Annotated in this window: 57 protein-coding genes, 1 tRNA gene and 1 pseudogene; 58 read left to right on the top strand and 1 reads right to left on the bottom strand. The window is 40.6% G+C overall.

Translation table 11 applies throughout. The features are described 5' to 3' along the window. Positions 1-524 precede the first annotated feature (524 nt). The 11 genes from P4V41_RS18895 to rsmI all read left to right on the top strand — a co-directional run bounded on the left by P4V41_RS18895 (position 525) and on the right by rsmI (position 8,197). Positions 525-719, top strand: a complete 195-nt coding sequence (locus tag P4V41_RS18895; protein ID WP_328086708.1) for a sigma factor G inhibitor Gin — start codon at positions 525-527, stop codon at positions 717-719. 121 nt (positions 720-840) lie between these two features. After that, positions 841-2,265 carry an aminotransferase class I/II-fold pyridoxal phosphate-dependent enzyme gene (locus P4V41_RS18890; protein ID WP_328086707.1) on the top strand — a complete coding sequence of 475 codons (1,425 nt, stop codon included), beginning with the start codon at positions 841-843 and terminating at the stop codon, positions 2,263-2,265. 12 nt (positions 2,266-2,277) lie between these two features. Continuing rightward, positions 2,278-2,922, top strand: a complete 645-nt coding sequence (gene tmk / locus P4V41_RS18885) for a dTMP kinase (protein ID WP_328086706.1) — start codon at positions 2,278-2,280, stop codon at positions 2,920-2,922. 15 nt (positions 2,923-2,937) lie between these two features. Continuing rightward, the gene (locus P4V41_RS18880; RefSeq protein WP_066390471.1) at positions 2,938-3,267 is read left to right on the top strand and encodes a cyclic-di-AMP receptor; all 330 of its coding nucleotides are present in this window, start codon (positions 2,938-2,940) and stop codon (positions 3,265-3,267) included. A gap of 17 nt (positions 3,268-3,284) precedes the next feature. Continuing rightward, positions 3,285-3,725 (top strand): YaaR family protein, encoded by a 441-nt coding sequence (locus tag P4V41_RS18875; RefSeq protein WP_328086705.1) that lies wholly within the window; start codon positions 3,285-3,287, stop codon positions 3,723-3,725. Positions 3,726-3,739: 14 nt separating this feature from the next. Beyond that, positions 3,740-4,729, top strand: a complete 990-nt coding sequence (holB, locus tag P4V41_RS18870; RefSeq protein WP_328086704.1) for a DNA polymerase III subunit delta' — start codon at positions 3,740-3,742, stop codon at positions 4,727-4,729. Between the two features lie 4 nt (positions 4,730-4,733). Beyond that, complete coding sequence (locus tag P4V41_RS18865) at positions 4,734-5,564, top strand: PSP1 domain-containing protein (RefSeq protein WP_066390480.1); 831 nt, start codon at positions 4,734-4,736, stop codon at positions 5,562-5,564. Positions 5,565-5,578: 14 nt separating this feature from the next. Beyond that, the gene (gene yabA, locus P4V41_RS18860; RefSeq protein WP_144704788.1) at positions 5,579-5,932 is read left to right on the top strand and encodes a DNA replication initiation control protein YabA; all 354 of its coding nucleotides are present in this window, start codon (positions 5,579-5,581) and stop codon (positions 5,930-5,932) included. Between the two features lie 379 nt (positions 5,933-6,311). After that, positions 6,312-7,061: a tRNA1(Val) (adenine(37)-N6)-methyltransferase gene (locus P4V41_RS18855; RefSeq protein ID WP_328086703.1), complete on the top strand. Its 750-nt coding sequence runs from the start codon at positions 6,312-6,314 to the stop codon at positions 7,059-7,061. Beyond that, positions 7,051-7,341 carry a GIY-YIG nuclease family protein gene (locus P4V41_RS18850; RefSeq protein WP_328086711.1) on the top strand — a complete coding sequence of 97 codons (291 nt, stop codon included), beginning with the start codon at positions 7,051-7,053 and terminating at the stop codon, positions 7,339-7,341. The genes P4V41_RS18855 and P4V41_RS18850 overlap by 11 nt, the downstream gene beginning before the upstream one ends. After that, on the top strand, positions 7,313-8,197 hold the full coding sequence (rsmI, locus tag P4V41_RS18845) for a 16S rRNA (cytidine(1402)-2'-O)-methyltransferase (protein ID WP_328086702.1): 885 nt from the start codon (positions 7,313-7,315) through the stop codon (positions 8,195-8,197). The genes P4V41_RS18850 and rsmI overlap by 29 nt, the downstream gene beginning before the upstream one ends. A gap of 306 nt (positions 8,198-8,503) precedes the next feature. Here the strand turns inward: rsmI and P4V41_RS18840 are convergent, their stop codons facing one another. Further along, positions 8,504-8,788: an AbrB/MazE/SpoVT family DNA-binding domain-containing protein gene (locus P4V41_RS18840; RefSeq protein ID WP_066285380.1), complete on the bottom strand. Its 285-nt coding sequence runs from the start codon at positions 8,786-8,788 to the stop codon at positions 8,504-8,506. Between the two features lie 714 nt (positions 8,789-9,502). Between P4V41_RS18840 and metG the strand changes: the two are divergent. From metG to lysS, 47 genes and pseudogenes are all read left to right on the top strand, one after another. After that, positions 9,503-11,470: pseudogene (gene metG, locus P4V41_RS18835) on the top strand (methionine--tRNA ligase); the annotation flags it as partial. A gap of 184 nt (positions 11,471-11,654) precedes the next feature. Next, positions 11,655-12,422 carry a TatD family hydrolase gene (locus P4V41_RS18830; RefSeq protein ID WP_328086701.1) on the top strand — a complete coding sequence of 256 codons (768 nt, stop codon included), beginning with the start codon at positions 11,655-11,657 and terminating at the stop codon, positions 12,420-12,422. A 215-nt stretch (positions 12,423-12,637) separates the two neighbouring features. Then, a complete protein-coding gene (locus P4V41_RS18825; protein ID WP_328086700.1) occupies positions 12,638-13,849 on the top strand; it encodes a ubiquitin-like domain-containing protein in 1,212 nt (403 codons plus the stop codon). A 188-nt stretch (positions 13,850-14,037) separates the two neighbouring features. Then, a complete protein-coding gene (gene rnmV, locus P4V41_RS18820; protein ID WP_328086698.1) occupies positions 14,038-14,601 on the top strand; it encodes a ribonuclease M5 in 564 nt (187 codons plus the stop codon). 5 nt (positions 14,602-14,606) lie between these two features. Then, positions 14,607-15,482: a 16S rRNA (adenine(1518)-N(6)/adenine(1519)-N(6))-dimethyltransferase RsmA gene (gene rsmA / locus P4V41_RS18815; RefSeq protein WP_328086697.1), complete on the top strand. Its 876-nt coding sequence runs from the start codon at positions 14,607-14,609 to the stop codon at positions 15,480-15,482. Positions 15,483-15,569: 87 nt separating this feature from the next. Further along, a complete protein-coding gene (gene yabG, locus P4V41_RS18810) occupies positions 15,570-16,436 on the top strand; it encodes a sporulation peptidase YabG (protein WP_328086696.1) in 867 nt (288 codons plus the stop codon). A gap of 328 nt (positions 16,437-16,764) precedes the next feature. Next, entirely contained in the window at positions 16,765-17,025 is a 261-nt protein-coding gene (veg, locus tag P4V41_RS18805) for a biofilm formation stimulator Veg (RefSeq protein ID WP_066238125.1), read from the top strand. 133 nt (positions 17,026-17,158) lie between these two features. Beyond that, positions 17,159-17,341: a small, acid-soluble spore protein, alpha/beta type gene (locus P4V41_RS18800; protein ID WP_328086695.1), complete on the top strand. Its 183-nt coding sequence runs from the start codon at positions 17,159-17,161 to the stop codon at positions 17,339-17,341. Positions 17,342-17,478: 137 nt separating this feature from the next. Continuing rightward, positions 17,479-18,342 (top strand): 4-(cytidine 5'-diphospho)-2-C-methyl-D-erythritol kinase, encoded by an 864-nt coding sequence (ispE, locus tag P4V41_RS18795; RefSeq protein ID WP_328086694.1) that lies wholly within the window; start codon positions 17,479-17,481, stop codon positions 18,340-18,342. A 60-nt stretch (positions 18,343-18,402) separates the two neighbouring features. Then, on the top strand, positions 18,403-19,233 hold the full coding sequence (gene purR, locus P4V41_RS18790; RefSeq protein ID WP_328086692.1) for a pur operon repressor: 831 nt from the start codon (positions 18,403-18,405) through the stop codon (positions 19,231-19,233). Next, complete coding sequence (locus tag P4V41_RS18785; RefSeq protein ID WP_328086691.1) at positions 19,230-19,607, top strand: RidA family protein; 378 nt, start codon at positions 19,230-19,232, stop codon at positions 19,605-19,607. Before purR ends, P4V41_RS18785 begins: the two co-directional genes overlap by 4 nt. A 660-nt stretch (positions 19,608-20,267) precedes the next feature. Further along, positions 20,268-20,558 (top strand): septation regulator SpoVG, encoded by a 291-nt coding sequence (gene spoVG / locus P4V41_RS18780; protein ID WP_066238133.1) that lies wholly within the window; start codon positions 20,268-20,270, stop codon positions 20,556-20,558. Positions 20,559-20,810: 252 nt separating this feature from the next. Next, on the top strand, positions 20,811-22,190 hold the full coding sequence (gene glmU / locus P4V41_RS18775) for a bifunctional UDP-N-acetylglucosamine diphosphorylase/glucosamine-1-phosphate N-acetyltransferase GlmU (RefSeq protein WP_328086690.1): 1,380 nt from the start codon (positions 20,811-20,813) through the stop codon (positions 22,188-22,190). 30 nt (positions 22,191-22,220) lie between these two features. Then, positions 22,221-23,171 (top strand): ribose-phosphate diphosphokinase, encoded by a 951-nt coding sequence (locus P4V41_RS18770; RefSeq protein ID WP_066390512.1) that lies wholly within the window; start codon positions 22,221-22,223, stop codon positions 23,169-23,171. A 336-nt stretch (positions 23,172-23,507) separates the two neighbouring features. Then, positions 23,508-24,170: a 50S ribosomal protein L25/general stress protein Ctc gene (locus tag P4V41_RS18765; RefSeq protein WP_328086689.1), complete on the top strand. Its 663-nt coding sequence runs from the start codon at positions 23,508-23,510 to the stop codon at positions 24,168-24,170. Positions 24,171-24,270: 100 nt separating this feature from the next. Next, positions 24,271-24,831, top strand: a complete 561-nt coding sequence (gene pth / locus P4V41_RS18760; protein ID WP_328086687.1) for an aminoacyl-tRNA hydrolase — start codon at positions 24,271-24,273, stop codon at positions 24,829-24,831. Positions 24,832-24,895: 64 nt separating this feature from the next. Then, positions 24,896-25,126, top strand: coding sequence for an anti-sigma-F factor Fin family protein (locus P4V41_RS18755; RefSeq protein ID WP_066390519.1), 231 nt, complete (start codon positions 24,896-24,898; stop codon positions 25,124-25,126). Between the two features lie 341 nt (positions 25,127-25,467). Continuing rightward, positions 25,468-29,007: a transcription-repair coupling factor gene (mfd, locus tag P4V41_RS18750; RefSeq protein ID WP_328086686.1), complete on the top strand. Its 3,540-nt coding sequence runs from the start codon at positions 25,468-25,470 to the stop codon at positions 29,005-29,007. Between the two features lie 144 nt (positions 29,008-29,151). Next, complete coding sequence (gene spoVT / locus P4V41_RS18745; protein ID WP_197134462.1) at positions 29,152-29,688, top strand: stage V sporulation protein T; 537 nt, start codon at positions 29,152-29,154, stop codon at positions 29,686-29,688. A gap of 184 nt (positions 29,689-29,872) precedes the next feature. Beyond that, a complete protein-coding gene (locus P4V41_RS18740) occupies positions 29,873-31,462 on the top strand; it encodes a polysaccharide biosynthesis protein (RefSeq protein ID WP_328086685.1) in 1,590 nt (529 codons plus the stop codon). Beyond that, entirely contained in the window at positions 31,462-32,904 is a 1,443-nt protein-coding gene (gene mazG, locus P4V41_RS18735; protein WP_328086684.1) for a nucleoside triphosphate pyrophosphohydrolase, read from the top strand. Before P4V41_RS18740 ends, mazG begins: the two co-directional genes overlap by 1 nt. 127 nt (positions 32,905-33,031) lie before the next feature. Beyond that, entirely contained in the window at positions 33,032-33,304 is a 273-nt protein-coding gene (locus tag P4V41_RS18730) for an HU family DNA-binding protein (protein ID WP_066238167.1), read from the top strand. Positions 33,305-33,306: 2 nt separating this feature from the next. Beyond that, positions 33,307-33,573 carry an RNA-binding S4 domain-containing protein gene (locus tag P4V41_RS18725; RefSeq protein ID WP_328086683.1) on the top strand — a complete coding sequence of 89 codons (267 nt, stop codon included), beginning with the start codon at positions 33,307-33,309 and terminating at the stop codon, positions 33,571-33,573. A 253-nt stretch (positions 33,574-33,826) separates the two neighbouring features. After that, complete coding sequence (gene yabP / locus P4V41_RS18720) at positions 33,827-34,135, top strand: sporulation protein YabP (protein WP_066390532.1); 309 nt, start codon at positions 33,827-33,829, stop codon at positions 34,133-34,135. Continuing rightward, entirely contained in the window at positions 34,132-34,731 is a 600-nt protein-coding gene (gene yabQ / locus P4V41_RS18715; protein WP_328086682.1) for a spore cortex biosynthesis protein YabQ, read from the top strand. The genes yabP and yabQ overlap by 4 nt, the downstream gene beginning before the upstream one ends. A gap of 20 nt (positions 34,732-34,751) precedes the next feature. Then, the gene (locus tag P4V41_RS18710; protein WP_328086681.1) at positions 34,752-35,111 is read left to right on the top strand and encodes an FtsB family cell division protein; all 360 of its coding nucleotides are present in this window, start codon (positions 34,752-34,754) and stop codon (positions 35,109-35,111) included. Between the two features lie 91 nt (positions 35,112-35,202). Further along, entirely contained in the window at positions 35,203-35,646 is a 444-nt protein-coding gene (locus tag P4V41_RS18705) for a S1 domain-containing RNA-binding protein (protein WP_066390538.1), read from the top strand. A 763-nt stretch (positions 35,647-36,409) separates the two neighbouring features. Then, positions 36,410-36,486, top strand: a tRNA-Met gene (locus tag P4V41_RS18700). A gap of 322 nt (positions 36,487-36,808) precedes the next feature. Then, complete coding sequence (spoIIE, locus tag P4V41_RS18695) at positions 36,809-39,304, top strand: stage II sporulation protein E (protein ID WP_328086680.1); 2,496 nt, start codon at positions 36,809-36,811, stop codon at positions 39,302-39,304. 264 nt (positions 39,305-39,568) lie between these two features. Further along, positions 39,569-40,321, top strand: coding sequence for a hypothetical protein (locus tag P4V41_RS18690; protein ID WP_328086679.1), 753 nt, complete (start codon positions 39,569-39,571; stop codon positions 40,319-40,321). Beyond that, a complete protein-coding gene (locus P4V41_RS18685) occupies positions 40,284-41,255 on the top strand; it encodes a serine/threonine protein kinase (RefSeq protein WP_328086678.1) in 972 nt (323 codons plus the stop codon). The genes P4V41_RS18690 and P4V41_RS18685 overlap by 38 nt, the downstream gene beginning before the upstream one ends. Positions 41,256-41,679: 424 nt before the next feature. Further along, the gene (gene tilS, locus P4V41_RS18680; protein WP_328086710.1) at positions 41,680-43,062 is read left to right on the top strand and encodes a tRNA lysidine(34) synthetase TilS; all 1,383 of its coding nucleotides are present in this window, start codon (positions 41,680-41,682) and stop codon (positions 43,060-43,062) included. A 21-nt stretch (positions 43,063-43,083) separates the two neighbouring features. Next, a complete protein-coding gene (gene hpt / locus P4V41_RS18675; protein ID WP_066390553.1) occupies positions 43,084-43,629 on the top strand; it encodes a hypoxanthine phosphoribosyltransferase in 546 nt (181 codons plus the stop codon). Positions 43,630-43,671: 42 nt separating this feature from the next. Further along, positions 43,672-45,576, top strand: coding sequence for an ATP-dependent zinc metalloprotease FtsH (gene ftsH, locus P4V41_RS18670; protein WP_328086676.1), 1,905 nt, complete (start codon positions 43,672-43,674; stop codon positions 45,574-45,576). Between the two features lie 701 nt (positions 45,577-46,277). Continuing rightward, complete coding sequence (locus tag P4V41_RS18665; RefSeq protein ID WP_144704848.1) at positions 46,278-47,048, top strand: type III pantothenate kinase; 771 nt, start codon at positions 46,278-46,280, stop codon at positions 47,046-47,048. Positions 47,049-47,061: 13 nt separating this feature from the next. Continuing rightward, the gene (hslO, locus tag P4V41_RS18660) at positions 47,062-47,946 is read left to right on the top strand and encodes an Hsp33 family molecular chaperone HslO (RefSeq protein ID WP_328086675.1); all 885 of its coding nucleotides are present in this window, start codon (positions 47,062-47,064) and stop codon (positions 47,944-47,946) included. A gap of 157 nt (positions 47,947-48,103) precedes the next feature. After that, positions 48,104-49,030 (top strand): cysteine synthase A, encoded by a 927-nt coding sequence (gene cysK, locus P4V41_RS18655; protein WP_328086674.1) that lies wholly within the window; start codon positions 48,104-48,106, stop codon positions 49,028-49,030. 373 nt (positions 49,031-49,403) lie between these two features. Continuing rightward, on the top strand, positions 49,404-50,828 hold the full coding sequence (locus P4V41_RS18650; protein WP_328086709.1) for an anthranilate synthase component I family protein: 1,425 nt from the start codon (positions 49,404-49,406) through the stop codon (positions 50,826-50,828). A gap of 28 nt (positions 50,829-50,856) precedes the next feature. Then, positions 50,857-51,453, top strand: coding sequence for an aminodeoxychorismate/anthranilate synthase component II (pabA, locus tag P4V41_RS18645; protein ID WP_328086672.1), 597 nt, complete (start codon positions 50,857-50,859; stop codon positions 51,451-51,453). Then, positions 51,438-52,295 (top strand): aminodeoxychorismate lyase, encoded by an 858-nt coding sequence (gene pabC, locus P4V41_RS18640; RefSeq protein ID WP_328086671.1) that lies wholly within the window; start codon positions 51,438-51,440, stop codon positions 52,293-52,295. The genes pabA and pabC overlap by 16 nt, the downstream gene beginning before the upstream one ends. Before the next feature lie 14 nt (positions 52,296-52,309). After that, positions 52,310-53,164: a dihydropteroate synthase gene (folP, locus tag P4V41_RS18635; protein WP_328086670.1), complete on the top strand. Its 855-nt coding sequence runs from the start codon at positions 52,310-52,312 to the stop codon at positions 53,162-53,164. Continuing rightward, positions 53,157-53,519 (top strand): dihydroneopterin aldolase, encoded by a 363-nt coding sequence (gene folB, locus P4V41_RS18630; RefSeq protein ID WP_328086669.1) that lies wholly within the window; start codon positions 53,157-53,159, stop codon positions 53,517-53,519. Before folP ends, folB begins: the two co-directional genes overlap by 8 nt. Continuing rightward, entirely contained in the window at positions 53,520-54,053 is a 534-nt protein-coding gene (folK, locus tag P4V41_RS18625; RefSeq protein ID WP_328086667.1) for a 2-amino-4-hydroxy-6-hydroxymethyldihydropteridine diphosphokinase, read from the top strand. Next, positions 54,005-54,202 carry a helix-turn-helix domain-containing protein gene (locus P4V41_RS18620; RefSeq protein WP_153236672.1) on the top strand — a complete coding sequence of 66 codons (198 nt, stop codon included), beginning with the start codon at positions 54,005-54,007 and terminating at the stop codon, positions 54,200-54,202. The genes folK and P4V41_RS18620 overlap by 49 nt, the downstream gene beginning before the upstream one ends. A gap of 47 nt (positions 54,203-54,249) precedes the next feature. After that, a complete protein-coding gene (gene dusB / locus P4V41_RS18615; protein WP_328086666.1) occupies positions 54,250-55,236 on the top strand; it encodes a tRNA dihydrouridine synthase DusB in 987 nt (328 codons plus the stop codon). 108 nt (positions 55,237-55,344) lie between these two features. Next, positions 55,345-55,758 (top strand): GreA/GreB family elongation factor, encoded by a 414-nt coding sequence (locus P4V41_RS18610; RefSeq protein WP_328086664.1) that lies wholly within the window; start codon positions 55,345-55,347, stop codon positions 55,756-55,758. Positions 55,759-55,775: 17 nt separating this feature from the next. After that, entirely contained in the window at positions 55,776-57,269 is a 1,494-nt protein-coding gene (lysS, locus tag P4V41_RS18605) for a lysine--tRNA ligase (RefSeq protein ID WP_328086663.1), read from the top strand. The last annotated feature ends 402 nt before the right edge of the window (positions 57,270-57,671 follow it).

Here is a 57,671-nt window from a genome sequence, read left to right as displayed (position 1 = left end):
ATCTCTACAAGCCCCTCTGGCAGCTCCACCAACCATCACCTAAGCCAAAATCCTCCATAAACGCCCCTGATCTCTCCCCAAACAACTGATCAGCTCTTCCCACTAATCAAACACCCACACAATTACGAGGTAATCTACTATTTATACGAGGTAATTATGAATATATCCGTAAAACTCCATCATAATTCCGTAGATAAAAATATTTATCCGATTTTCGGCGTAGTTACTTTACTATTTAATGCGGCTACTCCCCAATAAAACTTCCCAAAAACTCACCATACCCCTCAAATCACTCAAAAAAGCAAATAATTTGCCTATCCAGCACATCAAATGGTTTTAAACTACGGCACATCGGGGATTAATGGACCATGAAGACGTGAACTTGGTTTATTTTTATGAATCGAATGAAGACAGACACAACTATGCCTAGATTTTCATACATTTTATAGAGCATCCAAAATAATCTGAATTAACGTATATGAATAAATTATTCTGGCAACAATGGCAATTATGGAGGTGGAAGAATGAAAGCGACACGACAGTACGGGGAACTTTGTATGGTATGTGAAGAGAAGAAAGATCGAGGATTACACATTCTTCATCAGTTTATTTGCCAAGAATGTGAACATAAAATCCTAACTGCGAAAACCAATGACGAATATTATAAACATTATCTATCACAACTAAGAAAATTAAAGTTAGTAAACGCGTCTTCATAAGAAAACAGGCTGTTCGTCAGCCTGTTTTTTTGTTGCTGTAAATTCGTAGGAAGGGAAACTGTGATAGAATAAAGATAGTAATCAATGCAAAAAATGTTTTAAAAATAAAGGAATTTTTCTGATGAAATATGCACCTCTTTATGAAGCATTAATTAATCATAGTCATACTAATAAATGGTCATTTCATGTTCCGGGACATAAGAACGGACACATTTTTGAAGAGAAGGCAGCCGCTCATTTTCAATCTGTTTTACCGTTAGATGTTACTGAGCTTTCAGGACTAGATGACCTGCACCATCCAGAAGGTGTGATTTTAGAAGCCCAGCAGCTTTTGGCTAACTACTACAGAGTGAAACAAAGCTTTTTCTTAGTAAATGGAAGTACTTGTGGCAATCATGCAATGATCCTTTCCTCATTTAGTGATGATGATATCGTACTCGTACAACGCAACTGTCATAAATCTGTGTTGAATGGATTAGAGTTAGCGGGTGTTACACCTGTATTTCTTCATACAGAAATGGATGAGGAGGGCGGGTACCCATTAGGTATTGATATTCAAACGGTTAAAAAAGCGGTTGAGGTGTATCCTGATGTGAAAGGTATCATCCTAACGAATCCTACTTATTATGGTATGCAGCAGGACATTCAAGAAATTGCTGATCTAATTCATAGTCTCGGTGGTGTTGTCTTAGTTGATGAAGCACATGGAGCACATTTCGGATTAAAGGATATGCCGATCAGCTCGATACATAAAGGGGCAGATATGGTTGTGCAATCTGCGCATAAGACTCTACCTGCTCTGACAATGGGTGCTTATTTACATGTGAACAGCGATCGAGTAGATATTCATCGATTAAAGCATGCGCTGCAGTTAGTACAGTCTAGCTCTCCATCCTATCTGATCATGGCTTCACTCGATCTTAGCCGACTATACCTTGAAAATTTGAGCTCTGATGAGATCAAACGTATTATGTCTCAATCTGAAGAACTAAGGATGTATATAGAGTCTCTTCCTCATCTTAAGGTTATGAAAGCTCCAGGTCGTTATCAGCTTGATCCATTAAAGATTACCGTTCAGTCAGATAGGGAAATATCAGGATATGAGCTTCAGGAATTATTTGAAAAAGAAGGATTGTTTACAGAGTTGGCAGATGACAGAAATGTCTTGTTTGTATTGCCGCTGGGTCCGCTAAATGATACGAAGGACTTACAAAAGGTAATTAAAAAGATATCAGATCAGCTCGCTCAATATGATACGAGACAACGAACGGATCAATCTCTAAAAAATCTGTCTCCAGTAAGCAGATTGTCACTTTCTTACAGAGAAATGAGAGGTTTACAAGTAAGATCTCAGTCGATAGAGGAATCAGAAGGAAAGGTAGCAGCAGAAGCTGTTATTCCCTATCCGCCAGGAATTCCGCTTGTTGCAAAAGGAGAACAAATTACTTCGAAACATATAGATGAGTACTCTACATTAAAAAAGAAGGGTGCTCGGTTCCAAGGAATTACCGAGGACCATATGATATATGTTTTTGATCATAGGTAAGGGGCAGTAATAGTGAAGGGTTTATTTATTACATTAGAAGGGCCGGACGGGTCAGGAAAAACAACACAGATCGAGAAAGTTGCTGCGTATTTACGAAAACATCAAGTGAATTTTGTTCAAACGCGTGAACCAGGCGGGACGAGTATCAGTGATAAGATACGAGCACTTGTCTTAGATCCAGAGCATAAAGAAATGCATGATCTTACAGAAGTTCTACTCTATGCGGCTTCCCGTGCACAGCATGTACATGAGAAGATTATTCCTGCATTAGAGGAAGGGAAAGTTGTACTTTGTGATCGATTCGTCGACGCATCTCTCGCTTACCAAGGATTTGGACTTGGCGTTGGGGAAGAACGGGTGCTTCAAGTAAATAACATAGCAACGAGTGGACTTGTGCCCCACCGCAGCTATTTTGTAGATGTATCGCCGAAAGTTGGAAAAGAGCGTATGAAAGCTCGCTATGGAACAGAGAATTTAGACCGAATCGAGCAAAAAGACCTATCTTATCATGAACGAGTGAGAGAAGGATTTGCTCAGATTTTCTCAAGACAAGCTGAGAGAATCGTTCGCATTAATGGTGAACAGAGCCCTGATGCTGTGTTTGAAGAAATCGTAAAGGATTTAGATCAACTTTTATCGAATCATAAGAAAAAGTAGAGAGGGGCATTCGCCATGAAAATGATTATAGCCGTTGTTCAAGACAAAGACAGCAACCGACTGCAAGATGCGCTTGTTGATAAAAACTACCGTGCTACAAAACTCGCAACAACAGGAGGATTTTTGAAAGCAGGTAACACAACGTTTATGATTGGTGTGGAAGATGCTCAAATCGATGATGTTATGGAGATTATCCGGGAAAATTGCAAGAGCCGTAATCAGATGGTAGCGCCTGTCTCACCGATGGGTGGCAATGCAGATGCTTATGTGCCATACCCGGTTGAAGTTGAAGTAGGCGGAGCGACAGTATTTGTTTTGCCCGTTGAAAGCTTTCAGCAATTTTAATATATTGAGGGGTTATTATGAAAATTGGCCAAGATATAAGACCCATTCTGGATGCGAAGCAAAACGATGGAAAAATTGGTAAAAAACCATCTCTTTCATTTGGTGAAGCTGTATCCAAACAAAGTGAGAAATTACATTCCGAACAGTTAACGAGACTGTTAGGTGATATAGAAACTCAAGGCAAGAGATTGCTCCAATCACAAACGGTACGAGATCTGCAGCTGTACAAAAACTTGGTTCAACGCTTCGTAAAAGAAGCTGTTGATTTCGGTATGCAGCTTAAACAGAACAAAAGCTGGAACGAACAAGGTAGATCGCGCACCCTTAAACTTGTAAAAGAAGTAGATGAACATCTGATTCAGCTAACCGAAGCTGTTCTCAGCCAAGAGAAAGATTCAATCACTTTGCTTGATAGAATTGGCGAAATTAAAGGTCTGTTAGTTAATTTATATACGTAGTAGGTGAGTAAGATATGGTGAGCTGGGAAGAGTGCAGCAAAACACAGCCTCGTGTTGTGAAATTATTAAAAAACAGTATACGAAAACAGCGCCTTGCTCATGCATATATCTTTGAAGGAGCTCATGGAACAGGAAAGATGGCGACTGCAACCGTTCTTGCTAAAGCGTTTCTTTGCAGAAATAGTGTGGATGGAAACCCTTGTGAAAGCTGTCCAAACTGCAAGAGGATAACATCTGGCAACCATCCTGATGTACATATCATCATACCAGATGGCCAAAACATTAAGATCGACCAAATAAGAGGGCTTCAAAAAGAGTTTGCCTATAGTGGGATGGAATCTTCGAAAAAGGTGTACATTATTGAGCATGCCGATAAGATGACCGTTCAGGCGGCGAACAGCCTCTTAAAGTTTTTAGAAGAGCCAGGAAACGATACGATCGCTCTTCTTTTAACAGAACAGGTTCATCGTTTGCTAGATACGATCCGTTCGCGGGCACAGACATTAACCTTTTCATCCCTTCCCCCACAAGGGATTTTAGAAAAATTACTGAATGAAGAGATACCAAAACCGGTAGCTATGTTAGCCTCCTCTTTGACTTCAGATTATGCGGAAGCACTCGAAATTTGTAGGGAAGAGTGGTTTGCACAAGCAAGAGCCAAAGTGATACAATTAACGGAGGACTTGAGGCTCCGGCCTGATTACTGTCTTGTTGTACTGCAAGATCAGTATTTAAGTTTTTTCAAAGAAAAAGATCAGTTACGTTTAGCTCTAAACCTACTTTTGATCTGGTATCGAGATCTTTTATCTATACATTTATCAAACTCGGAAAACGTTGTGTTTTTCGATCAGCTTCAAGCATTAGAGCAGCAGGCTCTTCACACTTCGCAAAAAAAGACGGGTGAAGCCCTGCAAGCGATACTGACTGCTCAAGCTAGACTCAGGAGCAACGTCAGCCCCTTGATGGTGATGGAGCAGTTGGTTTTACGATTACGGGAGGGATAAAACCTTGTATGAGGTAGTGGGAATCCGCTTTAAAAAAGCGGGTAAAGTATATTATTTCGACCCCGGCGACCTTGAAGTGAAAAAAGACGCGTTTGTCATTGTGGAAACAGCGCGTGGAATAGAATATGGCAAGGTAGTTATCGATAAGAAACTAGTCGGGGAGAATGATGTTGTTCTTCCTTTAAAAAAGGTCGTTCGGCTCGCGACACAGAAAGACATTTTGTCTGTAGAAGAAAATAAAGCAGCCGCGAAGGAAGCGTTTCAAAGTTGTGAGGAAAAAATCATCGAGCATAAGCTAGATATGAAGCTTGTCGATGTTGAATATACGTTTGATCGAAACAAGATTATCTTTTATTTCACAGCAGACGGAAGAATCGATTTCCGAGAGTTGGTTAAAGACCTGGCTTCTATCTTCCGTACTAGAATCGAACTCAGGCAGATCGGTGTTAGGGACGAGGCGAAAATGCTTGGCGGAATTGGTCCATGCGGCCGAATGCTTTGCTGTTCAACGTTCCTTGGAGATTTTGAGCCAGTCTCGATCAAGATGGCAAAAGATCAGAACCTTTCTTTGAATCCTGCTAAAATTTCAGGGCTTTGCGGCCGTTTGATGTGTTGTTTGAAGTATGAGAACGACTATTATGAAGAAGCTAAAGAAGAAATGCCTGATGTTGGTGAAGAGATTATGACCCCTCATGGTGTTGGTCGCGTTGTCGGCTTGAACTTGCTAGAGAAGATCATTCAAGTGAACATTCCAGCCATGGAAAGAACGACAGAGTTCACATTGGACGAGCTTGCCGGTAAGAGAGAGGAACTATTCAGTCAGGCCACAGAGTAAAAGAGGTGGAATTCGTGGAAAAGAAAACAATATTTTCCCGCGTAGTACAGATGGAAGAGCAAATCACGGTGCTGTCAAAGCAACTGGAAGATTTCAAGACTCATTTGGCTGCACTAATTGAAGAAAACCACCATCTCGTGATGGAAAATGAAAATCTGCGAAACAAGCTGAATGCCGATCAGAAACGGAGTTCTGTTAAAAAGTCTGTAGCCTCTAAAGCCAAGAAAGAACCTACTGATATTGGTGAAGGTTATGATAACCTGGCGCGTCTCTACCAAGAAGGATTCCACATTTGCAACCTTCATTATGGCAGTGTGCGTTCAGAGGGAGATTGTTTGTTTTGTCTTTCATTTTTAAATAAGAAATAAACGCCTTTCCAAATGGGAAGGCTTCTTTTTATATGGCAGTGTTTGTGCGCAACTAAGCTTGATTGCGGGGTAAGCGTTAAGCTAGGGTATGTGAGGGGAGTAAGGGCGCGGAATTTGTCGACGATTGTAGACTCGTGGATAAACAGCAAAAACTTTTGGATTGAGACCCAAAACTCGTGGATAAACGACCGAAACTTCTGGATTGAATCCAAAAACTTCTGGATTGAACGAGCTGTATACCCACCTAAGTATACTAATATGACCAGTTTCGGGTTCCGAAACTATCCCATATCTTATGAAATAAAACATCCAATGAATAATCAGTCAAAAATCAATAAAAACAAAAACCTTTTATATAGAAGAAAGAGAGGGAAGAGCTGTGAGTGATCTAATGCAAGATGAACGGATTGATTTTTTAGTACATGAAGATTTGAAAATCATACAAAGTCCCTCTGTTTTTTCTTTTTCACTAGATGCCGTTTTACTAAGTCGTTTCGCATGGGTTCCGATTCAAAAGGGTAAGATCATTGATCTGTGCAGCGGTAATGGTGCTGTTGCTCTTTTGTTAAGCAAGCGGTCAAAAGCACAGATTACGGGAGTAGAAATTCAGGAAAGATTGCACAGTATGGCTAAGAGGAGTGTAGCGTTAAACCATTTAGAGGAACAGATTCAGATGGACTTAGCAGATATTAAAGAGGCTCCTGCTAGATATGGCCATGGTTCATTTGATGCCCTCACTTGTAATCCACCATACTTTGCATCTGTACATGAAGAAGATATTAATCAGAACGAACACCTTGCTATCGCGCGTCACGAGATTCACTGTTCGTTAGAAGATGTTATTCGTGTAAGCAGCCAGCTTGTAAAACAAGGCGGAAAAGTCGCAATGGTACATCGGCCGAATAGGCTTATGGAGATATTAGCATATATGAGACAACACAAACTTGAACCAAAGAAACTGCAGCTCATTTATCCAAAAGCGGGAAGTGAAGCTAACATGCTTTTAATAGAAGGAATGAAGAACGGCAAACCTGACCTGCATATTCTGCCTCCAATAACGGTCTATGGTGAAGACGGTCAATACACCGAGCAATTAAAAAAGTTGTTCTATGGCGATGATGGAAAATAATAAGCACTGTATATATATTTTGGAGTGTAAAGACGGAAGTTATTATACAGGGTATACGAATGATCTAGAAAAGCGTCTCAAAAAACATGAAGAAGGAAAAGGCGCAAAGTATACAAGAGGAAGAGGACCTTTAAAGCTCGTCTTTCATGCAGTTTTTTCTACTAAACAAGAAGCGATGCGTATGGAGTTTGCTGTAAAAAAGCTTAACCGTGCAGAAAAAGAACGAATGATAAAAGAGGGAAGTGTTTCGTATGTGGCAGCAAAAAAGCTACAGAAATGATACAGACAGCGGCATGCTGTACTTGGTTCCTACACCGATCGGCAATTTGGAAGATATGACATATCGAGCGATTCGTATATTAAAAGAATCCGATGTGATCGCAGCGGAAGATACAAGACAAACAAAAAAACTATGCAACCACTTTGAAATAAGCACCCCCTTAACAAGCTATCATGACCATAATAAACAGCAGAGCGGAAAAAAGCTGTTAGAAGAATTAAAAGAAGGAAAACAGATCGCACTCGTTACAGATGCAGGAATGCCTGGTGTTTCAGACCCGGGTTATGAATTAGTTGTTCAATGCGTGGAAGAGCGCATACCCGTTATCCCGTTGCCTGGAGCAAACGCGGCACTACCTGCTCTTGTTGCTTCAGGACTAAATACTGAACTGTTTACGTTCTACGGTTTTCTACCACGTGGAAAAAAAGAAAAAAAGCTTGAACTAGAAAATCTAAAACGATTTCCATCTACGCTTCTTTTCTACGAAGCACCGCATCGATTAAAAGAAACGCTTCAAGCCATGAGCGGCGTACTAGAAAATCGAAACATCGCTGTCGTTCGAGAACTTACGAAGAAATACGAAGAAATCACTCGCGGAACCTTACAAGAAGTATCAGAGTTCTTTAGCCAAGGAGATACAGAAATCCGAGGCGAGTTCTGTTTAGTAGTAGAAGGCAGTGGAAATAAAGAATTTGAAGCAGAAGAACAAGAACAATGGTGGGAACCTTTGTCAGTAAAAGATCACGTAGAGCATTACGTAGAAAAAGGCGAAAAACCAAAAGAAGCCATAAAATTAGCAGCAGTAGACCGAAACGTACCAAAGCGGGAAGTCTACCAAGAATACCACGGGTTGTAGGCTATAAGGCAGAGGATCATAAAAAGCTGATCTTACAATTTTCAATAAAAGCTTAAAAATTCCTTATCTATTTTAAGAATCATTGTTTTTTCTTCATTGAAAAGTTGATTGAAGTGAAAGGTGCGAGACTCTCGGCTAGGACAGGTAGACAGGTGAGACACTTAAAAGTGAAACTTTAAGAATGTGGCTCACCGCCTGCCCCGCGGAAAGCGAGCACCTGAAACGGAAATCAACCACTTAAGAAAGCATCGAAGATTTAAACAAAGGAAAAGAGCCTTCTAAAGCGAAGGCTCTTGTTTTTTAAGCTTATTTTGATGTTTGAAGTTGCTTTTGAAGCTCGTCCATTACTTCTTTAGCACCCTCACGGCTAAGGATGATCTTTCCGCCTGCAACTGTGTAGTTATCATCAGAAACTTCACCAGTTACTGCACAAGTCATGTTTGGCTTGTATTTCTTAAGGATGATGCGGTCGTCATCAACATAAATTTCTAGTGCATCCTTCTCTGCAATTCCTAAAGTACGGCGTAATTCGATTGGAATAACGACACGTCCTAGTTCGTCCACCTTACGTACAATTCCTGTAGATTTCATAATAAAATCTCTCCTCTCAAATATATAAAAGATTTCCCTATCTATTTAAATCGTCAGAATTCGACAAAATCCTACGAGAACATCTTACCAAGATTTCCAATTGTCGTCAATAGTTTTGACTTAAACATTTTATTGTCTTTTACCATTGAATTTACTAGACTATACCCATATTATCATACTTCCAAAACCCTTAATTGGAAGATATATTCATATATTGTCATAAAAAATTCAAGAATGTGTAAAAGATGAAAATATTTAACTGGAAATATCGCTAAAACAATACGTCAAATTTCGACAAAACTAACAACGAAAAAATACTATCCAATTTTCCTTTTCATCCATCCGCTTGTATGCCTTGACACGCTTTCCATGCATTAGGTATATTTTGAAGGAAGAAAAGAGAATAATGAAAGTATTTACATAGAAATCTTTCGCTTACTTTTTTACTTTTATGTCCTAATGCAAACAGTTTCTTATAATATTGTAAAAAGATACATTTCCCGTTACAGTTATATTTTTCCTAAATGTAAAAAAACAACTAGTCCCTAAATGGAGGGACTTTTTTTCCACTATCAGAAAATGTAGCTTGCAGCACGATGTTTTTTGGTAATGCTCAAGCTTAAATAGATAGTAAAAGTGCAACTAAGGCTGACGCGAAAGAATTGGCGTCAGCCAAGTTTTTCTTTATTATAAGGTAATCATTTTGAGGAGGCGGCTAGAATGACGAAACCAACATTCTATATTACAACACCTATTTATTATCCAAGTGGCAAACTTCATATCGGTCATGCATACACAACAACAGCTGGAGATGCGATGGCTCGATACAAGCGTCTTAAAGGTTTTGACGTTATGTATCTGACAGGAACGGATGAGCATGGGGAGAAGATTCAAAAGAAAGCAAACGAACAAGGGCTTCATCCTCTAAAATACGTAGACGGCATTGTTGATGATATTAAGGCTCTGTGGAAAAAGATGGACATCTCTTATGATGATTACATCCGTACAACAGAGGACAGACATAAGAAATCTGTCGAAAAGATTTTTCAGCAGCTTCTTGATCAAGATGACATCTATTTAAGTGAATATGAAGGATGGTATTGTACGGATTGTGAATCATTCTTTACAGAGCGTCAGCTTGAAGATGGAAAATGTCCGGATTGCGGACGTGAAGTGAAGAAAGTAAAAGAAGAAAGTTACTTCTTCCGCATGAGTAAATATGCAGATCGCTTATTAGCTTATTATGAAGAAAACCCTTCATTCATTTTCCCAGAGTCACGTAAGCGTGAGATGATCAATAACTTTATTAAACCTGGATTAGAAGATCTTGCTGTTTCACGTACTTCTTTCGATTGGGGAGTAAAAGTACCAGGAAATCCGAAACATGTGATCTATGTTTGGATCGATGCGTTATCTAACTATATTACGGCACTAGGATATGGCAGTGAAAACGAAGAGAAATTCAAACAGTATTGGCCGGCTGATGTTCACTTAATGAGTAAAGAGATCGTTCGTTTCCACACGATCTATTGGCCGATCATGTTAATGGCTCTAGATCTTCCACTACCAAAACAAGTTATTGCACACGGATGGCTTTTGATGAAAGATGGCAAGATGTCTAAGTCCAAAGGAAATGTAGTCGATCCTAATGTTCTAATCGATCGCTACGGATTAGATCCGCTTCGCTACTACTTGCTACGTGAAGTTCCATTTGGTTCAGATGGCGTGTTCACTCCAGAGAGCTTCGTAGATAGAGTAAATGCAGATCTTGCAAACGACCTTGGTAACTTACTCAACCGTACGATTGCGATGATCGGTAAGTATTTCGATGGAGAAATCCCTTCATATGAAGGAAAAGTGACTGAGTTTGACGGAACACTTCAAGAGTTCGCACAAGAAACAGTTAGAAAGACAGAAGAAGCAATGGAGAAGCTCGAGTTCTCTATCGCGCTTTCTACGATTTGGCAGTTAGTCAGCCGTACGAACAAATATATTGATGAGACTCAGCCATGGGTATTAGCGAAAGATGAAGCTAAAAAAGGTGAGCTTGGAAGTGTTATGTATCATTTAGCAGAGTCAATCCGTATTGTTTCTGTGTTGATCCAGCCATTCATGACAGAAACGCCAGCGAAGATCTGGAGTCAGTTAGGTCTTACTGACAAGAGTCTTACAGAATGGGATTCTCTAAAAGAGTTCGGTGCAATCCCTGCGAAAACGAAGGTTGAAAAGGGTGATCCGATTTTCCCTCGTTTAGAGACAGAAGTAGAAGTAGAATTTATTAAGGATTCTATGGGCGGCTCTTCCGCTCCAGTTGCTGAAGAACCAAAGAAAGAAGAAGTTCCAGTAGCTGATGAGAAACCAGAAATCTCGATTGATGATTTCATGAAAGTGGATCTTCGTGTAGCAACTGTAATTGAAGCAGAGCCTGTAAAGAAAGCAGATAAATTATTAAAACTTCAATTAGATCTAGGCTATGAAAAACGTCAAGTAGTGTCTGGTATAGCGCAGTACTACAAACCAGAGGACCTTGTTGGGCAAAAAGTGATCTGTGTAACAAACTTGAAACCAGTCAAATTACGCGGCGAACTTTCTCAAGGAATGATCCTGGCAGGATCTTCTGATGGTCAGTTAACATTAGCCACCGTTGACCCATTACTTCCAAACGGTTCAAAAGTAAAATAAACACAAAAAGCGGGGAGCATTTCCCCGCTTTTTTGTCATTTTTAGTCCATTTGGCAGTCATTTTCTGTAAAACCACTATCAAAAATAGGACTTTTAACCTACGTTGTAACTAACTTGTAATGCTACTGTTACCCGAATGAATGGAAAATGTGATAAGATTTGTAAAGTTGAAAGGATGTACACTATGTTTGACACACACGCACATATAAATGCTACACAGTTTGAAGAAGATCGCGAAGCAGTAATTCAGCGAGCGTTAGATGAAGGTGTAACCCATATTGTTGTTGTCGGTTTTGATCGTGAAACTATTAAAGGTGCGATGGAGCTGGCAGAGCAATATGACTTTATCTATGCTTGTGTTGGTTGGCATCCAGTAGATGCGATTGACATGACTGATGAAGATTTGGATTGGATTGAAGAACTAGCAGCACACCCAAAAGTTGTCGCCCTTGGCGAAATGGGATTGGATTACCATTGGGACAAGTCGCCTGCAGATGTTCAAAAAGAGGTATTCCGACGCCAGATCCGACTAGCTAAAAAAGTGAAGCTTCCGATTGTTATTCATAACCGTGAAGCAACGCAAGATGTTGTAGACATATTGAAAGAGGAAGAAGCTCATGAAGTTGGCGGTATCATGCACTGCTATAGCGGTAGCATAGAAGTTGCACGTCAATGCATGGATATGAATTTTTACATAAGCTTTGGTGGACCCGTAACGTTCAAGAACGCAAAAAAGGTTAAGGAAGTCGCTGCTGAAATTCCGATGGACCGGCTCTTGATTGAAACAGATTGTCCTTATTTAAGCCCTCATCCGTTAAGAGGGAAAAGAAATGAACCATCTTATGTAAAGTATGTTGCAGAAACACTTTCTGAATTAAAAGATCTTCCACTTGAAGACATCATAGAGAAAACATCCGACAACGCGTTCCGAATTTTTAACATGAACCGATAGGGGATGTTGTCGGAAACTATCAAAGCATAAGAAATATCGCGCTAATCTTTCAAGAATTGACAAAATGTAAAGGAAATTTGTCAAACGGTTTTCCTTTATTTTTTTCTTCTTTTCCGCTCATAATGGCCTTGGGTCAATTCATGGCGAAAAGGAGGGTGATTTGACAGAGAGAAAAAAGATATTTATAATGCAGTCCTTGTAGGGGAGGAAATTGAATGAGTAGGAATATTACAGCTTTGTTCTCACGTTTCACAAAGAAGAAAGTATATCTTTCCATCGTTGCTCTTTTCGTTTTAGCCGTAACTTGTGGATTCGTAGGTTATGAAACTACGAAAGCTGATGTAACGCTAATACAAGACGGAAAGAAAACAGAAGTGAACACGCATGCTAACACAGTTAGAGAACTTTTAAGCGAACAAAACATAAAGATAAATCAACATGATTCGGTTAAACCAGGTCTTGATACCAAGGTAACTGACAACATGAAGATCGATTATTTACAAGCAAAAGAAATCAACCTTACCGTGAACGGCAAGGAAAAAACGATATGGACGACAGCGAAGACTGTTGAACAATTCGTTCAAGAACAGCAGCTAACGTTAAAAGAGCATGATTCTATTAAGCCAAATCTGACTGCTGATATTAAGGATCAAGGTAAGATCCAAATCGAATCAGCATTCCCGGTTAAGCTTGTTGTAGGCGGAAAAGCTCAGCAAGTTTGGACCACTTCGACTACCGTCGCTGACCTTTTGAAGCAACAAAAGGTACATTTGAGTGAAATTGATCGAGTATCACCTGCAAAGTCAGATAAAATTACTGGCAAAACACAGGTTGAAGTCATCCGAGTAGAAAAGGTCACCGATGTAGTGGAAGAAGAAACACCGTTTGCTGTTGTTAACCGTAAAGACAGCGGGTTAACAAAAGGTAAAGAGCGTGTCGTGCAAGATGGAAAAAAAGGTAAACGTGAAAAGCGCTTTGAAGTTGTTATGGAAAACGGAAAAGAGATTTCCAGAAAACTGATCAGTGAAAAAACGTTATCAGATAGCTCGGATAAAATTGTTGCTGTCGGGACGAAGGCTCAGCCAAAACCACAGCCTGTTGTATCACGTAGCCAATCCGCTTCAAGCAGTTCTGGTGGACGAGAAATAACGGTAACGAGTACAGCTTATACAGCAAATTGTGCTGGTTGCTCAGGAATTACGGCTACTGGGTTTAATTTAAAATCAAATCCAAATGCGAAAGTTATCGCAGTCGATCCTAGTGTGATTCCACTTGGCTCAAAAGTGTATGTTGAAGGATATGGATATGCCATTGCTTCAGATACTGGGGGAGCGATTAAGGGCAATAAGATTGACGTATTCTTTTCTTCACAGTCACAAGCAGAGTCTTGGGGAAGAAAATCAGTTAAAATTCGCATCATTAATTAATAGTAAGAGCATGGGGAAAAAATCCCTGTGCTTTTTTTGTGCGCGGGACAACGATAAAACAAACACCATCAATACTGTAGAGACCTAGACTTTCTTGACGCCTGGGGTATACTAGTAAAAGATGTTTTGTCATTTAATACATTAGACGTTTTAATACCTAAAAAGGTTTCACCGTTTTGGAGGAAATCATGAAAAAAATTAAAGAAATTATTGTAGTTGAAGGAAAAAGCGATACGCTTGCCATAAAACGATCTGTATTAGCAGATACAATAGAAACAAATGGTTCAGAGATCAGCATAGATACGTTGAATCGCATTAAAAGAGCGCATGAGACTCGAGGTATCATTGTTTTTACCGACCCGGATTTTCCAGGTAAGAGAATTCGTGCAATTATTTCAGAATATGTGCCAGGCTGTAAACATGCTTACTTAGAAAAATCTGATGCGATTGCGAAAGGCGACAAAGGTGTCGGTGTGGAGCATGCGTCACGAGAAGCCATAGTCGAAGCGCTCGAACATGTTAGAGAAGAGCTATTAGAAGTGGAAGATGAGTTGATCTCATGGGAAGATCTGATGGCTGCCGGATTAACGGGCGGTTCTGATTCTAAATATAGACGAGAAGTAATTGGAAGAGAGCTGCGCTTGGGTTATATGAATGCAAAACAATTACATAAACGTCTTAATATGTTCAGAGTCACAACTGAGGAGTTTGAGCAGGCGTTAAAGGCGCTTTATAGCAATGAGGAGGAATAAAAAATATGAGAAAAGATATATCGACTCCGCAATCCACGAAAGCGATATTAGAGAAGCATGGCTTTACTTTTAAAAAGAGTCTGGGTCAAAATTTCCTGATCGATCGTAATATCTTAAATAATATCGTAAATGCGGCAGATCTAACAGAGGATTCAGGGGTCATTGAAATCGGTCCTGGAATAGGGGCATTAACAGAGTTTATTGCTAGATCATCAAAAAAAGCAGTTGCATTCGAGATCGATCAACGCCTTCTACCTATATTGGAAGAAACGTTAGCTCCGTATCCCCATGTAGATGTTATCCATAGCGATGTCTTAAAGGCAGATATACATGCTGTTATAGAAGAACACTTTGAAGAAGGACAAGATTTGATGGTTGTCGCGAACTTGCCTTATTACGTTACAACACCGATCATTATGAAGCTTCTTCAAGACAAGCTTCCGATCAGAGGTATCGTATGTATGATTCAAAAAGAGGTTGCGGACCGTCTTGCAGCTACACCAGGCACGAAGGATTATAACTCGTTGTCTATCGCTATCCAATATTATGCAACAGCTGAGACGATGATCAAGGTGCCTAAGACTGTTTTTGTTCCAGCTCCTAATGTTGATTCATCTGTTATTAAGCTGACACTTCGAAAAGAACCGGCAGTTTCTGTAAAGGATGAAGACTTCTTCTTTCATGTAGTGAGATCATCTTTCGCACAAAGAAGAAAGACACTTTGGAACAACTTGACAAGCCAGCTCGTTCCAAAAGATAAGAAAGAGGAACTTCAAACGATTCTAGAATCGATTGATATCGATCCGAAGCGTCGTGGAGAAACCCTTTCTATTGAAGAATTCGGTAAATTAGCAGATGCTCTTTTACCCCTTGTAAAATAAACCTCATTTTTCCCCTGTCTCTCACATAACCTTATAAAAGGAACAGTGGTAGCTATGGAGCTTGTTACTCCGAATAGGGGGAGTAAAATGAAACTAGAGATTGGATCAATTGTAAGTCGAAACTCTTACAAACGAGATTTGCTATTTCGAGTTGTAGGATTCAGCGAGGATCGGACGATTGCCGAACTCGCTGGAGAAGAGCTCAGACTATGGGCAGATGCTCCAGTCGATGACTTATTCGTCGTGGATGACAAACATATGTCTGAACACAGGCAGGTTGAAAAAGAAAAAGAAGAGTCTTCGCTAAAATTATTCAGGCAGGACTATTATTTATTAAGGCAGAAGAGAGAATATTTATCTACGAACGGATATCAATATGATCAATCATACTTTGAGCTTCCTGGTAGAGTGCTTCATATTGACGGAGACCCTTTATACTTAAATAAATGCTTGGAGCTTTATAAGAAGCTGGGAGTGCCTGTGTACGGCATTCATATGAAGGAAACAGAAATGCCTGAGAAAGTTCCTGCGCTCGTGGATGAGATCAGGCCGGATATTCTTGTGATCACGGGTCATGATGCATATATGAAGTCAAAGGGCGATGTATCAGATGTAAATGCCTATCGTCATACGAAGTATTTCGTAAGAACCGTTCGTGAAGTTAGAAGAAAATATACACACCTTGACCATTTAATGATCTTTGCCGGAGCTTGTCAGTCTCATTTTGAATCCTTAATAAAGGTAGGCTCTAATTTTGCCAGCTCACCAGCTCGTATTAATATCCATGCACTCGATCCAGTGTATATTGTCTCTAAGATCAGTTTGACGTCTTTTATGGACCGCGTAAACGTCATGGATGTCCTTCGGAACACCTTAACAGGCAAAGAAGGATTAGGTGGTGTGGAAACAAAGGGGTTCCTTAGAACGGGGATGCCGATAAAATCAAAACCATAAGCGAGTAAACTCCGAAAAACTTCGGAGTTTTTTTGCGTTTAGATCCTAACAAAGGTCAACGTAAGCCCCCTCTGTTTTATGCATTTTTTGTCGCTCCGAAAATAGATAATTAAGAGAAATTTATATCAAAAGTGCCCGAATTAAACAATTATTTGTAAGAAATATTCATTTTATACATAATGTACAGGAAATTTGGCATACTAAAAAAAGCAAAAAAAGGATATTTGGTCATTGACATGAAAATGCTTTGCTTGCTATAATGAAAATTTTAATTTGACAAAAAAACGCGATTTGTGTTATAATTTGTCTAAGTGAGGTGGAGCCTAAAATGGGTAAAACAATAGTGGACATTAGACGCTCTTTAGAGTCCAACGTGGGTAGAAGACTTTCTTTACGTGCGAACGGCGGTCGACGTAAAACGATCGAACGACTTGGAACACTGGAAGAAACATACCCGGCAGTTTTTATTATCAAATTAGATCAGGACACCAACGCTTTTGAACGTGTTTCTTATAGTTACGCGGATGTACTCACAGAAACAGTAGAACTTACATTCTTAGAAGATACACAAGCAGCAATCGGGCAGTAAGAATCTTTACTGCTATTTTTTTTACTTGCTGATTGTGGTCGGCATAAAACATACATATAATCAGCACCATCACGTAAGATAAAACCCCTTTTGGAGATACTATTGATGTATCGCATATGAAAGGGGTTTTCTCATGGGACGAAGAAAAAACGGAATGATGTCTGAAGGATTAAAAACAGAGCTCGCAAAAGAACTTGGTTTTTACGATACGGTCCAGCGGGAAGGCTGGGGTGGAATTCGCTCTAAAGATGCAGGAAATATGGTTAAACGCGCTTTGGAGATAGCTGAACAACGTTATAACAACGAAAACAGATAAATATGCGGTAGCTTTAACCGGAGGCCATTGTGTCTCCGGTTTTCCTCTACAGAGATGGTTTTATCTATATTTCACTCCATATACTGTGTTACTATTAAAAATATCAAAATTGTGCAAGATGGTAGGCAGGGATAATGATGACAATTAATAAAGTATCCATTAAAGCTCCAGCAAAAATTAATCTGTCTCTCGATGCTTTGCGTAAGAGAGAAGACGGATTTCATGAAGTGGCTATGGTAATGACCACGGTAGATCTGGCTGACCGGATCGAACTCACTTTATTAGAAACGGACGAAATCAAAATTGAAAGTTCAGGTGGCTTTGTTCCACTTGATGAACGCAATCTTGCCTTTCAAGCAGCATTGCTCCTAAAGAAAACATTTAACATAACAAAAGGTGTTTATATACATATATCAAAGCATATCCCTGTTGCAGCTGGATTAGCTGGCGGAAGCAGTGATGCGGCAGCTACTTTAAAAGGACTTAATGAACTCTGGGGACTTAGCCTGTCCCTAGATGAATTAGCTGAGCTTGGTGCGAAGATCGGTTCAGACGTTTCTTTTTGCGTGTATGGAGGAACAGCTTTAGCGACGGGGCGAGGTGAAAAGATTCATCATATTTCCTCACCACCTCCTTGTTGGGTGCTCTTAGCTAAGCCACCGATCGGAGTATCAACAGGAGAAGTGTATCGTAACTTAAAGCTACAAGGAATCGAGCATCCTGATGTGGAAGGGATGGTAAAAGCAATCGAGGAGAAGGATTATGATAAAATCTGCGGCCTTTTAGGAAATGTTTTAGAATCGGTTACCTTGAAGATGTACCCGGAAGTTAAACACATTAAAGAACAGATGATGCGACTCGGAGCAGACGCTGTTCTAATGAGTGGAAGCGGACCAACTGTATTTGGGCTATTTCAGCACGAATCCCGCCTCCAAAGAGTGTACAATGGTTTAAGAGGCTTTTGTCATGAAGTTTATGCGGTTCGTTTATTAGGGGAATGATTGATAAAATCCGTATAAAAATGGTATATTATCTTCAAACATTCGGTTTTGGAGGATAATATGAAATTAAAAAGAAGCGGAAGAATGGTAGATTTAACAGGTTACCTTCTTCACCATCCCCATCAACTCATCCCTTTGTCTTATTTTGTAGAACGGTACGAATCGGCTAAATCATCCATAAGCGAGGATCTTGCTATCATTAAGGAACACTTTGAGCAGCATGGCTTAGGTCATGTTCAAACGGTTCCCGGTGCGGCCGGCGGCGTTAAATATATTCCAGGCATAGATCAAGCAGAAGCAGAAGAAACAGTGAAAGAACTCGTTGAGCTGCTCGAAGATCCGAGCCGCATCTTACCTGGAGGATATTTGTACGTTACAGATATCATCGGTAACCCAAGATTAGTAAACCAGATCGGAAGGCTGTTTGCATCTGTTTTCTCATCACGAAAAATTGATGTTGTCATGACGATCGCAACAAAAGGTATTCCCCTTGCTTACGCAGTAGCAACACATCTTAACGTTCCTGTCGTAGTAGTACGAAGCAACAGCCGAGTAACAGAAGGATCTACAGTGAGTATTAACTATGTTTCGGGTTCAACAAAACGTATCCAGACGATGGCTCTTGCAAGAAGAAGCATTAAACAGGGCTCACGTGTACTCATCATCGATGACTTTATGAAAGCTGGCGGAACGATCAAGGGAATGATCAGCTTGATCGAAGAGTTTCAGGCACACATTGAAGGCATCGGCGTACTCGTTGAGGCGCAAGAGGTTTCAGAACGACTTGTAGATGATTATGTATCCATTGCACGACTTGCACAAGTGAACGAAAAAGAAAATCGCATTGAAGTAGAAAAAGGTAATTACTTTCTAAACGGAGGTCAAACGTGATGAAAAAAATTCATACAGAAGAAGCTCCTGCAGCAATCGGCCCTTATTCTCAAGGGATCGTCATCGATCAGTTGTTTTTCAGTTCAGGTCAGATTCCTCTTACAAAAGAAGGAGTTATGGTTGAAGGCGATGTGAAAGAACAGACGCATCAAGTGTTTCAAAATCTGAAAGCGGTCTTGAAAGAAGCGGGCTCTTCACTTGATGGAGTCGTCAAAGCAACGGTTTTTATTAGTGACATGAACGAGTTTGCTGATATTAATGAGGTATATGGCCAATACTTTAACGAGCATAAGCCAGCACGATCTTGCGTAGAAGTCGCACGTCTTCCTAAAGATGCGAAAGTAGAAATAGAAGTTATCGCACTTACAAAATAAGTCCCTTTTATGGGGCTTGTTTTTTTTTGTCTCTAAAAAATCATATTGATTAGCAGCAATTCTTGGTTGTATGAGAAGTGTCAGCTGAGAGTTAGGAAGCTTGTTTAAGTGAGTCAACGGTTATAGTAGAGGGTATAGGACTGGCTAATAGTTGTCGAAATATGTAAACTCGCCGATATATGAGGAAAACGCGCTGGATTATCTCCAAAATTTCTACTAGGATTATTTATCCTATTTCATGAATTATGGTCATGAATACCCCAAAAGGTATACTTGAAATCCTTTGTGAGTACCGACAATGAGCTGAAATAAACCAGTTCTCTTACACTTAACTGTTATCACGACCTATTCTATTCTAAGATCTAGTTAATTTTCCTTAAAGAATGCGCGCTTAACCCAGCAACGCGTTGATAATTGATAAAAAAGCTGACCGAAGTAATTGATCTTCAGTCACTACAAGTAAAAACGAAGCAAATTTCTTCGTTACTTTGAACGGTGCGCTACGAGGTAATAAAACCGCTTAAAATAAACCTTACAATACTAGGCTGGGAGAGACCTCATAAATTTTTTAAAAATTTTTATTATTCAAAGAAGGATTTTGTAAAAAACTGCAGAATTATAGTATTACGTTCTTATTTTGGAAAAAGGTGGTGTTTGTAAGTGGAAGTGACTGACGTAAGATTACGCCGTGTAAATACAGAAGGTCGTATGAAAGCGATTGCCTCCATTACAATCGATCATGAATTTGTTATTCATGACATTAGGGTAATTGATGGCAATAATGGAATGTTCGTGGCTATGCCAAGCAAACGAACACCAGATGGGGAGTTCCGTGATATCGCGCATCCAATCACGTCTAGTACACGTGAGAAGATCCAAAACGCGGTGTTAACAGAATATCACCGTATGGGAGAGATGGAGTCTGCTTTAGAAGAAGCAGGAGCATCTTAATATCTCAATAAGAATTTAGAGCCTGGTCAGATCGATTTGATTGGGTTCTTTTTATTTGCTCTTTTTTCCTCATAAGAGAGAACCTTCCTATATATACCCCTTTCATTCAAGAAAAACACCTCATTTCTAAACAAAATTTATCAAACCATTGACAATCCCACGTGACTTCTTGAAATGAATACGTGTTTAAGATATATTCGTAATGGTATGTTAAGAAATATTTAAGATTTAGCAAATGGATGGAGGTTCACAATGACAAATCGCTATGCGGTCATTCTTGCTGCGGGTCAAGGAACAAGGATGAAATCCAAATTATATAAAGTATTGCATCCTGTTTGTGGGAAGCCGATGGTTCAACATGTAGTTGATCAGATCAACTCTCTTCAAATGAAACAGTTGGTCGCTGTTGTCGGCCATGGTGCTGAAAAAGTTCAGGATCAATTAGGCTCAGACGTTCAGTACGTGCTTCAAGAAGAGCAGCTTGGTACAGCACATGCTGTTATGCAGGCTGAAAACGCCCTAGCAAATAAAGAAGGAATCACACTTGTTGTTTGTGGTGATACACCTCTTATTACTTCGGAAACAATGGAAAAGCTGATTGCTGAGCATGAGTCTCTTGGTGCAAAAGCAACGATTCTAACAGCTAAGGCTGAAGATCCTACTGGCTACGGACGCATTATCCGTAACAGCGAAGGAACTGTAGAACGTAATGTCGAGCACAAAGACGCTTCAGAAGAAGAGCGCAAAGTAACTGAGATCAACACAGGAACTTACTGCTTTGATAATAAAGCGTTATTTGATGCGCTTAAACAAGTGAACAACGAGAACGTACAAGGCGAATATTATTTGCCAGATGTTATAGAAATCTTAAAAAATGCAGGCGAAGTAGTAGCGGCTTATCAAACACCAGATTTTAATGAAACACTTGGTGTAAATGATCGAGTAGCTTTATCGCAAGCTGAACGTTATATGAAGAAACGAATCAACGAACGTCATATGAGAAATGGTGTTACGTTGATCGACCCTGATCAAACCTATATTTCAGATGACGCAGAAATCGGAAGTGATACAGTCATCTATCCTGGGACTGTAATCTTAGGACATACGAAAATAGGGGAAGAAAACATTATCGGCCCTCAATCAGAGGTTAAAGATAGTGTTATTGGAAATGGAAACACGATTCGTCAATCTGTTATTCACGATAGTGAAGTAGGGGACATGACGGCGATCGGTCCATTTGCTCACATCCGTCCGAAGTCCGTTCTTGAGAACAATGTAAAGATCGGAAACTTTGTAGAAATAAAAAAATCAGTGATGAGTACAGGAAGCAAAGCATCTCATCTTAGCTACATTGGTGATGCTGAGATCGGAAAAGATGTTAACCTAGGCTGCGGGTCAATCACAGTGAATTACGATGGTAAGAACAAGTTTTTAACAAAGGTTGAAGACGGGGCGTTTATCGGTTGTAACTCCAACTTAGTTGCTCCGGTAACTGTTGGCAAAAATGCTTATGTTGCAGCTGGCTCAACAATAACAAATGATGTTCCTGCTGAGTCTTTATCGATTGCGCGATCGCGTCAAACTGTCAAAGAAAACTATGTTCAAAAGTTAAATCAAAAACAAAACCAATAATTTTAAGAGTGGGGAAGGATGGAGCCATCAATGAGTACGTATGTAGATCCTACATTGAAAGTTTTCACGTTAAATTCTAACAAGGAATTATCAAAGGAGATTGCTCAGCACATTGGAATTGAGCTTGGAGAAAGTTCAGTAACAAAGTTTAGTGACGGGGAAATTCAAATTAACATTGAAGAAAGTATTCGTGGCTGTGAAGTTTACGTTATTCAATCTACAAGTGATCCCGTTAACCAGCACTTAATGGAGCTTTTAATTATGATTGATGCTTTAAAGCGTGCTTCTGCAAAAACGATTAACGTAGTAATGCCTTACTATGGATATGCACGTCAAGACCGTAAAGCTCGTGCTCGTGAGCCGATCACCGCTAAACTTGTAGCTAACCTACTTGAAACGGCTGGTGCAACTCGTGTAATTGCAATCGATCTTCATGCGACTCAAATTCAAGGCTTCTTCGACATCCCAGTTGATCAATTACTTGGTGTGCCGATCTTAGCAAATTATTTTGCAAACAAAGAACTAGATGATATCGTAATCGTATCGCCTGATCATGGCGGAGTTACTAGAGCAAGAAAGATGGCTGATCGCTTAAAAGCACCAATCGCTATCATTGATAAGCGACGCCCTCGCCCGAACGTATCTGAAGTTATGAACATCGTAGGTAACATTGAAGGAAAAACAGCGATCTTAATCGACGATATTATTGATACGGCTGGAACGATCACTCTAGCAGCTAATGCACTAGTTGAAAATGGGGCAAAAGAAGTTTATGCGTGTTGTACGCACCCAGTACTTTCAGGCCCTGCGATGGATCGCATCCAGAATTCTTCTATTAAAGAGCTTGTTGTTACAAACACGATCGTTCTTCCTGAAGAGAAGAAGATTGATAAAGTAACACAGCTTTCTGTAGCTCCTTTATTAGGAGAAGCTATTATTCGCGTTCACGAGCAATTATCTGTTTCTAAATTGTTTGATTAAGATCTTATAACTGTTTGTCCTTGAAAGTGTTGATATCCGCTCCAGGTTGCTCGCTTTCCGTGGGGCAGGCGGTGAGCCCCTTGCCGCTATGCGCCCTTAAGGGTCTCACCTGACCGCCAGTCCCACAGGAGTCTCGCACCTTGCGCTCCTATCAACTTTTCGGGGAAGGAACAGAAAAACTATTCTTAAGCAAAAATTAATAAATTTCGTAACAAAGTCTGAATCAACTTTCGCTTAAGAAATGCTTGCTAAATCGATTTCTAACTTTACGTTTTAAAATCTTTCAGTTCGGGTAATGCTTTAAAGAGACTCGAAATAGGAAAGGTGGATCTCATTATGGCAACGAATCTAACAGTCGAAAAAAGAAATACAGACAAACGTTCGATTTTAACGGAATTAAGAAGTAAGGGACATTTCCCGGCAAACCTATATGGTTATGGGACTAAAGCTGTTTCTTTATCCGTTGATGAGCCTGAATTTATTAAAGCTTACAGAGAAGTAGGTAAGAATGGCGTACTCAGATTAAAGGTAGATGGAAAGGACTATTCTGTCATGGTACAGGATATGCAAATCCATCCTTTAAAAAATTCTGTTACGCACGTAGATTTTTTAGCAATTGACTTAAATAAAGAAACAGAAGCAGAGGTGCCGGTTGTTCTAACAGGTGAATCTGTTGGTGTTAAAGAAGGCGGAGTATTGCAGCGTGTACTTGCAACAGTAAACGTTAAAGCATTACCTGCTGACTTCCCAGAACAATTGGAAGCTTCTGTAGAAGATTTAAATATAGGCGACTCCTTATCTGTTAAGGACTTACCAACAGGTAAAAAATACGAAATTCTTCATGAGGAAGACGAAGTGGTTGCGAGTGTAACACCTCCAAAACTTCAAGATGAAGAAACGGATGAAGAGACAGAAGAAGCGGATGCAGAAGGAGATGCTCCAGAATCTTCTGAATCTGTCACTGATGACAGTCAGGAAGAAGAACAGAAAGACGAATAGAATGATTGAACATAAAAACGCAGCGGCCGCTGCGTTTTTATTCTGTTAACCCAATTGTGTATAATGTTTATAAGACAATTGAAGGTAAGGTGAACATAGAGTGAAATTGTTTATTGGGCTTGGGAACCCTGGATCTCGTTTTGATGGTACCCGGCATAATATAGGTTTTGAAGTGATTGATACATTGTCAGACTCCTTAAATATCCCACTACAGCAAACAAAGTTCAAAGGTATGTACGGGACGGGTGTAGTTGGAGGAGAAAAAGTCTTCTTATTAAAACCGCTAACGTATATGAACTTATCAGGCGAATGTATAGGACCTTTCATGGATTATTTTCAGATTCCATTAGAGGACATGATCGTCGTGTACGATGATCTCGATACGGTTCCGGGAAAACTAAGACTTCGTACAAAGGGAAGCGCAGGAGGGCATAACGGTATTAAATCCATGATCGCTCATCTTGGTACGCAAGAATTTAAAAGAATTCGATTTGGTATCGGACGCCCGACGAACCAGCAGCCAGTTCCAGACTTCGTATTAAACCGTTTTTCTAAAGAGGAGCTCATCGATATCGAACATGGTATCGATCGGTCTGTGAAAGCATGCGAAGCTTTTATAGACACAACGTTTGATAAAGTTATGAATAAGTTTAATGGCTAAAGAATAGATTACACATGTTCCGCTCATAATGGTTAGTATAATGCTAACCGAAAGGGGACTGTGCATGGCTATTCATTACCGGTGCAGGCATTGTAAAACACATGTTGGTACGATTGACCACCACACTGTGAATGCAGCACAACTTGGATTTGAAACATTAAGTAACGAAGAACGGCAGGAATTACTCTCCTATAAAGAGAATGGAGATATAGAAGTTACAACGACATGTGAGGATTGTCAGGATACGCTAGAACGTAATCCGGAGTATCATACGCTGAAATCCTTTATTCAATAAGGTAATGCTTTGGCCTCAGCCTATCTAAGCGGGCCAAAGCCTTTTTCTGTTTAAAATAGCTGTTTTCGTGTTCCTTGATGTTTTTGAAAGTAGTTGATTTCCGTTTCAGATGCTCGCTTTCCGCGGGGCAGGCGGTGAGCCCCTTGACGCGTTGCGACTTTAAGGGTCTCACCTGACCGCTTGTCCCGCAGGAGTCTCGCATCTTACACTTCAATTAACTTTTCAGAGAAGTAAGTGAAATAAATTACTCGAAAGCAATAAACTCTTAGAAAAAAGCTTTAGAAAAGAGATCTAATATTTCAACCATAGAAAACTAGCTCATGTGAGAGGGGGAGTAAGGAATGCTTGGATTAAAGAAATATTTTAGTCAGGGAGAAGATCTTAAATCTATAATGGATGGCATCAATGGAGGGTTGAAAGAACAACTAGTCACTGGCCTTTCAGGGTCTGCTCGGACGATGCTTATCAGCAGTCTTCACGAGAATACAGGAAAACCTCAACTCGTCGTGACCCATAATTTATTTCAAGCACAAAAACTATATGAAGATCTCACTTCTCTTTTGTCTGAAGATGAAGTTTATTTATATCCTGTAAATGATCTGATCTCATCTGAGATGGCCATATCGAGTCCTGAATTGAAAAGCCAAAGAATCGAGGCTTTAAATCAATTGAGTCGTTCTTTTAAAGGTGTCATCATCACACCTGTTGCAGGGTTAAGGAGATACTTGCCACCTGTTGAGGTCTGGGAAAAAGCAGGTCTTTCTTTTCAGGTAGGCGAAGATATCGATTCTGATGAAATATTAAAAAAGCTAGTTGCGATGGGTTATGAGCGATCATCCATGGTTCAAACACCTGGAGAATTTAGTGTTCGTGGTGGGATTATTGATATTTACCCGCTTACCGAAAAGAATCCTGTTCGGATCGAGCTCTTTGATACAGAGATCGACTCAATTCGATACTTTGAGGCAGAAACACAGCGTTCGCAGGATAAGGTAAAAACCATATCTATTGCACCAGCTGAAGAACTTATACTTTTTGATGAACATTATGACAACGCAGCAGACCGCATAGATGCAAAGTTGGCAACTACTCTAAAAAACATTAAAGATGATGCACTTAAAGAAACACTTGTTGAAAATATCAGCTATGAAACAGGAAGATTGCGTGAAAAGCAACAGTTTCAAAGTATGTATAAGTACGCATCTCTCTTTTACGATGAACCTGCGAGCCTTTTGCAATACATATCACCTGACAGTTTAGTTGTTATGGATGAAATTGGCCGTATTCAAGAAACGAGTCAGCAGCTAGATAAAGAGGAAGCGGAATGGCAGACTGCACTTCTTGAGCATGGTGAGCTTGTTCAAGATTTAACGATTTCACCAGACACGAATGGGTTGCTTGGTGATAAAAAGACGTTTCCAATTATATATTTATCTCTGTTCTTAAGGCATGTACCTCATACACAGCCTCAAAATATTTTGAACGTAGAATGTAAGAGCATGCAGAATTTCCACGGCCAGATGAATGTTTTAAAAGGTGAGATGGACCGTTGGAAGAAGCTCGGATTTGCGATTGTATTTATAGCGATGAACAAAGAACGGGCAAATCGTTTGGAACGAGTGCTAGCAGATTATGAGATGGATGCAGGTATCATTGGATCAGATCAAAACATTCAGCCGAAGACGAGTCAAATCTTACTTGGAGATCTTGGAAGTGGATTTGAATCTGTGAAGCAAAAGCTTGTTGTTATCACGGAAGAAGAAGTATTCACGAAAAAGGCGAAACGCCCTGCAAGAAAACAGAAGATGACGAACGCAGAGCGGATTAAGAGCTACTCAGAATTAAAAGTAGGCGATTATGTCGTTCATGTAAATCACGGGATCGGTAAGTACTTAGGAATTGAAACGCTTGAGATCAAAGGGGTTCACAAAGACTACTTGCATATTAAATATTCCGGCAACGACAAATTGTATGTTCCGGTTGAGCAGATCGATCAAGTACAAAAATATGTAGGATCTGAAGGTAAAGAACCTAAGATCTATTCTCTAGGCGGTAGTGATTGGAAGAAAGTGAAGAACAGGGTTAAGTCTTCTGTTCAAGATATTGCAGATGATCTGATCAAGCTTTATGCAGAGCGTGAAGCGAGTAGAGGATATGCTTTTGCAGAAGATGGTGCCGAACAGAGTGAGTTTGAAGGAAGCTTCCCTTATCAAGAAACCGACGATCAGCTTCGTGCCATCGAAGAGATTAAAAAAGACATGGAGAGCGTCCGCCCGATGGATCGCCTGCTTTGTGGTGATGTGGGTTACGGAAAAACGGAAGTGGCCATCCGTGCGGCGTTTAAAGCAATTATGGACGGTAAGCAAGTGGCGTTTCTTGTTCCTACTACGATCTTAGCTCAGCAGCACTTTGAAACGTTTCGTGAGCGTTTTTCCGAGTTTCCGATCACCATTGGCAGTTTAAGCCGTTTTCGATCTAAAAAAGAGCAGAATGAAGTGCTTAAAGGATTAAAAGCAGGCACCGTCGATATAGCGATTGGAACACATCGTCTCCTTTCTAAAGATGTTCAATATAAAGATCTAGGCTTGCTCATCATTGATGAAGAGCAGCGTTTCGGCGTTACGCATAAAGAAAAGATCAAAACGCTTAAATCCAATGTGGATGTACTTACGTTAACAGCAACACCTATTCCGCGTACACTCCACATGTCGATGCTAGGTGTTCGTGATTTATCTGTTATTGAAACACCGCCAGAGAATCGCTTCCCGGTGCAGACGTATGTGATGGATTATAATGGTTCTCTTGTTCGAGAGGCGATCGAGCGAGAGATGGGTCGCGGAGGTCAAGTGTATTTCTTATACAACCGTGTTGATTCTATTGAACGAATGGCAGAGCAAATATCTATGCTAGTCCCTGATTGCCGTGTTGCCTATGCGCACGGTCAGATGTCTGAGAATGAGCTAGAAAGTGTCATGCTAGAGTTCCTAGAAGGAAATTATGATGTGTTGGTATCTACAACGATCATTGAAACGGGTGTGGACATTCCAAACGTAAATACATTAATCGTGTACGACGCGGATAAGATGGGACTCTCACAACTCTATCAGTTAAGAGGCCGTGTAGGGCGTTCTAACCGTGTCGCTTATGCGTATTTTACGTATCAACGAGATAAAGTCTTAACAGAAGTCGCTGAAAAACGTCTACAGGCGATTAAAGAATTTACTGAGTTAGGATCAGGCTTTAAGATAGCGATGCGAGATCTATCTATTCGTGGTGCAGGTAATCTTCTAGGTGCTCAGCAACACGGATTCATCGACTCTGTAGGGTTTGATCTGTACTCACAAATGCTTGAAGAAGCCATTCAAGAAAGAAAAGGCAACAAACCAAAAGAAGTGGAAGAAGACGTTGACCTTAATATTGAGGTAGATGCTTATATTCCGACGAACTATATAGGTGACGAAAAGCAAAAGATCGAGATGTACAAACACGTACGTGCAGCAAAAGCTCTAAAAGACATATCCGATTTACAAGAAGAATTTATCGACCGTTTCGGTGACTATCCAAAAGAAGTCGAATGTCTGCTTTTAGTGGCTGGCATTAAACTCCGTGCAAAACGAGAAGGCGTCAAGTCGATCGAACAGAAGCAGGATACAGTGAACATGATTCTGAGTGAAAAGACTACTTCATTGGTTGATGGAGGAAAGATGTTCGAGATCGCCAATAAGATAGGGCGACATGTAAATCTCGGGATGCAGGGTAACCTGATGAAAGTTATTATTAACCGCAAACGTGTAAAAGACTTGGATCTGTTGAAGCAGATCGATCTTTTCCTAAAAGAAATGAAGCATGCAAGGAAAGAAAAGACAACAAATACACCTTAAAAAATAATAACCCTCCCTTTCGTGAATAGAACAGGAGATGTAACAAATAATAAACCTAGAAAATGGAACATTCTTTCAGTGAAGGAACCATTTTGTTGTTACATCAATGATTCATCATCTTCCGAAAGAGAGGGCATTATTTATATGAAAGCAACTGGTATCGTTCGACGTATTGATGACCTCGGGCGCGTTGTTATCCCAAAGGAAATCCGCAGAACACTTCGGATTCGTGAGGGAGACCCGCTTGAGATTTTTGTAGACAGAGATGGAGAGGTTATCTTAAAGAAATATTCTCCAATCAATGAGCTTGGTGATTTTGCAAAAGAATATGCAGAGAGCCTTGCTGACAGTACAGGTCATGTCGTGTTAATTGCTGACCGTGATACATACATTGCGGTAGCTGGCGGATCCAAGAAAGATTATCATAATAAAAGCATCGGTAAAGTAGTGGAAGCATCTATGAGTGACAGAAAAACTTTGGTTGAATCCAACGGAGCTGACGCTGAACTAATCGATGGGATCAAAGAAAACACATCCCATGTTATCGCGCCGATCATAGCAGGTGGAGACCCGATCGGAGCAGTTGTTATGATTGGGAAAGAAGGCAAGAAGCTTACAGAGCTAGAGCAAAAACTTGCTGAAACTGCAGCTGGATTTTTAGCAAGACAGATGGAGCAATAAGAAAGAGCGATTCTGCTCTTTCTTTTTTTTGGCTGTTTTCTATAGGTAATCGAAGAATAAGCATCGTATATCGCAGGGCGATACAGTCCGACTATGGTATAATACCTTGAATTATGTTCAACATTTACAAATGGTGTCGACATGTGTCGTCCCGGGAAATATATTTTAAGTCTTGAGGTATTCCATGAATTCTAATAAGTATTCCGTATGGGAAGGGGCTTTGCTGCTGACTGCAGCTGCCATAATCGTAAAATTACTTAGCGTCGTTTATCGGATCCCTTATCAGAACATGACAGGTGATTTTGGTTTTTATGTCTTTCAACAAGCTTATCCGTTTTATGCGATTGCGGTCGCTATTGCGTTTACAGGATTTCCGATGGCTCTATCAAAAATGATCATTTCAGAGAAGAACAAAGACGATCATTTATTGAAGACGGCGGCATGGACGTCTGTCATGCTAGGTTTATTATCATTCGTATTCTTATTTTTCGTAGCACCATTTATGGCAGAATGGATGGGAGACCGGCATCTGGAGCTGCCAATCAAGGTAATCTCTGTTCTATTTCTTTTCATTCCACTTTCCGCATTTTTTAGGGGGGCATATCAAGGATTCGGTGATATGCAACTGACTGCTGTTTCGCAGTTAATCGAACAGACTATAAGAGTTTCAGGTATTTTACTTTTATCATATTATTTTGTTTTAAAAGGGTATTCATATTATGAAACTGGAGCGGCAGCCCTTTCAGGATCAGTTATTGGAGCACTCGCTTCAGGGTTGTTTCTTTTATACTTTTGGAAAAAAGGTGCTGCGAGTGCTTATAGAGCTGGAGCAAGATTTAAGTTCCTATATGCTGCAGAGCTATTAAAAACGAGCATTTATTTATCATTAAGCGCGCTCATTTTAGCGTTGATGCAGCTTGTTGATGCCTTCCTTTTTGTTAATGTGTGGATAGAGAGCGGTATGGATGCTTATGACGCGAAACTTCTAAAAGGAGTTTTTGATCGTGGACAGCCTCTTCTTCAATTAGGAACAGTGCTAGCGGCATCTGTAGCACTTGCTGTCGTACCAGAGATGGCATCTCTTGTTTCAGAAAAGAAACAAAAAGAGATTCGATCTCTCGCGAAACTTGCTGTGAAAATTTCAGTTGTTTTTGGCGGAGCGGCTGCAGTAGGGCTGATCTGTATTATGAAACATCTCAATGTTATGCTGTTTAAAAATGATAATGGATCACTTGCTCTAGCTATCCTTTGTATATCGATTATTTTTGTATCGATCATCTATACGACAACAGGACTTTTACAAGGAATCGGTCAAGGAAGATTTGCAGCCTACACCGTTCTTATAGCGGTATTGATAAAGATTGCAGGTAACTTGCTTCTCATTCCTTCTTTTGGCATGGAGGGGGCGGCAGTATCTACCGTATTGGCTACAATGGCTGCAGCCATTGCCCAACTATTGAAGCTTCAGTTCGTTACAAAGTTTTTAAACGGAAGCAGAATTTCAACACCACTCAAACTATTCTTATCTTTAAGCTTGATGGGTGCAGGTGTTTATATATGGATAGATCTAGCTGAAAATTATTTATTCATGGATGACAACACTCGTTTTCAAGCGTTGCTGATTAGTATTAGCGCTTCATTTATTGGTGCGGTAACTTACATCCTATGTATCTTTATGTTCAAAATTTTTTCTCAAAGTGAATGGAATTCAGTCTTTCATTCTATTGGTTTTATCCAAAAAGTGTTTAAACGTCTTAAAAAAAGGAGACCATGATGACGAAAAAGATTACGATTATCGGTTTAGGTGCAGGAGATCTAGACCAGATGACTCTTGGCATCTATCGCATGTTAGAATCAGCTGAAAAGGTTTATGTGCGTACCATACATCACCCTGCAGTCGAAGAGTTAATGAAACAAGGAAAACAATTTGTGGCATTTGATGAAATCTACGAAAAACATGATCAGTTTGAACCGGTGTATGAAGAAATTGCTGAGACTTTATTTGAAAAGGCAGAAGTAGAGGGCCATGTCCTTTATGCTGTGCCGGGTCACCCGTTGGTTGCAGAGCAAGCTGTACAGATTCTGCTTCATAAAAGTGAAAGTAAGGCGATCGAGGTTTCTGTAGCCGGCGGAAAGAGTTTCCTTGATGAAATGTATACGACACTTAAGATTGATCCGATCGAAGGGTGCCAGATTCTTGATGGGACATCTTTAAGAAAAGATGAAGTTCAAGTCAGACATCATCTTGTTATCGTGCAAGTGTATGATAACTTTATCGCTTCTGAAGTGAAGCTTACACTGATGGAAAAGTATCCAGATGATTATGAAGTAACAGTAGTCACCGCGGCAGGCAGTGCAGAGGAATCTATCAAACGCGTTCCTCTATACGAGCTAGATCAATCTGTAACTTTAAATAACTTAACCGCAGTGTATGTTCCACCGGTAAAAGAAGAAGAACTGCTATACAGAGACTTTGCTTTTTTAAAAAGTGTTATTGCTCGACTGCGCGGCCCTGGAGGCTGTCCGTGGGATCAAAAGCAAACACACGTTACGTTAAAGAAGTATTTGATCGAAGAAGCTTATGAAGTGTTAGATGCCATTGATGAAGAAGACGATGATGCTCTTGCTGAAGAGTTGGGAGATGTGTTACTTCAAGTTCTGCTTCACGCACAAATTGGTGAGGATGAAGGCTTCTTTGTATTAGAAGACGTGATTGAAACGTTAACCGAGAAAATGATTCGTCGCCATCCACATGTTTTCAGCGATGTTTCTGCAGATGATGCAGACGAAGTTGTTGCCAATTGGGATGCTATAAAATCACAAGAAGCAGGAAAAGAAGATCGTGACTCTTTATTAGACGGTGTGCCAAAGGGAATTCCAGCTATTCAAAAAGCATTTCTTTTTCAAAAGAAGGCAGCGAAAGTCGGTTTTGACTGGAAAGAAGTAGAACCGGTAATTGATAAAATCTTAGAAGAATTAAATGAGTTTCAAGAAGCAGAAGGCGACGATCAACAAATAGAATTAGGTGACCTGTTGTTTTCGGTCGTGAACTTAGCACGTTTTTACAAGATTGATCCTGAAGAAGCTCTGAATGAAACGAATCGTAAATTTAAGAAACGCTTTAACTACATCGAGCAGGCACTTAAGGAGCGGAGTCTTTCGTTTGAGGACGTCACTTTAGAGGAAATGGACCGTTTATGGAACGAGGCAAAATAATTTTTTTTTCAACAAAGAAGGATTATAGTGAAAAATAGAGAATATTTTCTCGAGAAATATCATGAAACCCTTAACTATAGGGGGTTTCTAGCGAAATCTTTGATAGAAACCTTAGGAGGTAATTAAAATGAACAAAAATGAATTGGTAACAAATATCTCAGAAAAGTCAGGACTTACTAAGAAAGACGTAGAAACAGTCGTTAATGGCGTAATCGATGAAATTACTTCTGCTCTAAAAGACGGAGACAAAGTACAGTTTGTTGGATTTGGAACTTTCGAAACTCGTGAGCGTTCTAGCCGTACTGGCCGCAACCCTCAAACAGGTAAAGAAATTCAAATTCCAGCAGCGACTGTTCCGGCATTTAAAGCAGGAAACAAGCTGAAAGAAGCTGTTAAGTAAGCATGCGCTTAGATAAATTTCTGAAAGTCTCACGCCTGATCAAACGGAGAACCGTGGCGAAAGAGATTTCAGATCAAGGTCGTATCTCTATAAACGGTCTGCAGGCGAAGGCTTCCTCTGATGTAAAAGTAGGGGACGAGCTTGCGATACGTTTTGGTCAAAAGCTTGTAAAAGTTAAAATCAACGAGCTTAAAGATACGACAAAAAAAGAGGACGCTGATAACATGTATACCGTCCTCGAAGAAAAACGCATCGAAACGACTGAGTGAAGAACCTGAATTTTTCAGGTTCTTTTCTTTTTGTTCTTTTCTAAAAACGTACGAATGTGGCTCACCGCCTGCCCCCTGGAAAGCGAGCAGCCTGGAACGGAAATCAATACTACCAAAGTTAACAATGTTTACGAATGATTGTCGTATGACCGAAAAAAAGTAAAAGGTTGTTCTCAAGTAACGCTTTCCATACAGCTTGTTCTATTCTCCACTCTTGTCTCATACATTTGTATGGAATAGAGGAGGGGAATGTATGGACCAACGATATGATCTGAATGGATATAATCAAAAAGTGAGCACACCAAACCACGATGTAAGAATGATAGGAAGAAAGAATCTAGAGATCACGGGTGTTAAGCAAGTTGAAAGCTTTGATAATGAAGAGTTTTTGCTTGAAACAACGATGGGTTTTTTAGCGATCCGCGGGACAAACTTGAAGATGAAGAATCTCGATGTGGAGTCAGGTGTTGTAAATATTGAAGGCAAAGTATTCGACCTCGTTTACCTAGACCAGCAGACCGGTGAAAAGACTAAAGGCTTCTTCGGCAAACTGTTCAAATGACCTTAACCGTACAGTTCGAAACGATGCTTTCTATGGTTTTCATGGGAATCTGGATCGGAATGGCTGTCGATACGTACAGCCGATTCATCCATGAAAAGCGAAAATGGCATTGGCTTCATTTTTTAAACGATCTGATGTTTTGGCTGGTACAGGCTTTGCTGGTCTTTTATGTCCTTCTACACGTGAACCACGCGGAGATTCGGTTTTATATTTTTATTGCTCTCATTTGCGGATATGCGGCGTACCGCGCACTTTTTGAACGAATCTATAAAAAGATGCTTGAGTGGATGGTATCAGCGGTCACCTCACTTTTTCGTTTTTTATACCGTTTACTTAACTCTTTAATCGTTATGCCGATAAAATGGTTAATTATGCTCATATCCGCTATTCTTTTATATGTACTTAACATCTTGCGGAAAATTATTATGGTACTATTCATGATTCTTTTTTCTCCTTTTAAGTGGGTTGGAAGACTCATATGGCGTTTCATACCAAAGCAAAAATGGTATAATTTAAAAGAGAAATATTTAAAATTTGCAGGGTTTTTAATTTCTGCGAAGAATAAAGTCAGCAATTGGAAGGGAAAAAAGAAGTAAAGGAGGGGAACAGCGAACAAATGCGCCAGAAAAAAATAACAGAGATTCACTCACAATACATCCAGAATAAAGAGCGTCATGACCAAGTGATCGCTAAACGTAAGCGTGGTTTATACAGACGCTTAACGGGGGCTTTTATCGTATTTTCCTTTTTTGCTTTTTTAATTATTACGGGTATTGCAGAACAGCTCTCCCTTTTAAATGAAAAACAGATGGAACAAAAAGAGTTAAGCGACGAATACAAAGCTCTTTTAGAAGAAAAGGCACAACTTAAAGATGAAGTGAATAAACTAAAAGACGAAGAATACATTGGAGAAATCGCCAGACGAGACTTTTTTATGTCAAAACCTGGTGAAACAATCTTTAAACTTCCAGAATAAAGCATTAAGCGTAGATTGACACGCAGATTTTTTCGATTGTATAATAAGTAATGATATCTTAGGAGATTTTTTAAGGAGGAGCATTTTTTGCATGTCAATTGAAGTAGGCAGCAAGTTGCAAGGTAAAGTTACTGGGATTACTCATTTTGGAGCGTTTGTAGAGCTGCCAGGGGGTACAACAGGACTCGTGCATATTAGCGAAGTTGCGGATAATTACGTAAAGGACATCAACGAATTTCTTAAAGTTGGTGATCAAGTCGAAGTTAAGGTTATGAGTGTCGAAAAGGACGGGAAGATTGGTTTATCTATTAAGAAAGCAAAAGAAAATGTTGCATCTGCTAGTAGACCAGCTCCTGCAAGAGGCGGATTTAATAAATCTCGCAAAGGTCCTAACCGAGGCGGTAACAACCATTCAACAGCATTATCTTTTGAGGATAAGATGAACAAATTCCTTAAAGATAGTGAAGATCGACTCACTACTTTAAAGCGTAGTACTGAATCAAAAAGAGGTGGCCGCGGCGGCCGAAGAGGATAATTGTTGCATTTTTAATGCTCATTCATCTATATATGGCTAGCACTCTATTCTTTATGAATAGAGTGCTTTTTTGTTTGTTGTAGTTAGTCGTTAATCTTTATGTCAGGATGCCATCGTTTTTATTTCGTTAAATAACAAAAGAGTTTTCCTGAAATCTGTTTCTTCCAATTCCTTTTCATCTTTGAAAAGTTGATTGGAGTGGAAGGTGCGAAGATTCTGCCTGCGGAAAGAGAGTAGCCTGGGACGGAAACCTCTGCTTCTAGAAGTAACAAAGTTTTTCTCAAAGATTTTTGCTTACGAATGTTTAACAACCTCTTCTTTGACAAGTTGGTTGGAGCGCAAGGTGCGAGACTCCTACGGGACGAGCGGTCAGTCCGAAAAGGGGAAGTGGCTCGTTCAGACCCGACCAGCAAAAGATGAATGGGCTTGGAAGGCGCACTTTGCCTTCTTGACCGTTAAACTTTTGACCTCGAGGGGCTAGCCACTGCAACTAGACAGGTGGAGACTCCTAATGGCACAAAGCGGCAGTCCGAAAAGTGGAAGTGACTCGAGGGGCTAGTCACTGCAACTAGACAGGAGGCTCACCGCACGCCCCGTGGAAAGCGAGCAACCTGGAGCGGAAATCAACTACTTTCAAGAGCAACAATGCGTACTAAAACAGTCTTTAAAAAAACGCGACAAAAAACTTTTTCGACAAATTTTCAAAGAACCGTTGACAGAGTACCCAGATAGATGTAATATACTACTTGTGTCTTTTACAAATGGCGGTGTAGCTCAGCTGGCTAGAGCGTACGGTTCATACCCGTGAGGTCGTGGGTTCGACTCCCTCCGCCGCTACCATTTTTAATTTTGACATCTACATACAAACGTACAAGAGCATCCGTCAGCGGGTGCTCTTTTTTATTTCTTTTTCTGTCATTCCATCAAAAAATTTTAAACATCTATCCTTTTATTTTTTTCTTCATAATTCTCCTTAATAACTTCAAAAATGAAACTTCCTTTTCTCTTTTTGTAAAAATGTTGTCCGCTTTTGCTCTTCTTTTCCGAAATAGTGGAGAAGTCCGTCGATAAGTTTTTAAAACCTTAACTGCTCTTTTGACAAAATCTTTGTTCTAAACCTGTTTATAATGGTTACACAAATTGGAAACGGGTGGTGTATGGGATGTGGCAGAAGGTAGAGCAAGAAGTACTCGAACCGATCAGAGGAATGGTATGGGTAGAAAAGAGCCAGCAGGCTGTAACGAAGACGAGTAAGAGATGGCTTCAGATTTTGAACCAGAGCATTTTTAACTGGAGAATGCTGTTGTTTGGAATTGGTTTTTTGTTAGGACGAGCTATGATTCTAGCTGAGATGTCTCCATTCGCCTTACCTTTTGCGGCTAGTGTCTTCGTTTTGAGAAAAGAAAGGACAGGCATTGCTGTCTTTGCAATATTAGCTGGAGCGATGTCGCACCAACCGATGAACGCTTTGTTCTTTATTAGTGCCTTGCTCGTTTATGCAGGTCTTCAAAAAGGGGCAGACCTATTTATAAAGAATCGTATGCAAAGCCTTCCACTATTGGTTTTCGGTTCTTCCTTAATCACACGAACGGTGTTCTCTCTGTTTGGTGAAGGTGGATTAGAGCGGGTCGATACGATGCTTGCGTTAGTAGAAGGGGGATTAAGCTTAGTCCTTACGTTAATCTTTCTTCAAAGCATTCCGCTATTAACGAATAAAAAGATTCCACAATCGCTAAAAAACGAAGAGATCGTATGCTTGATGATTCTTTTAGCTTCTGTCATGACCGGAACGATTGGCTGGCAGATCAATGACGTTGCGGTAGAACATGTGGTTTCACGTTACTTAGTGTTGCTGTTTGCTTTTGTGGGAGGAGCAGCGATTGGTTCTACTGTTGGTGTCGTGACAGGTCTTATTCTAAGCCTCGCGCAAGTGGCAAGCCTTTCTCAAATGAGCTTGTTAGCATTTTCTGGCCTTCTCGGCGGACTTTTGAAAGAGGGTAAACGATTCGGTGTAAGTCTTGGGCTCATTATCGGAACCGTCATGATCGGTTTGTACGGTGAGGGACGATCTGAGATTACATCCACTTTGATGGAATCAGGTTTTGCTGTTCTGCTCTTCCTTTTAACACCGAAGACCGCGATCAGCAACATTTCAAAATATGTACCAGGCACAAGAGAACATTCGATGCATCAGCAACAATATTTGAAGAAAATTCGCGACGTGACCGCGAGTCGCGTTGAACGATTCTCAAGCCTCTTCCAAGCTCTATCACACTCGTTTCAATCGGTAGGTTCTTCTTTAAATGAGGAAGAGAGCACACGTGAAGTAGATCTTTTCTTAAGCAACATTACAGAAAAAACATGCCAGACTTGTTTTAAGAAAGAACAGTGCTGGGCGCAAAATTTCACAACGACTTACGACCTGATGACGAGGCTGATGGTGGAACAAGAGGATTATAGTGATGTTAAGGATCGTAAATTAAAGCGAGAATGGGAGAAGCATTGTATCAAGCCTGAAAAGATCACCGACTTGATGAAAAAAGAACTAACACAATATCGAGCTTCTCAAAAATTAAAGATTCAAGTGCAAGAAAGCCGCCGTCTAGTAGCAGATCAGCTGATGGGTGTTTCACAGGTTATGGGTGATTTTGCAAAAGAGATCCAACGGGAACAAGAGAATCACCAGATTCAAGAAGAGCAGATTAAAGACTCTCTTGCTCAAGCAGGAATCGATGTAGGTCACGTGGATATTTACAGTCTAGAAACGTCCAATGTGGATATTGAAATGACGATTCCATCTTGCAACGGTTCAGGAATCGCTGAGAAGCTGATCGCACCAATCTTATCCGACATATTAGAAGAGACGATTCTCGTGACGCATGAGGATTGCGCGAACTATCCAACAGGCTACTGTCACTTATCTTTTCATTCAGCGCGAGAATATATGGTTGAAACAGGTATTGCCTCAGCAGCCAAAGGGGGAGCATGGCTTTCAGGGGATAGCCATTCAACGATAGAGATCGGCGCCGGCAAGTTTGCTGTTGCGATTGCTGATGGAATGGGTAATGGAGAAAGAGCCTTCATCGAAAGCAATGAAACGCTGCAGCTTCTGCAGAAGATTCTTCAATCCGGAATTGAAGAGGAAGTGGCCATTAAGTCCGTCAACTCAGTACTCTCTTTACGTACAACAGATGAAATTTTTTCAACCCTAGACCTTGCGATGATTGATCTGCAAGATGCATCTGCTAAGTTTTTAAAAATTGGTTCCACGCCAAGTTTTATTAAACGAGGAGATCAAATCAAAACGGTAGAAGCAAGCAACCTGCCGATGGGCATCATTCGGGACTTTGATGTAGACGTTGTTGATGAACAGTTAAAAGCAGGAGATATCCTCATTATGATGAGTGATGGTATCTACGAGGCTCCGCGACATATCGAAAATATTGATGCGTGGCTTAAGCGTAAGATCAGAGAGATCGATACAGAAGATCCGCAAGAGATAGCAGATCTAATCATGGAAGAAGTGATTCGTTCAGGAAATAACGGAATCGAGGATGATATGACGGTCGCTGTAACAAAGATCGAAAAGAACATTCCTAAGTGGGCAACTGTTCCTCAATATCCGAAAGTCGCGATCAACCGAAAGAAAGCTCAATAGTTTATAAGAATAAGAGGCCGTTCTTTTATGTGAAAAAGAGCGGTCTTTTTTGTATGTAGTCACTCGCTGTTGTAAGTGGACAGTATTTTGGAAGAAGTGGACAGTAAATAGTGAAAACTGGACAGTATTTATGTAAAAGTGGACAGTATTCCCGCTCCGGCCACATTTATTGATTATGTTTCGCGGCCTTTCTTGCGTATAAACAACCGCTTTCTTGACGAAGATGGTAATAGTTAAAATTCGTACTTGAGAGGGGTTAGCGTTATGCGGAACAAAGGAACGCTGCGTCAGATTTTGCTGATTACAGATGGGTGCTCGAACCAGGGTGAAGATCCGATCGCGATGGCGGCACTTGCTAACGAACAAGGGATAGCTGTAAATGTGATTGGCGTATTGAATGAGAATGCACCTGAGTATCATAGACAAGGTCTAAAAGAAGTAGAAGAGATCGCGATGGCCGGTGGTGGCATCAGTCAGGTTGTTTATACGAAGCAACTTGCACAAACGGTTAAGATGGTCACTCAAAAAGCAATGGCCCAAACGATAAAAGGTGTCGTTAATGCCGAGCTGCAACAGATTCTCGGAAGTCAGTCTTCAATGGAAGACCTTCCGCCCGACAAACGGGGAGAAGTCATTGAAGTTGTCGATGAGATGGGAGAGACTATGAACCTTGAAATTCTAGTCTTGATTGATGCTTCAGGATCAATGGAAGATAAGATGCTAACGGTTCAAGAGTCCCTTCTTGATCTATCTATCTCGTTGAATTCGAGAATTGGTGATAATGAATTTGCACTCTATGTTTTTCCGGGCAAAAGAACAGAGGCAGAAGAACTTTTAAGCTGGTCGTCTAAACTAGAATCGATCGGTAAAACATTTTCAAAGATTTCACTTGGCGGGATCACACCGACAGGTCCTGCAATAAAAGAGGCTATAGCGGCTTTTGGTCGTAAACGATCGTCAAAAAGGAGATTTTTGTCCGATGATGCCCCAGGATATTCGAACGAGTCCGGTCTGTAACTTAGTTGCTGGTGAAGAAATACGCGGCAAGTGGAATCATTCCAGATATCGGGTTAGGCGCCGTTTAGGATATGGAGCAACAGGGGCCGTATATCTAGCTGATTCGGACCGAGGAGTGGTCGCACTTAAGATCGGACACGATCAGATGTCGATCACATCTGAAGTCAATGTGCTGAAGCGTTTTTCTAAGGTCCAGGGGAAAGTCCTTGGGCCTTCTTTAATCGACGTGGATGACTGGGTGACGCAAACTGCCACATATCCTTTTTATGCGATGGAATATTTAAAAGGAGAGACGCTCTTTGACTTTATGAAGACGAAATCTCCTGAATGGGCTGGAATCCTTCTTGTACAGTTGCTTACCGATCTGCATACGCTTCATCAAGCGGGATGGGCATTCGGTGATTTAAAGCCAGATAATCTTCTTGTGACGGGACCTCCATACCGAATTCGTTGGATTGATGTCGGAGGAACGACTGTTATGGACAGATCGATCAAGGAATACACTGAATTCTATGATCGAGGGTATTGGGGAAAGGGAACAAGAAAAGCCGAGCCATCGTATGATCTATTCTCAGCAGGGATGGTGATGGTGAATTTAGCTTATCCTTCCCGATTCACGAAAAATGGAGATGCCGATAAACAGTTTCATGCCAAAATAGCAGGTAGTCCGATGCTAAAGCCATATGCACCTATCTTACAAAAAGCATGGAACGGCAAATACCGATATGCTGAAGAGATGAGAAATGAGCTTGTTCTTTTGTTGAACGCAGACGATAAAGCAAGATCTCCTCAAACGCAGAGAAATTCGACGCAAAAACCTGCATCAAGACAAGCGCAAAAGAAAAAGAAAAGCAGCTTTATCGTAGAAACATTTTTAGTGTTCACGTTTGTTTTTGTTGTGTACTTTTTTTACATGCTGGGTCAAACGATGTAAATAGTGTTCGTTCCTGCAATTCTTTGTTATGATTTTAAAAGGCATTTTCGTAGAACTTCGTTGCTCTTGGAAGTGGTTACTTTTCGTTACAGGTTGCTCGCTTTCCGGGGGGCGTGCGTTGAGCCTCTTAGCGCTATGCGCTGTTAAGAGTCTCACCTGTCCCGCTTCAAGGAAGTATTCTTGCTCCTGCGTCTACAAGTTATGCTATCGAAGTGAGATTCCTCGTCGCATGCCTTGCGAGAAGTTTCTCATGTGGTAGGCACGCACTCTGCACTTCAATCAACTTGTCATTGAAGAAATTAAATGAACAATCTAACAGAGAAGAACTTATTTACATTCAGCCTATTCTTTTAGGTTAACAAGTCCAACGAAAACAAGCCTTATTAAAAAACGGAAAATGAAGGAGCGGTTTACGTTGCAGGAAGTGGAGAATTTTATTAAAAGACATCAGCTTCTTTCAACCGCCCAAACTGTTGTGATCGGTGTTTCCGGAGGACCAGATTCTTTGGCATTGCTTCATTTTTTATGGAGAAGGTCTTCGTATTACAAAATCAAGATCGTTGCAGCTTCGTTCGACCATCGCTTAAGAGGTGAAGAGTCGGCATTAGAACTTGCGTTTGTAAAAAGCTTTTGTGACGAACGAAATATTATCTTTGAAGGTGACAGTGCGGATGTTACAAGCTTTCAAAAAGAACATAACTTGTCGTTACAATCCGCTGCTAGGATCTGTCGGTACAATTTTTTTGAAAACGTGATGAAAAAATACGCTGCAGAGGCACTCGCATTGGCGCATCATGGAGACGATCAAGTGGAAACGATGCTCATGAGAATGACGAGGGGAAGCGAAGGATTTAGTTCCGCAGGTATTCCTGTAAAACGGCCATTTGCTACCGGCAAAATAATTCGTCCTTTTTTAGGAATAACAAAAGACCAAATCGAGCATTATTGTAAAGTAGAAAACCTGTTTCCTGTTTATGATACGAGCAATGAAAGTGATAAATATGTACGAAATCGCTTCAGAAAAAAAATTCTACCATTTTTAAAACAGGAAAACCCTAACGTACATGAAAGATTTCAATATTTAAGTGAAACTATTTCGGAAGATGAAACGTATATATTGAAATTGGCTGAAATAGAGTTAGAAAAGGTTTTAATCAGGCAAACAGAGGGGAAAATAGAGTTATCTGTATTCGCTTTTAACAAGATGCCTATTCCTTTACAAAAAAGAGGGATTACACTAATATTGAACTATCTGTATAAAATTAATCCTTCATCTCTTTCCTCTGTACATAAGGAAAACTTTCTTAGTTTGCTCGGAAGTGAGCATCCATCCGGAATGTTGCATTTTCCGTCAGGTTTAGTAGTCAGACGAACTTATGACAGTTGTTTGTTAAGTTTTGAGCATATCGTCAAAAATGAAGAAGAGTCCTATGACTTTTCACTAGAGCTGCCAGGTTATGTAGAATTGCCGATTGGACGTATAACTGCTGAAATAACAGAATGTGAACCCGCTTTAAAAAGAGGAAAAGATGTTTTTGTGTTTTCAATGAAAGAGGTTGATCTCCCGTTACGAGTTCGCACCCGAAAACCAGGTGACCGGATGGCGATTGCCGGTGTCGGTTCTCGGAAATTAAAAGATATATTTATTGATGCTAAAGTGCCGCAGGAAGAGAGAAACGTTTGGCCGGTTGTTGTTGATGCAAACGGTAAGATCATTTGGCTTCCAGGTCTAAAGCACATTAGACGTCAACAAATAAATTCATCAGAACTTTGGGTTATCCTACACTTTCATAAATTATCGCCATGACGTCTAGGAGGCTTGTTGAACATGCATGATGAAATTTTAGAAACACTTATTTCCGAAGAAGCTATTCAAAACAAGATTAAAGAACTTGGAAAAGAGCTTTCTGTGGAATATAAGGAACGCTTTCCATTGGTGGTCGGGGTTTTAAAAGGTGCTCTACCTTTTATGGCAGACTTGATCAAACGTATGGATATCCATCTTGAGATTGATTTAATGGCAGTGTCCAGCTATGGTGCATCTACCGTTTCTTCTGGTCAAGTTAAAATTGTTAAAGATTTAGATACTTCCTTAGAAGGTCGAGACGTTATCATTGTAGAAGATATTATTGACAGTGGTTTAACGCTCAGTTATCTCGTTCAATTGTTTAAGGCACGTAAAGCAAAATCGGTTAAGATCGTAACTTTGCTGGATAAGCCTACAGGACGTAAGGTTGATATCGCCCCAGATCTTGCTGGCTTCATCGTTCCTGATGCTTTTGTTGTTGGTTATGGATTGGACTACATCGAGAGATACCGTAACTTGCCTTACATCGGCGTTTTAAAGCCAGAGATCTACGAAAAGAAAGAATAAAAAACCGCATAAGATTTGATTGTTCGCCTAAGGAGGTAAGGAATGAATCGCATCTTCCGTAATACTATATTTTATTTATTAATCTTTTTAGTTGTGGTTGGAGTTGTCAGCTTTTTTAACGGCAACAACAACGAAGTTAAAGAAATTCGTTATGACCAGCTGACTAAGTACATCGAATCAGGCAAAGTGGAAAGCATCGTTTACCAGCCTGAGGGTGGCGTATACGTTGTCCGCGGTCAGCTTGAAGGAGCTAAAGAAGGAGAAGTATTCCAAACGAATGCTCCCCTAACTGGCAACACATTGGCTGAGATTGAAAAGCTTGCTGATTCATCAAACGTTGAATTTAAACAGCAAGAACAGACGAGTGGCTGGGTGACATTTTTCACCTCAATAATTCCGTTTGTCATTATCTTTATCTTATTCTTCTTCTTGCTTAACCAAGCGCAAGGCGGCGGAAGCCGAGTAATGAACTTTGGTAAGAGTAAAGCTAAACTTTACAACGAAGAAAAGAAAAAGGTTACGTTTAAAGACGTAGCTGGTGCAGATGAAGAGAAACAAGAGCTTGTTGAAGTTGTTGAATTCTTAAAAGATCCACGTAAGTTTTCTGCTTTAGGTGCTCGTATTCCAAAAGGTGTCCTTTTAGTAGGACCTCCGGGTACTGGTAAAACACTTCTTGCGCGTGCAGTAGCAGGAGAAGCTGGCGTTCCGTTCTTCTCGATCTCAGGTTCTGATTTCGTTGAGATGTTCGTCGGTGTCGGTGCATCACGTGTTCGTGACTTGTTTGAAAATGCTAAGAAAAACGCACCATGTATCATTTTCATCGATGAGATTGATGCGGTAGGTCGTCAGCGTGGAGCTGGTCTTGGCGGAGGTCATGACGAGCGTGAGCAAACACTTAACCAATTGCTAGTTGAAATGGATGGTTTCGGTGCTAATGAAGGAATTATCATTATTGCAGCTACCAACCGTGCTGATATTCTAGATCCAGCCCTTCTTCGTCCGGGACGTTTTGACCGTCAAATTCCGGTTAACCGCCCAGATGTAAAAGGACGTGAAGAAGTACTTCAAGTCCATGCGCGCAACAAGCCGCTTGCAGAAGACGTTAACTTGAAAACGATCGCGATGCGTACTCCAGGTTTCTCTGGTGCGGATCTTGAAAACTTATTGAATGAAGCAGCTCTAGTGGCGGCACGTTCTGATAAGAAAAAGATCGATATGGATGACGTTGATGAAGCGATCGACCGTGTTATTGCAGGACCTGCGAAAAAGAGCCGTGTGATTTCTGAAAAAGAAAAGAACATTGTTGCTTACCATGAAGCGGGTCACACTGTTATCGGTTTAGTTCTTGAAGGAGCTGACACTGTTCATAAAGTTACCGTTGTCCCTCGTGGTCAAGCAGGTGGTTACACAGTGATGCTTCCGAAAGAAGATCGTTACTTTATGACAAAACCTGAATTGGAAGATAAGATTGTTGGACTTCTTGGAGGCCGTGTGGCTGAAGAGATTACGTTCAAAGAAGTAAGTACGGGAGCTCATAATGACTTCCAGCGTGCGACTGGAATTGCTCGCCGCATGGTAACAGAGTTCGGTATGAGTGAACGTCTAGGACCGATGCAATTCGGTTCATCACAAGGCGGTCAAGTCTTCTTAGGCAGAGACTTCAATAACGAGCAAAACTATAGTGATGCAATCGCACATGAGATCGACTTAGAAGTTCAACGCATCATTAAAGAATCTTACGAGCGTTGCCGTCAGATCCTTACTGAGCACAATTCTAAGTTAGAAATCATTGCTCAAACGTTGCTAACTGTAGAAACGCTTGATGAAGAACAAATCAAAGAACTCGTTAAAACAGGTAAACTACCTGACAGAAAAACGATTTCTAACCCATCTGATGATGTTAAAGTAACACTTAACAAAAAAGATGAAGAGCCAAAACAAGATTAATTTCTAAAAGGACGCCTCAGTGATGAGGTGTCCTTTTTTTGTATTACTTGTTGCCTTTGAAAGTAGTTGATCTCCGCTCCAGGTTGCACGCTTTCCATGGGGCGACCGGTGAGCCCCTTGCCGCTTTGCGCCCTTAAGGGTCTCACCTGACCGCTCGTCCCATAGGAGTCGGCAACCTTACGCTACAATCAACTTGTCAAATGAAGAAGAATATAAATGCAATAGAAAAAAGCCTTATAAAGGTTAGCTATTATATCTAATTTATTCTTTCTGATCTCTCACAGATGATAATGGGAAAGCGTTTGTTCCTACATGGAATCATTTTGCGAGGTGCGTTACCAGGAGCCTCATTGAATGACAGTATAACTCCAATAATTAATGAAAATGCCTTCTTTGAAATAGACGCTTCTATTATTATTTTATTTGGTTTTTTGTTTTTTTTTTTCACTGACAGGTTGATTGGAGTGTAGGGTGCGAGACTCCTGCGGGACAGGTGGGCGGGTGAGACACTTATACGTGAAACGTACGAATGTGGCTCACCGTCTGCCCCGCGGAAAGCGAGTACCTGTAACGGAAATCAACCACTTTCATTGCCTCCTTGACCAAGCGAAATATTCCCAATAAGCCGCGTTGCTTTACTCCTATACGTTTTATGTTATAACTATTATAGAAACTTAAGATAAGAAGCGGGGACAAATTCCATGATTTTTGTGTTTGATGTCGGAAATACGAATATTGTTTTAGGACTCTACGAGAATGATGAATTAAAGCATCATTGGAGAATTCATACATCACGTGAAAAAACAGAGGATGAGTATGGCATGCTTATACTCGATTTGTTTCGTCACGTTAATATCCATAAAGAGCAGATCGAAGGTATCATCATATCTTCAGTTGTACCACCAATCATGTTTGCCTTAGAGCGCATGTGTGTAAAATATTTTAATCAACGCCCATTAGTAGTGGGACCTGGTATTAAAACGGGTCTTAATATTAAGTATGAAAACCCAAGAGAAGTGGGAGCAGACCGAATTGTTAACGCGGTTGCTGCTATTCATGAATATGATGCACCACTGATCATCGTTGATTTCGGCACAGCTACTACGTATTGTTACATCAATGAGAACAAACAGTATATGGGTGGAGCGATCGCGCCTGGAATTAATATCTCTACAGAAGCTCTTTATACGAAAGCCGCGAAGTTGCCGCGTATTGAGATCGCTAAGCCTGAGGGTGTGATCGGGAAGAACACGGTCAACGCCATGCAAGCGGGTATTCTCTATGGATATGTAGGTCAAGTAGAGGGTATTGTAAAAAGAATGAAAGAACAGTCTGATGTTGAACCAAAAGTGATTGCGACAGGCGGCCTTGCGAATTTAATTGCAGCGGAAAGCAACGTGATTGATCATGTTGATCCATTTTTAACATTAAAAGGTCTTTTGCTGATATACGATAAAAATAAGAATGGTTAAAGGGTGAGTTTCAATGAATGATTATTTAATAAAGGCCCTTGCTTATGACGGGCAGATCCGTGCTTATGCGATCTCTTCTACTGAGATGGTAAGTGAAGGACAGAGAAGACATGATACATGGCCGACTGCTTCAGCGGCTTTAGGAAGAGCGATGACTGCATCAACCATGATGGGTATGATGTTAAAAGGTGAAAACAACAGCATAACGGTGAAGATTGAAGGCGGCGGCCCAATCGGAGTAATCATCGTAGACAGCAATACAAAAGGTGAGACGCGAGGATATGTAACGAATCCGCACACTCACTTTGAACTGAACAGCAAAGGCAAGCTGGATGTAGCAAGAGCGGTCGGAAAAGAGGGTTACTTATCTGTCCTAAAAGATATCGGAATGCGCGAAAAGTTCACAGGACAAGTGCCGATGGTTTCAGGTGAACTAGGAGAGGACTTCACGTATTACTTTGCATCGTCTGAACAAGTACCTTCTGCAGTAGGTGTTGGTGTTCTAGTGAATCCGGATAATTCGATCAAAGCATCAGGCGGTTTTATCGTACAAGTGATGCCGAACGCTTCGGAAGCAATCGTTGACTTGCTAGAAGAAAGAATCAACGCGATTCCTCCGATTTCTCGATTGATTGAAAAAGGAATGACACCGGAAGAGATCTTATTTGAACTTCTAGGAGAAGACCAAGTCCAAATCCTTGAGAAATCTCCAGTACGTTTTCAGTGTACATGCTCACACGAGCGCTTTGGCCAGGCGATTGTAAGCCTTGGTGAACAAGAGATCTCAGATATTATAGAAGAAGATGGCCAAGCAGAAACGAACTGTCAATTTTGCAACGCCACATATATCTTTACAAAAGAAGAACTTCAAACTTTGCTGGATCAAGCAAAAGCGTAAACCCGGACCTTTCTCCGGGTTTTGTTTTATACATGAAATAAAAATATTTGCGTACCATTGTAATAGATGATTCCTGTATGCAATAAAATTGACAGAGTATTTCCAGGGTTGCTACAATTAATCCAATAAAAATACTCGGTTTTAGGAGTGATGGCAAATGGCAAGAGTGGCACAATCGATAACAGATCTGATCGGTCAAACACCAGTAGTAAAGTTAAATCGCATCACAACAGAGGATATGGCAGATGTTTACCTGAAGTTAGAGTTCATGAACCCAGGAAGCAGTGTAAAAGACCGTATTGCTTTAGCGATGATTGAAGATGCAGAGAAAAGCGGAAAATTAAAAGCAGAAGATACGATCGTTGAACCGACAAGTGGTAACACAGGTATTGGCTTAGCTATGGTTGCTGCTGCAAAAGGATATAAAACGGTTCTTGTCATGCCTGAAACGATGAGTTTAGAAAGAAGAAATCTGTTGAGAGCTTATGGCGCAGACCTTGTACTAACACCTGGACCTGAGGGAATGGGCGGAGCGATAAGAAAAGCAGAAGAATTAGCGAAAGAAAAAGGCTACTTTATGCCACAACAGTTTAAGAATGAAGCGAACCCTGCCATTCATAAAAACACGACGGGTCAAGAAATCGTCTCACAATTTCCGGATGGACTGGATGCGTTTGTTTCTGGAATAGGAACGGGTGGAACAATCACAGGTGCAGGTCATGTACTAAAAGAGAAATATCCGGACATCAAGATCTATGCGGTTGAGCCGACTGATTCTCCTGTGTTATCTGGTGGTAAACCAGGACCACACAAGATTCAAGGAATCGGTGCGGGTTTTGTGCCAGATATTTTAAAAACAGACATCTACGATGAAGTGTTGACTATCTCAAACGACGAAGCTTTTGAATGGGCAAGAAAAGCAGCGCGTGAAGAAGGCCTTTTAGGTGGTATCTCTTCAGGTGCAGCCATATCAGCAGCATTAAAAGTCGCGGAAAAGTTAGGTAAAGGTAAGAAGGTTTTAGCGATTATCCCAAGTAACGGTGAAAGATATTTAAGTACACCACTGTATCAATTTGAAGACTAATCATTTCGAGAGAGCTCCCTATTCAGGGGGCTTTTTTGATGAGTTGTTTTCTACTAGATTATTTATTTTGTTTTTCTCTTCATTGCAAGTTGATTGGAGTGAAAGGTGCGAGACTCCTGCGGGACAGGTGGGCAGGTGAGACACTTAAGAGTAAAACGAACGAATGTGGCTCACCGCCTGCCCCGCGGAAAGCGAGCAACCTGTAACGGAAATCGACCTCTTTCAAAGCAACCAGGCTTAACCAAGACAGCCTTTCTTTTTTAATGGTGATAAAACCCATGTAAATGCAGGAAATTAGGAGAAAGATGTGCCAAAGTGAAACACCTCATGTACAATGTAAGCAGAAGATTTTTGGGAGAGTGACCGTATGGGGATGAACAAAAAATGGCATGTCATGCATTCATGTATACCTCTATCTAAAGAAGAGTGGTTTTACAAATATAAATCATTAGCGGCAACAGAACCTCGCCACGTTTTGCTGGAGAGTGGAAGAACAGGAAAGTATAGCATCATCGGACTTTCTCCGTTTGCCGAAGTCACTGGAAAACAAAATACTTTATCCATAAAAACAGATGAAGGTTCGACTGTTTTAAAAGGACCTATATATGAGCAGTTTCAAAATTGGTTCAAAGATTTTGAAGTGGAGCGAGTTGAAGGATTGCCAGACTTTACGGGTGGAGCGATCGGCTATTTAAGTTATGATTTAACGCGCGAGTTTGAAAAGTTACCTGTTACTTCAGAAGATGATCTAGGTCTTCCGGATCTATACTTCTTACTGTTTAGAGATGTGTTTGTATACGAACATGAAACGAGTATGTTATGGATTGTAACGTTGACCGAAAATAAGGATGACTCTTATAGCGTAGACAAGCTGCGTGCTTATGAAGAAATGTGGGAAGCACCGTTATCTGATGCTACAGAAGTGGATCAAGAGAATCAGAACTACCACAATGAAGATTTTAAACACGTTTCAATGACAGAGGATGTTTTTGTAGACGCGGTTAAAAAGATTCAAAAATACATTTCTGATGGCGACGTGTTTCAAGTGAATCTTTCTGTTCGTCAGTCAAAGGCTTTACGAACAACGCCTTTAAACATTTATGAAGAACTAAGAAGGATCAATCCATCTCCATATATGAGTTACTTAGAAACACCAGACTTTCAGCTTGTTAGTGCTTCACCCGAACTTTTAGTTAAGAAAAAAGGTGATCACATCAGTACGCGTCCGATTGCAGGTACACGACCACGTGGTAGAACAGAGGAAGAAGATATCGAGCTTGCAAACACGCTGATCCAAAATGAAAAAGAACGAGCAGAACATGTGATGCTCGTCGATCTTGAACGAAACGATCTTGGTAAAGTTTCGGTTTATGGCAGTGTGAATGTTGATGAGTTCATGGTAATCGAAAGGTATTCCCACGTGATGCATATTGTTTCGAATGTGGTTGGAACATTAAGGTCAGAATTTGATGCGTTCGATTGCATCAAAGCGACATTCCCAGGTGGTACGATTACGGGCGCTCCAAAAGTGAGAACGATGGAGATCATTGAAGAGTTAGAACCTGTCCGAAGAGGAGTATACACAGGAAGTATCGGTTGGATTGGTTTTAATGGAGATACGGAAATGAATATCGCAATTCGGACGATGGTATGTCAAAATGAAACTGCACACGTTCAAGCGGGTGCGGGTATCGTTATTGACTCCATACCTGAAAGTGAGTACAGAGAAAGTCTAAAAAAAGCAGAGGCGCTGTGGCGTGCCAAAGAGCAGAGCGAGCTCGGGTCAATTTTGGTATAAGACAGCACATGAGAGGAGATGAGACGAGATGATTTTAATGATTGATAACTACGATTCTTTTACGTACAACCTCGTTCAGTATTTAGGTGAGATGGGTGAGGAGCTAGTCGTAAAACGAAACGATGAGATAACGATACAAGAGATTGAGCAATTGAATCCAGATTTCTTAATGATTTCTCCGGGGCCATGTTCTCCGAATGAAGCGGGTATTTCGCTAGAAGCGATCTCGCATTTTGCAGGAAGGATACCGATTTTCGGAGTTTGCTTAGGTCATCAGTCGATCGCGCAAGTGTTCGGCGGAGACGTGGTGCGTGCAGAGCGATTGATGCATGGCAAGGTGTCTCCTGTTCTTCATGACGGGAAGACGGTTTATAACGGACTCGCACAAGAGTTTCCGGCAACACGCTACCATTCATTAATCGTAAAAAGAGAAACATTACCTGATTGCTTTGAGATTTCTTCGTGGACAAGTGAAGGGGAAATCATGGGAATTCGCCATAAAGAGCTTCCAATCGAAGGCGTTCAATATCATCCGGAATCCATACTAACGGAAGACGGAAAGAAATTGCTTAGAAATTTTATTGATTTTTATAAAGGTAAGAATGTTACATGTACATCTATTTAAACGGAAAAGTGATTTCCAAAAATGATGCTATGATCTCACCGTATGATCATGGCTTCATGTATGGTTTAGGGGCGTTTGAAACATTCAGAACCTATAATGGTTTTCCTTTTTTAATCGAAGAACACTTGAAACGGCTGCATGAAGCGTTAAATGAGTTGAATATCAATCTTAAGTTGGATTCGGATGCTGTTATCCAGATGGTGAGTACACTTCTAAATAAAAATAAGATGAACGACGCTTATTTCAGACTGAACGTATCAGCGGGCGTTGGAGATATTGGATTACAGACTGATCCATATGTAGAACCTGTCGTTATTTTATATACAAAGCCACTTGTGGAAACAAGTTTTATTTCTGAAAAAGAGTTGGTTCTTCTAAAAACGAAACGCAATACTCCAGAAGGTGAGAAGCGGCTGAAATCTCACCACTATTTAAACAGCATCTTAGGAAAAAGAGAGCTTTCTAACATGAATCAAGAAGGCATTTTCCTGACTCGAGAAGACTATATCAGTGAAGGGACAGTATCTAACCTTTTTTGGTACAAAGATAACATGCTCTTTACCCCACACACGTCCACTGGGATTTTAGAGGGGATTACAAGAAAATGGGTCATGCATGCATCAAAACGGTTGAACATTCCTCTTGAAACTGGGAATTATACTATAGAGACTTTAACTGAAGCGGATGAAGTTTTCCTGACGAACTCGATACAAGAGCTCGTTCCGGTCAGTCATTTTCAAGATACAACGTTCTCTGGAGCTGAAGGTGAAGTGTATCAGAAGTTTAGAGAGCTCTACATGAGACATACGAAGAAACAATGCAAAAGTATAGATATTTTTTGAAAGGATAGATCTCCATGCACGATATGATGCTAAGGCAGCAAAAGCTGAACTGCGGTGAGTACGTACTTGATTTTTCAAAAAGAACATATGTAATGGGCATTCTTAATGTGACTCCGGATTCGTTTTCAGATGGCGGGCAACACAACCGAATCGAACAGGCGATTTTTCATGCGAAGCAGATGGTGAAAGACGGCGCAGATATCATTGATATTGGTGGAGAATCGACTAGGCCGGGTGCAGATAAAGTACCGCTCGAACAAGAGTTGGAACGTGTGATTCCTGTAATAGAAGCATTAAGAAAAGAAGTAGACGTTCCTTTATCCATTGATACGTATAAAGCAGAGACTGCCTATCAAGCGGTTAAAGCCGGCGCTCATATCATCAACGATGTTTGGGGAGCCAAATTTGATCCAGATATGCCGAGGGTAATGGCCGAGACGAATGTGCCAGTCATCCTCATGCATAATCGGTTTGATACGAACTACCAAGAGTTCATGCCAGATGTAATCGCAGATTTAGAGCATAGTATCGCGATTACGGTTAAGGCAGGCGTTAATCCTGACAATATCATCCTAGATCCAGGTGTTGGTTTTGTTAAAACGTTTGAACAAAACCTTGAAACCATCCGAAGATTGAATGAAATAGTTCAGATGGGCTATCCTGTTTTACTAGGAACTTCACGTAAATCAATGATCGGCAAGGCGCTGGATCTGCCAGTTGAAGAGCGCGTAGAGGGAACAGGTGCGACAGTTTGTCTTGGAATTGAACGTGGTTGTTCGATCGTTCGTGTTCATGATGTAAAAGAAATGAGCAGAATGGCAAAGATGATGGACATCATGCTCAAAAAAGGAGCGGTGTCTCATGGATAAAATCTATGTGAACGGTATGAAGTTTTATGGCTATCACGGTGTGTTTAAAGAGGAGCAAAAGCTTGGACAGCGTTTTAATGTGGACGTAGTATTATCTATGGACCTATCCCAAGCGGGACTTTCCGATGAACTAGAAAATACAGTCAACTATGGAGAAGTGTACGGTACCGTTAAAGAAATCGTAGAAGGTGAGCCGGTCAAGCTTTTAGAAACATTGGCTGAAGCGATCTCTGCTTCCATACTTGGAAAGTTTACTTTGGTTGATGAAGTGATGATAAAAGTAATAAAACCAGATCCTCCAATCCCCGGGCACTATGAATCGGTAGCAGTTGAGATCACAAGGGGAAGGGTTTAAATGATAGACAACCATATTGCTTATCTATCTGTCGGTTCCAATATGGGAGATAGAGAAGGATTACTCAATCAAGCCATTTCTTTATTAGAGAAGTTTGACGACATCCAGATTGAATCTGTTTCTTCGATCTATGAGACAGATCCTGTAGGCGTGACTGATCAGCCATTATTCTTAAATTTAGCATTAAAACTCAAAACCTCTCTTTCTCCACAAGCACTTTTGAGTAAACTGCACGACGTTGAGATGAAATTAGACCGAAAAAGGGTTCAAAAATGGGGACCGCGAACAATAGACCTTGACATTTTATTGTATAATAGTGTAAGTATACAGACGGAAGAGTTAACCATTCCGCACCCACGTATGCTTGAAAGGGCGTTTGTTCTCATACCTCTATGTGAAATTGCTCCAGATGATATTTACCCGGAGAACTCAATTTCGTTACATCATGTCCTTTGCGAACAAAGAGATAAAGAAGGTGTACGCATATGGAAGAAGACCGACTGGGAAGACGCATCCGTGCGTTCAGAAAGTTAAAAGGTTATACCCAAGAACAGCTTGCTAAAGACATCGGAATCTCAGTTTCGGTTCTTGGTGAGGTGGAAAGGGGAAGCCGAAAGCCTAAAGGAGATCTGCTTCACAAAATTGCAGATCAATTCAGCATTAACGTAGAAGAATTACAATAAGTAAATCAATATATATAGGCAGTAAAAGGAACGAGGTGATATTTAACTTGAAGATCGGTGATATTACTTTGAAGAATCCGGTAGTTCTTGCGCCAATGGCTGGTGTTTGCAACCCTGCTTTCCGATTGATCGCAAAAGAGTTCGGAGCCGGACTCGTTTGCGCAGAAATGGTAAGCGACAAAGGGATTCTGCATGAGAACGAAAGATCTTTAAAGATGCTATATGTAGATGAACGAGAAAAACCACTTAGCCTGCAGATATTTGGAGGAGAACGCGAATCTTTAGTAGCTGCAGCTAAGTACGTAGATAAAAATACGAACGCAGACATTATTGATATCAATATGGGCTGCCCGGTTCCTAAGATCACAAAATGTGACGCGGGAGCAAAGTGGCTGTTAGACCCAGATAAAATTTATGAGATGGTTGCGGCTACGGTCGATGCTGTTCAGAAGCCGGTAACTGTTAAAATGCGTATCGGTTGGGATGAAGATCACATTTATGCTGTTAAGAACGCTCAAGCAGTCGAACGTGCCGGAGGAGCCGCTGTTGCTGTACACGGCCGCACGCGTGTTCAGATGTATGAAGGAGTAGCGGATTGGGACATCATCGGTGAAGTGAAGAAGAACGTATCTATACCGGTTATCGGTAATGGTGATATCTCTTCTCCTCAAGAAGCGAAAGACCGCATGGATCAATATGGTGTAGACGGAGTAATGATCGGAAGAGCTGCACTCGGTAACCCATGGATGCTTTATCGCACTGTTCAATATCTAGAGAATGGGATCATCGCACCTGAACCTACTGCGCGTGAAAAGATGAACATCTGCATGCTTCATATGGATCGTTTAATTGATCTAAAAGGTGAAGCTGTTGCTGCAAGAGAGATGAGAAAGCATGCGGCATGGTATCTTAAAGGTTTGCCTCAAACTGGTTCCGTTCGAAACGAGATCAACCAGATGACTACACGTGAAGAAATGAGTAAACTATTGTTTAGTTATGTGGATCAAATAGAAGAAGTACAAAAAATCAGCTAACATTAGCAACATACAGCCAGATCATCAGATGACTGGCTGTTGTTTGCTTAAAGGCGACAGATTCAGCATCTGGTGTTTTTCTTTATAATAGTGGAGGAGGAATAGCTTATGGCTATACTTAAACTCACCCAAGAAGGCACTAGGAATCTAGAAAAAGAACTACAATACCTATTAAAACGTAAAAAAGAATGCCGAAACACGTCAGAGAAAGAGTTTATTCTCACGAGGATGTCTGAGATAAAAGATATTTTAGCTCGATCTATTACATGGCCGATGGTAAGGGAAGCGGGTTATCATGTAGAACCCGGCTCTACCATTACTATAGAAGATACAGTTTATAAAGAACGGTACACATATACGATCGTACATCCTTTTGAAGCTGATCCTCGTGAAAATACGATCTCTGTACAGTCTCTCATTGCAAAAGCTGCGATTGGAAAAACTGTACACGCGACATTTACTGTTACTGTTCCTTTCGGCGAAGATTTATCTTATACCATACTTGATATTCAAAACTGCTAAAAGCTAGGAGTGTTCCCATGAGCCAAGAAGTAGAATTAAATGACTTGCTTCGTGTTAGAAGAGAAAAATTAGCTGCATTAACTGAAAAAGGAGTAGATCCTTTCGGTACAAAGTTCGACCGTACACATACTGCAGCGGATCTTGTGTCTGAATACGGAGAAAAAGAAAAAGAAGAGCTTGATAATGAAGAGATTTCAGTAACTCTTGCGGGTCGTATCATGACAAAACGCGGAAAAGGGAAAGCGGGATTTGCTCACATTCAAGACTTGTCTGGAAAGATTCAGATCTATGTAAGATTAGATGCTGTTGGTGATGAGCAATACGAACTATTCAATACGATCGATATCGGTGACTGGGTAGGGGTAACAGGACTTGTCTTTAAAACGAAAGTAGGAGAACTTTCTATTAAAGCGAAGGACTTTCAGTTACTAACAAAATCCCTGCGTCCACTTCCTGATAAGTTTCATGGACTAAAAGATGTTGAACAGCGCTACCGTCAACGTTATGTTGATCTGATCATGAACCCAGAAGTAAAGGATACGTTTATTTCTCGTTCAAAGATTATCCGTTCTATGCGCCGTTATCTAGATGACAACGGTTATTTAGAAGTAGAAACACCAACCATGCATTCAATCCCTGGAGGAGCTTCTGCTCGTCCGTTCATCACGCATCATAATGCACTTGATATGGAGCTTTACATGCGAATCGCAATCGAGCTTCACCTTAAGCGCCTTATCGTTGGTGGACTTGAGAAGGTATACGAGATCGGTCGTGTATTCCGTAATGAAGGAGTATCAACTCGTCATAATCCGGAATTTACGATGATCGAGCTGTATGAAGCTTATGCAGATTACCATGATATTATGGAATTAACGGAGAATTTAGTGGCACACATCGCACAAGATGTATTAGGAACAACAACTGTAACTTATGGAGACTATGAAGTAGATCTTAAGCCGCGTTGGAACAGAGTACACATGGTCGATGCGATTAAAGATGCAGCTGGCGTAGACTTCTGGCCAGAGATGACAGATGAAGAGGCACGTGCTCTAGCTAAAGAACATAATGTACCTGTAAAAGACAACATGTCTTATGGTCATGTAGTAAATGAATTCTTTGAGCACTTTGTTGAAGAAAAATTAATTCAGCCTACATTTATTTTCGGTCACCCAGTGGCGATCTCACCTTTAGCGAAGAAGAATCCTGAAGATCCTCGCTTTACGGATCGTTTTGAACTATTTATCGTTGGCCGTGAGCATGCGAATGCATTCTCTGAGCTAAATGACCCTATCGATCAGCGTGAGCGTTTTGAAGAACAATTAAAAGAACGCGCTGAAGGTAATGACGAAGCGCATATGATGGATGAAGACTTTGTAGAGGCGCTTGAATATGGCATGCCTCCAACAGGTGGACTAGGAATCGGAATCGATCGTCTAGTAATGCTATTAACTAACTCGCCATCTATTCGTGACGTTTTATTATTCCCGCAAATGCGTCATTCTGAAAAATAATTAGGATCAAAAAGCCAGCCTTTGTGCTGGCTTTTTGTTTTAAGAGGAAGTAAGTATAGGATTTATCAAAAGGAGTATCATAATTAAGGTGATATTTCCGAATTACGATTTCACTATATCTTGTACAAAACTGACCTACGACCGCTGTATCTTGTATAAGTTATAAATCCTTGAAAAAAGGCAATATAAAAGTTATCTTTTTTTCGCAAAAACTATTGTACAAGAGCGAAAATGATGGTATATTATTCTTCGTCGCACGGAATACTAACATGTTGATGAGCTTCATATAAACGATTAAAAGTTTTTGAAAAAAGCTGTTGACAACGAGGGTTGCGACGTGGTAATCTAATAAAGTCGCCAAAACGAGCGGCTAACGAAATTAAAACACACAGTTCTTTGAAA

The sequence above is a fragment of the Fictibacillus nanhaiensis genome (assembly GCF_036213205.1).
In the GTDB taxonomy this organism is placed as follows: domain Bacteria; phylum Bacillota; class Bacilli; order Bacillales; family Fictibacillaceae; genus Fictibacillus; species Fictibacillus nanhaiensis_E.
This window is presented reverse-complemented; position numbering and strand designations above follow the sequence as displayed.

Bases quoted from the DNA above. Each gene is read 5' to 3' on its own strand.
- yabQ (WP_328086682.1), top strand. From the start codon at position 34,132: ATGACCTTAACCGTACAGTTCGAAACGATGCTTTCTATGGTTTTCATG.
- P4V41_RS18650 (WP_328086709.1), top strand. From the start codon at position 49,404: ATGAACAAAAAATGGCATGTCATGCATTCATGTATACCTCTATCTAAA.
- P4V41_RS18610 (WP_328086664.1), top strand. From the start codon at position 55,345: ATGGCTATACTTAAACTCACCCAAGAAGGCACTAGGAATCTAGAAAAA.
- spoIIE (WP_328086680.1), top strand. From the start codon at position 36,809: ATGTGGCAGAAGGTAGAGCAAGAAGTACTCGAACCGATCAGAGGAATG.
- holB (WP_328086704.1), top strand. From the start codon at position 3,740: ATGGTGAGCTGGGAAGAGTGCAGCAAAACACAGCCTCGTGTTGTGAAA.
- ftsH (WP_328086676.1), top strand. From the start codon at position 43,672: ATGAATCGCATCTTCCGTAATACTATATTTTATTTATTAATCTTTTTA.
- P4V41_RS18710 (WP_328086681.1), top strand. From the start codon at position 34,752: ATGCGCCAGAAAAAAATAACAGAGATTCACTCACAATACATCCAGAAT.
- pabA (WP_328086672.1), top strand. From the start codon at position 50,857: ATGATTTTAATGATTGATAACTACGATTCTTTTACGTACAACCTCGTT.
- P4V41_RS18665 (WP_144704848.1), top strand. From the start codon at position 46,278: ATGATTTTTGTGTTTGATGTCGGAAATACGAATATTGTTTTAGGACTC.
- rnmV (WP_328086698.1), top strand. From the start codon at position 14,038: ATGAAAAAAATTAAAGAAATTATTGTAGTTGAAGGAAAAAGCGATACG.
- P4V41_RS18890 (WP_328086707.1), top strand. From the start codon at position 841: ATGAAATATGCACCTCTTTATGAAGCATTAATTAATCATAGTCATACT.
- veg (WP_066238125.1), top strand. From the start codon at position 16,765: ATGGGTAAAACAATAGTGGACATTAGACGCTCTTTAGAGTCCAACGTG.
- mfd (WP_328086686.1), top strand. From the start codon at position 25,468: ATGCTTGGATTAAAGAAATATTTTAGTCAGGGAGAAGATCTTAAATCT.
- P4V41_RS18765 (WP_328086689.1), top strand. From the start codon at position 23,508: ATGGCAACGAATCTAACAGTCGAAAAAAGAAATACAGACAAACGTTCG.
- yabG (WP_328086696.1), top strand. From the start codon at position 15,570: ATGAAACTAGAGATTGGATCAATTGTAAGTCGAAACTCTTACAAACGA.
- hslO (WP_328086675.1), top strand. From the start codon at position 47,062: ATGAATGATTATTTAATAAAGGCCCTTGCTTATGACGGGCAGATCCGT.
- P4V41_RS18730 (WP_066238167.1), top strand. From the start codon at position 33,032: ATGAACAAAAATGAATTGGTAACAAATATCTCAGAAAAGTCAGGACTT.
- folK (WP_328086667.1), top strand. From the start codon at position 53,520: ATGATAGACAACCATATTGCTTATCTATCTGTCGGTTCCAATATGGGA.
- P4V41_RS18880 (WP_066390471.1), top strand. From the start codon at position 2,938: ATGAAAATGATTATAGCCGTTGTTCAAGACAAAGACAGCAACCGACTG.
- P4V41_RS18755 (WP_066390519.1), top strand. From the start codon at position 24,896: ATGGCTATTCATTACCGGTGCAGGCATTGTAAAACACATGTTGGTACG.
- P4V41_RS18850 (WP_328086711.1), top strand. From the start codon at position 7,051: ATGGAAAATAATAAGCACTGTATATATATTTTGGAGTGTAAAGACGGA.
- purR (WP_328086692.1), top strand. From the start codon at position 18,403: ATGAAATTAAAAAGAAGCGGAAGAATGGTAGATTTAACAGGTTACCTT.
- P4V41_RS18690 (WP_328086679.1), top strand. From the start codon at position 39,569: ATGCGGAACAAAGGAACGCTGCGTCAGATTTTGCTGATTACAGATGGG.
- P4V41_RS18875 (WP_328086705.1), top strand. From the start codon at position 3,285: ATGAAAATTGGCCAAGATATAAGACCCATTCTGGATGCGAAGCAAAAC.
- P4V41_RS18725 (WP_328086683.1), top strand. From the start codon at position 33,307: ATGCGCTTAGATAAATTTCTGAAAGTCTCACGCCTGATCAAACGGAGA.
- P4V41_RS18825 (WP_328086700.1), top strand. From the start codon at position 12,638: ATGAGTAGGAATATTACAGCTTTGTTCTCACGTTTCACAAAGAAGAAA.
- folP (WP_328086670.1), top strand. From the start codon at position 52,310: ATGCACGATATGATGCTAAGGCAGCAAAAGCTGAACTGCGGTGAGTAC.
- P4V41_RS18705 (WP_066390538.1), top strand. From the start codon at position 35,203: ATGTCAATTGAAGTAGGCAGCAAGTTGCAAGGTAAAGTTACTGGGATT.
- P4V41_RS18685 (WP_328086678.1), top strand. From the start codon at position 40,284: ATGATGCCCCAGGATATTCGAACGAGTCCGGTCTGTAACTTAGTTGCT.
- P4V41_RS18770 (WP_066390512.1), top strand. From the start codon at position 22,221: ATGAGTACGTATGTAGATCCTACATTGAAAGTTTTCACGTTAAATTCT.
- rsmA (WP_328086697.1), top strand. From the start codon at position 14,607: ATGAGAAAAGATATATCGACTCCGCAATCCACGAAAGCGATATTAGAG.
- mazG (WP_328086684.1), top strand. From the start codon at position 31,462: ATGACGAAAAAGATTACGATTATCGGTTTAGGTGCAGGAGATCTAGAC.
- hpt (WP_066390553.1), top strand. From the start codon at position 43,084: ATGCATGATGAAATTTTAGAAACACTTATTTCCGAAGAAGCTATTCAA.
- pabC (WP_328086671.1), top strand. From the start codon at position 51,438: ATGTACATCTATTTAAACGGAAAAGTGATTTCCAAAAATGATGCTATG.
- cysK (WP_328086674.1), top strand. From the start codon at position 48,104: ATGGCAAGAGTGGCACAATCGATAACAGATCTGATCGGTCAAACACCA.
- ispE (WP_328086694.1), top strand. From the start codon at position 17,479: ATGACAATTAATAAAGTATCCATTAAAGCTCCAGCAAAAATTAATCTG.
- glmU (WP_328086690.1), top strand. From the start codon at position 20,811: ATGACAAATCGCTATGCGGTCATTCTTGCTGCGGGTCAAGGAACAAGG.
- P4V41_RS18620 (WP_153236672.1), top strand. From the start codon at position 54,005: ATGGAAGAAGACCGACTGGGAAGACGCATCCGTGCGTTCAGAAAGTTA.
- P4V41_RS18800 (WP_328086695.1), top strand. From the start codon at position 17,159: ATGGGACGAAGAAAAAACGGAATGATGTCTGAAGGATTAAAAACAGAG.
- P4V41_RS18895 (WP_328086708.1), top strand. From the start codon at position 525: ATGAAAGCGACACGACAGTACGGGGAACTTTGTATGGTATGTGAAGAG.
- spoVT (WP_197134462.1), top strand. From the start codon at position 29,152: ATGAAAGCAACTGGTATCGTTCGACGTATTGATGACCTCGGGCGCGTT.
- lysS (WP_328086663.1), top strand. From the start codon at position 55,776: ATGAGCCAAGAAGTAGAATTAAATGACTTGCTTCGTGTTAGAAGAGAA.
- rsmI (WP_328086702.1), top strand. From the start codon at position 7,313: ATGTGGCAGCAAAAAAGCTACAGAAATGATACAGACAGCGGCATGCTG.
- P4V41_RS18840 (WP_066285380.1), bottom strand. From the start codon at position 8,788: ATGAAATCTACAGGAATTGTACGTAAGGTGGACGAACTAGGACGTGTC.
- P4V41_RS18830 (WP_328086701.1), top strand. From the start codon at position 11,655: ATGTTTGACACACACGCACATATAAATGCTACACAGTTTGAAGAAGAT.
- folB (WP_328086669.1), top strand. From the start codon at position 53,157: ATGGATAAAATCTATGTGAACGGTATGAAGTTTTATGGCTATCACGGT.
- P4V41_RS18740 (WP_328086685.1), top strand. From the start codon at position 29,873: ATGAATTCTAATAAGTATTCCGTATGGGAAGGGGCTTTGCTGCTGACT.
- yabP (WP_066390532.1), top strand. From the start codon at position 33,827: ATGGACCAACGATATGATCTGAATGGATATAATCAAAAAGTGAGCACA.